The organism is Kitasatospora sp. NPDC059673 (assembly GCF_042734215.1).
Taxonomy (GTDB): domain Bacteria; phylum Actinomycetota; class Actinomycetes; order Streptomycetales; family Streptomycetaceae; genus Kitasatospora.
The window spans coordinates 1-56,226 of the sequence record NZ_JBHWEN010000006.1; the positions used below are offsets into that span (position 1 = coordinate 1).

Consider the following 56,226-nt stretch of genomic DNA (forward strand, 5'->3'; position numbering starts at 1 on the left):
ACGGGGCGCGGCGGGGCGGCCGCCGGCCGGCGGGGTGCGGCGCGGGCGCTCGCCGTCGCCCGGTGGGCGGCTCACCGCTGGGCCCCGGGCGGGGCGGTGGCGGGCGGCGCGGGGGCCAGCTCGATGCCGGGGTCGCCGGAGCTCGGCGAGGCCGAGGGCGAGGGCGAGGCCGAGCCGGACGCGCCGGGGCGCTGCCAGGGCTCGGCACTGCTGCGCGGCACCGGCGGGTTGTCCTCGGCGGCCTTGGGCTTGCCGGTGACGCTGCCGTCGGCGCCGAGGAAGACCGGGTCGCCGCCGGGGACCATGCCGAGGTCGCGGGCGCGCTGCTCCAGCGCGTCGGGCGCGGACTGGGCGGCGATCTCCTGCTGGAGGGACTGCTGCTGGTCGGTGGCCTCGGTGGTCTGCTTCTTCAGCCGGGACAGCGTGAACGAACCCTCGTTGAGCGCGGTGTTGAGCATCAGCAGGCCGAGCAGCCCGGCCGACAGCAGAGTCACCACCAGCACGGCGAACGGGGCGCGCCCCCGCATCGAGCGCGCCCCGGGCCGGACGGTGATCCGTGCCCTGCCCCCCTGCCCGGGGACGCGCCCCCGGGTCCGCTCGCCGGCCACCGGCACCGCTCCACTCCCCTTCGCTCCGCTGCTCCCGGCGGCTGGCTACCTCCGGGTCTCCCTGATCCTCTCCGCCACGCGCAGCCGTACGGGTGCGGCGCGCCGGTTCTCCTCGATCTCCTCTTCGGTCGCCAGTTCGGCTCCTCGGGTGAGCAACTTCAGCCAGGGCTGGAGTTCCTCGGGGATCACCGGCAGGCCCGGCGGGGCGGTCGAGGTGGCCCCGGCCTGGAAGTATTGCTTGACCAAGCGGTCCTCCAGGGACTGGTAGGACATCACGACGATCCGACCGCCCACCGCGAGGGCGTCCAGCGCGCCGGGGATGGCCCGGTCCAGCACCTCCAGTTCGCCGTTGACCTCGATCCGCAGCGCCTGGAAGGTCCGCTTGGCCGGGTTGCCGCCGGTCCGCCGGGTGGCGGCCGGAATGGCGTTCCGCACCAACTCCACCAGACGAGCGCTGGTGGTGAACGGTTCCTTCTCGCGTTCCCGCAGCACCGCGGAGGCGATCTTCCCGGCGAACCGCTCCTCGCCGTACACCTTGAGGATCCGGGCCAGGTCGCCGTGGCTGTAGGTGTTGAGGACCTCGGCGGCGGAGATGCCGCGGCTCTGGTCCATCCGCATGTCCAGCGGCGCGTCCTGGGCGTAGGCGAAGCCGCGGTCGGCCTCGTCCAGCTGCATCGAGGACACCCCGAGGTCGAACAGCACGCCCTGCACGGCGGGGATGCCCAGGTCGGCCAGCACCTGCGGGATCTCGTCGTAGACGGCGTGCACCAGGGTGGCGCGCTCGCCGAAGCGGGCCAGCCGCTCGCCGGAGAGCTTCAGTGCCTGCGGGTCGCGGTCCACGGCGACCAGCCGGACCTCGGGGAAGCGGGTCAGCAGCGCCTCGCTGTGTCCGCCCAGGCCCAGGGTGGCGTCCACCACCACCGCGCCGGGTGCGGAGATCGCCGGGGCGAGCGCGTCCAGGCAGCGCTCCAGCATCACCGGGATGTGCCGGGGGGTGGGGCTGTCGGTACTCATACGGGGGCGGGGCCCTTCCTCAGGTGCAGGTGTGGCCCCGCCATTCTCGCCTACCGGCCCGCCGGCTCCGCACGCCACCCGTGGCCCCCGCCCGCTCGCTCGGGGGAAGGAGCGACCGCCCGGCGCCGGGGAAGGTGCGCCAGGTGGGCACGGAGCGGGAGGAGGCCGCGGACTGCGTACGGGCCGGGGGCCCGGTGCGGAGACCGGCCGGGCGCCCGGTTGCCGGGTGCCTTCCGCCGTGCTCCACTGCGCCGCCAGACTATCGTCCACGCCGCGCCGGTCAACGCTCCGCGACGGCGCACCACCCGCCCGGCCGTATCGGTTTGCGCAGGTCGGACCAGTGCTGAGGGCCGCCGATCGGACGGGGCGCGGAGCGCTCCGGGCGCGCCGGTCGAACCGGGTCGAAGCCGTCCCTCCGGGCCCTCTCCCGGCGGGTAAAGGCTTTCGCAGGTGGGCCCCGCCGCCCGTGCGACCCCACTACCGTCGTCGCCATGGCACCTGCTCCCGGCACCGGCCGGCCGTCCGAGACCGACCGCTTTGTGGCAGCCAACCGCTCCTACGCCGAGACCTTCCGGGACGGCGGCATGGACGCCCGCCCGGTGCGCAAAGTCGCCGTGGTGGCGTGCATGGACGCCCGGCTCGACCTGTTCGCCGCACTCGGCCTGGAGCTCGGCGACGCCCACATCATCCGCAACGCGGGCGGCGTGGTCACCGACGACACCATCCGCTCCCTGACCGTCAGCCAGCGCGCCCTGGGCACCCGCACGGTGGTGCTGATCCACCACACCGGCTGCGGCCTGCTCGGCCTGACCGAGGATTTCCGGCCCGAACTGGAGCACGAGGTCGGCCGGCGCCCGCAGTGGGCGGTGGAGGCCTTCACCGACCTGGACGCCGACGTCCGCCAGTCCATGCGGCGGGTACGGACCTCGCCGTTCCTGCCGCACCGCGACGAGGTGCGCGGATTCGTGTTCGACGTGCACACCGGGCTGCTCCGCGAGATCCGCTGAAACCGATCGGCCCGCGCCCTCGTCCCAAACCGGGACAGCCTTCGCGTGTCGCCCGGCCGGGTGACTTCTGGCCGGGGGACAGGGAAGAATGCGCCAAGTATTCGGGGTATTCGGGGTGGGCGGGGGTCGAACCAGCCGCCCGGCGACTGTTGCACATGGGAGCGTACGGGTGACGACCATCAACGGACAGGGCTCGGAACAGCCGGCGGCGGACCGGCACGAGCGCCGGGAGCCGGTCGGGCTGGCGGAGTTGACGGCGGTGGTCGACCGCGTCCGGGCGTCCGTCGAGAGCGTGATCGAGGGCAAGCCGGAGGCGGTCCGGATCGCCCTGACGGTGCTGCTCGCCGAGGGCCACCTGCTGCTGGAGGACGTGCCCGGCGTCGGCAAGACCATGCTCGCCAAGGCGCTGGCCCGCTCGGTGGACTGCACGGTCCGCCGGATCCAGTTCACCCCGGACCTGCTGCCCTCCGACGTCACCGGAACCAACGTCTTCGACCAGCACCAGCGGGACTTCGAGTTCCGGCCCGGCGCGATCTTCGCGCAGATCGTGGTCGGCGACGAGATCAACCGGGCCTCGCCGAAGACCCAGTCGGCGCTGCTGGAATCGATGGAGGAGCGTCAGGTCACCATCGACGGCACCTCCTACGAGCTGCCCTCGCCGTTCATGGTGATCGCCACCCAGAACCCGGTCGAGATGGAGGGCACCTACGCCCTGCCGGAGGCCCAGCGCGACCGCTTCATGGCCCGCATCTCGATCGGCTACCCGAGCCCCGAGGCCGAATACGCGATGCTCGACCTGCACTCGGCCGCCAACCCGCTGGACGACCTGCAGCCGGTCGCGCACGCCGCCGACCTGCTCAAGCTGATCGACGTGGTCAAGGGCGTGTACGTCTCCGACCCGGTCCGCCGGTACGCCGTCGATCTGGTCGCCGCCACCCGCAACACCCCCGAGCTGCGGCTCGGCGCCTCCCCCCGGGCCACCCTGCACCTGGTCCGCGCGGCCCGCGCGCACGCCGCCCTGGACGGTCGCGACTATGTGCTGCCGGACGACATCCAGGCGCTGGCCGTACCGGTGCTGGCGCACCGTCTGCTGCCCACCTCGGAAACCCAGTTGAGCCGCCGCACCGTGGAGAACGTGGTGCTCGACCTGGTGTCCCGACTGCCGCTCCCGCGCCCGCAGGGCCGCTGAGGTGGCGGGCCCTGCCCGGCCCTCCGGGCTGCGCGCCGCCCTGAGCGGACTCACCACCCGGGGGCGTTCCTTCCTGGCGGCCGGCCTGACCGCCGCGCTCTGCGCCTACCTGTTCGGGCAGAGCGCGCTGTTCCAGGTCGGCGTGCTGCTCGCGGTGCTGCCGCTGGCCTCGGCCCTGCTGCTGGTGCGCACCCGCTACCGGGTCGCCTCCGGCCGCCGGCTCAGCCCGCAGCGCGCGGCGGCCGGTCAGGAGGCCCGGGTGCACCTGCGGCTGGACAACATCTCCCGGGTGCCCACCGGTCTGCTGCTGCTGGAGGACAAGGTCCCGTACGTGCTGGGGCCCCGCCCGCGCTTCGTGCTGGACCGGGTCGAGCCGCGCGGCTTCCGCGAGGTGTCCTACCGGGTCCGCTCCGACCTGCGCGGACGCTACCCGCTCGGCCCGCTGCAGCTGCGGCTGTCCGACCCGTTCGGGATGTGCGAGCTGACCCGCTCGTTCAGCGCCGCCGACGTGCTCACCGTGGTCCCGCAGGTCCAGGACCTGCCGCCGGTGCGGCTGCCCGGCGAGTCCGCCGGACAGGGCGAGTCCAACACGCACACGCTGGCGCTGGCCGGCGACGACGACGTGATCCCGCGCGAGTACCGGCACGGCGACGACCTGCGCCGGGTGCACTGGAAGTCCACCGCCCGCTACGGCGAGCTGATGGTCCGCCGGGAGGAGCAGCCGCTCAAGGCCCGCGCCACCGTACTGCTGGACACCCGGGAGATCGCGCACCGCGGCTCCGGCCCCGCCTCCTCGTTCGAGTGGGCGGTGTCCTGCGCCGCCTCCGTCACCGTCGACCTGGTGCAGCGCGGCTACCAGACCCGGCTGCTCACCGACACCGGCCGCGCCCACCCGCAGCACGGCGCCACCGCCACCACCGCCGCCGAGAGCGTCGGCGTGCTGCTGGACGCCCTCGCCGTGGTCGAGCACTCCGACGGCACCAGCCTGGCCCGCGCCGAGGAGGTGCTGCGGATGGGCGGCGAGGGCCTGCTGGTGGCGATCGTCGGCGACCTCGACGACGAGCAGGTCGAACGCCTGGCCCGGCTGCGCCGCCGCGCGGGCGGCGCCGTCGCCCTGCTACTGGACACCGGCACCTGGGCGGGCCTGCGGCACGTCTTCCCGAACGCCGCCGACGAGCAGAACGACTCGGTGGTCGGCCGGCTGCGCGAGGCCGGCTGGACCGTCCTGCCGGTGCGGGCCGGCGACTCGCTGCCCGCGCTGTGGCGGGCCGCCGACCGCACCCAGAACTCCGTTCCCTACCGAGACGAGGTCGGCGCGTGACCACCCGGGCCAAGTTGACGCTCTGCGCGGCCTTGGCGACCGCCCTGGCGGCGCTGTCCCTGTCCCCGCTGTTCAAGGACTCCTTCGCGCTGGCCCCGCACGGCCTGCTGATGATCGCCGCCACGGCCGCCGCCGGCGCCGGCCTGCGCGCCCTGCCGCTGCCCCGCGCCCTGGTGCTGCCGCTCCAGCTGGTCGCGGTGCTGTACGTGCTGATGCTGTCCACCGTGCAGTCCGCGATGGCCTTCGGCGTGCTGCCCGGCCCGGCCGCCCTGGACGCCGTCTCCACGCTGCTGGCCTCCGGCGGCAGCGACATCCAGGAGTACGCGATTCCCGCCCCGACCACCGACGGCCTGCGGCTGGTCGTGGTCGGCTCGGTCACCCTGGTCGCAGTCCTGGTCGACGCCCTGGCCGTCACCTACCGCCGGGCCGCCGCCGCGGGCCTGCCGCTGCTGGCCCTGTACTCGGTGGGCTGCGGCCTGGCCGACTCGCCCGGCGGCATGTGGCTGTGGTTCCTGTTCGCCGCGGCCGGCTACCTGCTCCTGCTGTACACCGAGGGCCAGGACCGGCTCACCCGCTGGGGCCGGGTCTTCCACGGCACCGGCCGCTCCGCCGTGGCCATGTCCAACGGCGGCCGCCGGGTCGGCCTGATCGCGCTGGCCGCCGCCGTCCTGCTGCCGGCCCTCGCACCCGCGACCGGCGCCGGCCTGTTCGGCGGCTTCGGCGGCCAGGGCAACGGCAGCGGGAGCGGCACCGGATCGGGCGACGAGCGCTCGCTCAACCTGGTGGTCGCGCTCACCGCCAACCTGCGCGCCAACGACGACACCGAACTGCTGCGCTTCTCAACCAACGCCACCGACATCGACCAGCTCTACCTGCGGGTCGCCGCGCTCAGCGAGTTCGACGGTTCGGAGTGGAAGGCCGGCGAGCAGTCCGCCGAACCGCTGCCCACCACGCTGCCCCAGCCCGAGGGCCTGGCCACCAGCACCCGCAACACGGTCAGCACCAGCGTCAAGATCTCCGACCGGCTCGGCACCACCTGGCTGCCGATGCCGTACCCGGTGTCCTGGGTCGAGCTGCCGTCCACCGCGAACTGGCGCTTCGACAAGGCCGGCCGCACCGTCGCCGCCGTCAACGGCCAGAAGACCAACGGCCTCTCGTACAAGGTCGGCTCGGCCACCGTCACCGCCGACCCCTCGCAGCTGCGCTCGGCCGCCCCGCCGCCCGAGGACATCACCCGGCGCTACCTGGGGCTGCCGAACAACCTGCCCGCCGTGGTCGGCGAGACCGCCAAGAAGGTCACCCAGGGCGCCACCAACGCGTACGACCAGGCCGTCGCCCTCCAGCAGTACTTCACCAAGGGCGACTTCACCTACAACACCAAGATCGAACCGCGCACCGGGCCGGACGCCATCGCCAAGTTCCTCCAGGACAAGGAGGGCTTCTGCGTGCACTTCGCCGCCACCATGGCCGCGATGTCCCGCTCGCTCGGCATCCCCTCCCGGGTCGCCATCGGCTTCACCCCCGGTACCGGCGACTCCTCCAATCGCATCGTGCGCAGCTCCAACTACCACGCGTGGCCGGAGCTGTACTTCTCCGGCCTCGGCTGGATGCGCTTCGAGCCCACCCCCAACCGGGGCACCGCACCGCTGTACTCCATCCCGCAGGCCGCCAACACGGCCCAGCCCAGCGCCCAGCCCAGCGCCTCCGCGTCCGCCGACCAGCCCTCCGCCGGGCCGTCGTCCTCCAGCTCCTGCGGCCAGCAGCACCGGATCGGCGAGTGCGACGACGAGGCCGTGTTCGCCGAGCACCGGACCACCACCACCCCGTGGTGGCAGACCTGGCCCGCGCTGCTCGCCGCGGCCGGCCTGGTCCTGCTGCTCGCCCTGGCGGCCACGCCCATGGTGCTGCGCCGACGGATCCGCAGGCGCCGCCTGGGCGTCGGCCGGCACGCGCCCGGTGCCGACCGGCCCCGGCTCACCGACGAGCAGGTGCTCGCCGCCTGGGCCGAACTCGTCGACTCCGCCTGGGACCTCGGCCTGCCCCCGGACGAGGCCCGCACCCCCCGGAACGCCGCTCTCCGGCTCGCCGAGGACGCGCACCTCGCCCCCGCCGCCGCCGAGGCCGCCGGCCGGGTCGCGCTCGCCACCGAACGCGTCATGTACGCCCGCGAGTCCGACCCGCCCCCGCAACTCGGCACCGACGTGCGCACCGTCCGTGACGGCCTGCTCACCCAGGCCACCCGCGGCCGGCGCCTGCGCGCCCTGCTGCTGCCCGCCTCCACCGTCCGCCTCTGGTGGCGCACCCAGGAACGCACGACCGCCCTCCGCGAACGCGCCGCCGACCGGTGGGCCAAGGCCCGCACCGCGATCACCCGGCCGTTCCGGCGACGCTCGAAGGACTAGGGCCTGCCCCTACGCAAAGATCCGCCCGAGGAGGGAAGCTCCCTCCTCGGGCGGATCTCTGCACTGGTTCCGTTGCGCTGCTACAGGCCGCTCTGCTCATCGCGGCGCCGCTGCCAGCGCTGTTCCATTCGGTCCACGACACCGGTCTTCCGGCGAGGCGCTGCCGCCTGCCGTGGACCGTGTCCGGCCGGGCCTCGACGCCACGCGGTGACCGCGAGGACCGCACAGCCCAGCATTACCAGGAACCCGACCACGCTGACCCAGATGACCTGCGCGACCAGGCCGCCCATGAGCAGCGCGACGCCTGCCACGAACCCCGCCGCGGCCAGGTAGACCCGCCGACGGGTGTAGGTGCGCAGACCGGTTCCCTCAAGCGCTGACGCGAACTTGGGATCTTCGGCGTACAGCGCTCGCTCCATCTGCTCGAGCAGTCGCTGCTCGTGCTCCGAGAGCGGCACGGAGTCCTCCTACTCGTCGGTCGCGGGGCGACCGGTCCGCCACCCCTGGCTCGGGCCTGTGTGGTCCATATGCCCCACCGGTCTGGCCGTCATGCTTACCGGCTTTACCCAGATCATACGGTCCACGGGCCCTGTTCGGCGTGGTCAATCAGGCGTGGGTCGGGCCACTGCGACGCAGGGCCCGCACCTCGGCAACGTGCGGAACCGCGACTTGGTGCCCCGGGTACGGCTCTCCGGGCGGTCAGACCGCTTCGGCGAGCAGGTGGAGCTGGGTGGCGACGGCGTGGAAGGCGGGCTGCTCGGCGGCGGCCAGCTCCAGCTTGAGCAGGGCGTCGAACGCGCCGGGCTCGGTGTCGACCAGGACGCCGGGGACCAGGTCGGCGAAGACCCGGACGCCGTGCACCGAGGTGACCCGCAGGCCGGCGGCGTCGGCGAGGGCGCCGAGCTGGTCGCCGGTGAAGCGGCGCGGCATCGGGTCGCCGGCGCCCCAGCGGCCGTCGGGGGCGTCCAGCACGGCGCGGGCGTCGGCGAACTGGCCGGCCACCGCGCGGGCCAGCACGGCGCCGTTGCGGTTGGCGGCGAGCAGACTGACCAGGCCGCCCTTGCCGAGCGTGCCGACCAGGTTGCCGAGCGCCTCGGCGGGGTCGTCGACGACCTCCAGCACGCCGTGGCAGAGCACCGCGTCGACCGAGCCGGCCGGGACCAGCTCGGGCAGCGTCTGGGTGTCGCCCTGGACAGCGCGCACCAGGTCGGTGACCCCGGCCTCGGCGGCCCGCCGCTCCAGGGCGAACAGCGCGTCGGGGCTGGGGTCGACCACGGTGACCCGGTGGCCGAGCCTGGCGACCGGCACGGCGAAGTTGCCGGTGCCGCCGCCGGTGTCGACGACCTCCAGGACCGGCCGTCCGAGCTCGGCGGAGCGCCGCTCCAGCGCCGACCGCAGCACCTCCCACACCACGGCGGTACGCAGCGCACTGCGCGGACGAGTCGGATACAAGGCGGCACCCCTCTAGGCAGGTCTTCCACGGCGGGAACGCCCTTACCCTATCCGTCCGCACGGGGCGGCTCCGGTGCGGCGCCGGTGCCGGACTCAGGGGTGCAGGGCCAGGATCCGCTCCACGATGCGCAGGTAGAGGGCGGTGTTGCGGATCAGGTCGTCCGCGTCGCGCTCCCCGGCGGCGCCGGTGATGCCGGCCTCGGCGGCGGCGCGACGGCGGGCGCCGGCGGCGAAGTAGGCGGCCCACTCGGCGAGTTCGGGAGCGACCTCGGACAGCAGCTCCCAGGCCGGACGGATCGCGTGGCGGCGGCGCGGGCTGCGCTCCGGGCGGCCGCGGACCGCGAGCACGGCGGCGGTGGCGCGCAGCGCGGCGAGGTGGGCGGTGGCGTAGCGCTCCAGCGGATCCTGTCGGCTGCGGGCGAACACCAGGGTGCGGTGGGCGTGCCGGAGCAGTTCGAGCGCGGCCGGCGAGGCGGGAACCCGGCGCAGCACCGGGTGGACGTCGGCTCCGCGCGCGGTGGGCAGGGTGGGTTGATCGACGACGGGTTGATCGACGGCAGGGCGGGCGACAGGCTCAGGACGGCTGATGGTCATGGGTCTCCCCCGTTCACTCCGGACCTTGCCCGGGCCGGTCGGCCCGCGCATGCCTCCATCGTGAACGGGGGGTCTGACAACTCCGGACCGTTCGTGACCGGCCGGCCGTCCCCACGGCCGCTCCACGGAGCCGGGCTCCGCCGCCCCGTGTCGGCGGTGCCCGGCCCCGTCGTGCGGCCATTGGTCGCGCCCAGGACCTGTGGTGCGGGCCACCTGTCCCCCGTCGGCCGTGGCCTGCCCCGGGCGCTTCGGGTGGCTCCACCTGCCGGCGGCCTTCCCGTTGCCCACTACTGTGCCGTCGCGGCGTCACAGCGGGAACCCGCCCGAGTACTCAACCGGCGATCTGAGTACGCGTACTCAGACACCCCCGGCGGTCGGCGGGGGCGGGTACGGTGGCCCGGATTCCCGCCCGAGGGCCGGGCGGACGGAGGGGGGCCGCGGTGGAAGCCGTTCCGCTCCCCCGGCGCGGTCGGCGGGGCGACGGCTCCGTGGCGGGCCTGGTGACCCTCGCGGTCTCCGAGAGGGCGCGCACCCAGGGACGCGTGGGGTACCTCCCGGCCCGCCAGGGCTGGGGGAGCACTGCGCGAAGCGGAAGGCACCCGCCCGCAAGATCGTGACCCCGCACGGTGACCTGCACGTGGACGCGCCATCGCGTGGCGGTCCTCCCGCCGCTCAGTGACCTGCACGTGGACGCGACACTCCCCGGCAGCTGCCACGTGAGGGCCGCATAGGATCTCCTGCCATGGCTCGCATTCTCGTCGTCGGCGCAGGTATGGGCGGTCTGGCCGCCGCGTCCAGGCTGGCCACTCTCGGGCACCGGGTGACGGTGCTGGAGGCGGCCGGGACGTACGGCGGGCAGGTGGGGGCGTACCGGCGTGAGGGGTTCGGGTTCGACACCGGGCCGGGCCTGCTCGCGTTGCCCGCGGTGTACCGCGACCTCGCGTTGAAGACCGGCCGGGAGCCGCTGGAGCAGCTGGTCGGGTTGCGGCCGGTGGACCCGGAGAGCCGGCACCTGTTCGCGGACGGCACCGAGCTGGTGCTGCCGAACGCCTCGCGCGGCGGGGTCGGCGAGGCCCTGGACGGGGCTTTCGGCGCGGGCGCCGGTCCGCGGTGGAACGACATGGTCAACCGGGGCCGCACGGTCTGGGAGGCCACCCGCCGCCCGCTGCTGGAGGAGCCCCGTCCGGCCGTCGCCCTCGCCGACCCGTACCCGGTGCCGCCGCGTCGCGGGCTGTCCCGGCTGCTGCCGCGCGGGCGCCACACGCTGGCCGAGGTCGCCGCCCAGGAGCTGGCCGGCGCGCCGGGCCCGGCGGCGCTGCTCGCCGAGTACGCCTTGCGGTACGGGCTGAACCCGCTGACCGCGCCCGCCTCGGCGACCGTCCTGCCGTACATGGAGCAGTCGTTCGGCGTCTGGTACGTGGAGGGCGGCCTGCGGGCGCTCGCCGACGCGGTGTTCGGGCGCTGCGAGAGCCGTGGCGTCGAGTTCCGTTTCGGCACGCCCGTACGGGAGTTGGAGCGTGCGGGCGGGCGGGTCACCGGCGTCCGCACCGACGACGGGGTGCTGACCGCCGACCTGGTGCTGTCGGCCGTCCCCGGCCTGGGTGTCACCGCGCCCGCCGAGCCCGCGCCCGGACGTTTCACCGTGCTGCTCGCACTGAACGGCGCCCGCCCCGCGGGCACCGCCCACCGCATGGTGCTGCACGGCGCGGATGTCGCCGCCGAGGCGCGCGCGGTCTTCACCGACCGCACCCTGCCTGAGCGCCCCACCGTCCAACTGCTGCGCCCGGACGACCCGTTGCTGGTGCCCGGGCCCGATGCCGAAGCGGCCGTGCTGACCGTCACCGTCCCCGCCGGGCTGGAGTTGACCGACGCTCAACAGGGCGCCTACGCCGACGAGTTGCTGGCCCGGCTGGCCGGCGCGGGTGTCGATCTGCGCGGGCGGCTGCGCTGGCGGGAGACCCGGCTGACCGCGTCCGTCCCGGCGCCCGCGCTGGCCGGGGGGCAGCTCGCCCAGGCCAACCGGCCGGGCGAGCCCGGCCTGTACCTGATCGGCGCGCACGCCCACCCCGGCGGCGGGCTGGCCCGGGTCGGGATGTCCGCCTCGATCACCGCCGGGCTGATCGGTCCGGCCTGACGGCGGCTCAGTACTGCTGCTGGTAGTACCAGTTGGTGTGCTGCTGCTCGCCCGGCTGCTGCGGGATGTACGGCTGCTGCTGGTACTGCTCCGGCTGGTACTGCTGCTGTTGCGGGTACTGGTGGACCGGCTGGCCGTACTCGTCGTAGCCGATCAGCTGCGGCTGCTGGGCGTACGGGTCCTGCTGCGGCTGCTGCTGGTGGCCGAACTGCGGCTCCGGTTGCGGCTGTTGGTAGTAGTACTGCTGCTGGTCGGGCTGGGGCTGGGGCTGGTAGGAGACCGGCTCGTCGGTGTAGATGCCCGCGTCGATCTCCTGGAACTCCTCGTACGCGTACGGCTGTTCGACCACCGGCTCGTCCTCGACCGGGCCGACCTCGCCGACCTTCGGGGCCGTCTCGGCCGCCACCGCCACGGCGGTCGCCCCGCCGGTGGCCGCGGCCAGCAGCGGGACCTTCGCCAGCGGGCCGGGCAGGGTGCCGTCCGCGCGGCGCAGCGACCAGCCCACCGGGCGGCCGCGCTTGACCGAGAGGGTGACCATCGCCTGTCCCGCCGCGAAGGCCGCGGCGCCCGCGACTATCACCGGAACGGAGGACTGCGTCATCCCCGCGACCACCCCGAGGAACCCCGCCAGCGCCAGCGCCCGCCAGTGCAGCGCGGCCCGGTTCTGCAGCAGCAGTTCGGCCACCAGCCAGACCGCGACCAGCGCCAACGCGCCGTAGAGGAACAGGTGTCCGATGCCCATCCCCGCAACCTCCAGATGCCACCATCACCGCGCGATTGCGGGCGACTGTACCGCCTCCGGGCGAACACCGCCGCATCCCGTCCGCCCGGAGGACGGCCGCAGGGGCGTCAGTGCTTGTGGAGGCCCAGGTTCTGGTAGATCTCCAGCGTCGAGGTGCTGTGGTTGAGCGTGATGAAATGCAGGCCGGGGGCGCCCTCCGCGAGGAGCCGCTCGGCCATGGCGGTGGCGTGTTCGAGGCCGACGGCGCGGACTTCGGCCGGGTTGTCGGCGGCGGCCTCCAGCCGGCGGCGGAAGTCCGGCGGGAAGTCGGAGCCGGACAGCTGGGGGAAGCGGATCAGCTGGCGAATGTTGGTGACCGGCATGATCTCCGGGATGATCGGCGTCTCGCAGCCGGCTGCGGCGACCCGGTCGCGCAGCCGGAGGTAGTCCTCGACCTCGAAGAACATCTGGGTGATCGCGTAGTCCGCGCCGGCCCGGCACTTGGCGACGAAGTGCTTGATGTCCTCGTCCCACTCGGTGGAGCGCGGGTGCATCTGCGGGAACGCGGCCACGCCGACGCAGAAGTCGCCGATGCCCTTGATGAGTTCGACCAGTTCGTAGGCGTAGCTGACGCCCTCGGGGTGGCGGACCCACTCGCCCATCGGGTCGCCGGGCGGGTCGCCGCGGACGGCGAGCACGTTGCGCACGCCCTCGTCGGCGTACTGGCCGATGATGTTGCGCAGTTCGGCCACCGAGTGGTCGACGGCGGTGAGGTGCGCGACGGGGGTCAGGGTGGTCTCGGTGGCGATCCGGCCGACCAGGTTGACAGTGCGGCCGCGGGAGGAGCCGCCGGCGCCGTAGGTCATGCAGACGAAGTTCGGGTCGAGCGCCTCGACGCGGCGGATCGCGTCCCAGAGTTTGCGCTCGCCCTCTTCGTTGCGGGGCGGCATGAACTCGAAGGAGAAGGAGCGGTCGCCTGCCGCCAGCAGGTCGCGCACGGTCTGCGCGCGGTCGCTTCTGGTGGAGGGAATCCCGAGTGCCATGCAGGAAGGTTAGCCTTCGGCGGCGCGGCCCGGACAAACCATGTCCAGGGGTTGAGACATTGGTTGAGATTCCCGGGCGTGTCCCGGCGGTCCGGCCCGCACCTCGGCGGACGAGCGCACCCGGGCGGGGGCGTTAGTCTGACTGTCAGACCAATCTATCCGGAGTTCCAGGTGCCCTCCTCCATCCGTCTTCCCCGCAACCCCGTCGATGCGGAGGACGTGCGCGACCGCGTCAACGCCGCGCTGAGCGCGTTCATGGCCGAACGGACCGCCCTGCTCTCCGGCATCTCCGACCAGCTCGGTCCGGTCGCCGGGGCGCTGCGCGAGTTCCTGCTCGACGGCGGCAAGCGGCTGCGCCCGGCGTTCTGCTACTGGGGCTGGCGCGCGGCCGGCGGCGGCGCCGAGGAGCCCGGCATCGAACGGGCCGCGGCCGCCCTGGAGCTGCTCCAGGCCAGCGCCCTGGTGCACGACGACCTGATGGACCGCAGCGACACCCGCCGCGGCCTGCCGTCCGTGCACCGCCGGTTCGAGAACCTGCACCGGGCCAGCGGCTGGCGCGGCGACCGCGAGCAGTACGGCGCGTCCGCGGCGGTGCTGCTCGGCGACCTGCTGCTGATCTGGTGCGACGAGCTGTTCCAGCGCTCGGGGCTGCCCGCCGCCGCGGTGTCCGCCGCCAAGCCGGCGTTCGACCTGATGCGCACCGAGGTCATGCTCGGCCAGTACCTGGACGTGCTGGAGCCGGTAGCGGGCGACTCCACCGACGCCGACGCCCTGGACCGCGCCCGGACGGTGCTGCACTACAAGTCCGCGAAGTACACCATCGAACGCCCGCTCCAGGTCGGCGCGCTGCTGGCCGGCGCCGGCCCCGACCTGGTCGAGGCCCTCGGCAACTTCGGCCTGCCGCTGGGCGAGGCGTTCCAGCTCCGCGACGACCTGCTCGGCGTGTTCGGCGACCCGGCGGTCACCGGCAAGCCGGCCGGCGACGACCTGCGCGAGGGCAAGCGCACCCTGCTCGTCGCACACGCGATGCGCGGCCTGTCGGACCTCGACGCCAAGCACCTGGACACCCGGCTCGGCGCGCCCGACCTCACCGCGGCCGAGGTCGCCGAGCTGCGCGAGCTGATCTCCGCCAGCGGCGCCCCCGCGATCGTCGAGGCCCGCATCGACCAGCTGCTCGCCGAGGCACTGACCGCCCTGCACAACGCGCCGATCGCCGACGGCCCGACCCGCGAGGTGCTCCAGGCGCTGGCGGACGCGGCGACGGTACGCAAGTACTGACAGGCCGTCAGCGACGCCACCGGCGCCGGGACGCGAGAGCGGCCAGCCCCGCGCCGGCGGCGTTCAGCAGGACGTCGTCCACCGAGGACACCCGGTCCAGCCACAGCACGTACTGGGCGGTCTCCACCAGCACCGAACAGGCCGCGCCCAGCGCCAGCACCCGTGGCACCGAGGCCAGCGCGCGGAAGCGGATCGGCGCGAAGCAGCCGAGCGACGCGAACACCAGCAGGTTGCCGACGATCTGCACCGTCGCGGTCACCGGCGGCCCCTCGGCGAGGATCGCGCACACGTCCCGCAGCGGCAGCAGGCTGACCCGGCGGGGCACGACCCCCGCCCCGGGGCCCGGCAGCATGATCATCCAGACCCACGGCACCGTCCCGTGCACCATCGCGACCTCGGCGAACGCCCGCCGCCAAGCCCCGCCGCCGCCCCGGCGCCGGGCCAGCACCCATATCAGCGCGGCCGACAGCGGCAGCGCGACCAGCGTCCAGAACACCACCCCGTTGACGGTGCCGAACCAGGGCTCCCACCCGGCGCGACGGTGCAGCGGCCGCTGCACGACGAAGGCAACGGCCACCACGAGAAGGCCGACCGGCACGAGCAACACGATCCGGCGGGCGCGGAGTACGGGGTTCACGACTCCACGGAGGACGCCGAGCCCCTTCGCGGTTCCCGCATGGCGCCGCCGCGCACGGCACGATCGCCGGACCGGACGGGCGTCAACCCCCCGGCGGCCGGCCGGTCGGACCGGCTTCACCGCACTCCGCCTCGGGAACCCGGACCAGCCCCTCGGCGCAGCCGGCCGGGGAATCGGCTCGGACAGCCGGCCGGGTGCCACTGCCGAGCCTCCCCGCCCGCCCGCCCGCACCACCGGACGGGCGGCACGCGAACGACCACCGTCCGATCAGCACCGGCCCACGCACCCACCGCCGCCCGGCGGAGCCTCGCCGCAGGCGGGCGGGCGAGGCGCTACCGCAGCCGGACGGTCGGCACGCGAACGACCACCGTCCAATCGGCACCGCCCACGCGCCCACCACCGCCCGGCAGGCGCCGCAGGCGGGCGGGCCAGGGGCTACCGCAGCCTGGCCGCGAGGTGTGCCGCCGCCGCGCCCGGGTCCTCGGCCGCCGTGAGGGCGCGGACGACCACGATGCGGGTGGCGCCGGCCTCAAGCACCTGGTCGAGGTTGGTCCGGTCGATGCCGCCGATCGCGAACCACGGCCGGGTCGGCTCGGCCGCAGCCGCGTAGCGGACCAGGTCGAGGCCGGGGGCGTGGCGGCCGGGCTTGGTGGGCGTGGGCCAGACCGGGCCGGTGCAGAAGTAGTCGACGCCGGGCTCGGTGATCGCCGCGTCCACCTCGGCCTCGGCGTGGCAGGAGCGGCCGATCAGCACGTCCTCGCCGAGGATGGCCCGGGCCACGGCCACCGGGAGGTCGTCCTGCCCGAGGTGCAGCACGTCGGGGCGGGCGCCGTACGCGACGTCGGCGCGGTCGTTGACGGCCAGCAGCTTGCCGTGGCGCTTGGCCGCGTCCGCGAAGACCTCCAGGTATTCGAGTTCCTGGCGGGCCTCCAGGTTCTTGTCCCGGAGCTGGACGATGTCGACGCCGCCGGCCAGCACGGCGTCCAGGAAGTCGGCCAGGTCGCCCTGCTCGCGCCGGGCGTCGGTGCACAGGTAGAGCCTGGCGTCGGCGAGCTGTTGACGGGGCGTCACAGCGCCAGGGCCTGGGCGCGGCGCTTGACCTCGGTGGCGCGGTTCTCGCGCAGGGCCTGGATCGGGCTGCCGGGCAGCGACGGGTCCTCGGTGAACATCCACTCCAGGATCTCCTGGTCGGAGAAGCCGCAGTCGCGGAGCACCGTGAGGGTGCCGACCAGGTGCTTGACCGGGCCGTCGTCCTCGATGAAGTCGGCGGGCACCTGGAGGGACTTGTTCGGGCCGCGGCGGACGGCCAGCAGGGTGCCGTTCTTCACCATGGCGCGGACCTCGGTGATCACCACGCCCCACCGCTCGGAGATGTCGGGCAGGTACAGCCACGCAGGGACCAGGGCGTCAGTCTTGGGATCGATCTCGCTCACGGCACCCAGCCTACCCACCCGCTACCCGACGGCCGCCTTCAGTTGGACGGCCGGGTCGGCGGCGAGCGCCGGATCGAGCACCGTGCCGCGTTCGATCAGGCGGCGGCCCTGCGCCAGGTCGCGCGGCCGGTCCACGGCAAGCAGCGCGACCAGCGCGCCCTCGCGCAGCCACAGCACCGTCCAGTCGCGCGCCGACGGGGAGCCGCGCCACAGCAGGTGGTCGGCCCCGGCGTGCCGGCCCGCGTACTGCACCATGCGGTCGAACTGCTCGGACCAGAAGTACGGGACGGGGTCGTAGGGCGCGTCCAGGGCGCCGAGCACGGAGGCGGCGACGGCGCTGCCGGAGTGCAGGGCGTGGTCCCAGTGCTGGACGGCCAGCCGGGTGCCGAACCGGGCGGACGGGTAGGAGACGCAGTCGCCGACCGCCCAGACGCCGGGCAGCGCGGTGCGCAGCCGGTCGTCCACCGGAATGGTGCCGTCGGGGTCGAGGGCGAGCGGGCTGTCGGCGAGCCAGCCGGTGGCGGGCCGGGCGCCGATGCCGACCACCACCTCGTCGGCGGGCAGGTGGGTGCCGTCGGCGAGCAGCACCCCGCCGTCGGCGGCGCCGGCGACGCCGACCCCGCAGCGCAGCTCGACGCCGGCGGCGGCGTACCACTCGGCCATCAGCGCGCCGATCTCGCCGGGCAGCGCCCCGGCCAGCGGGGTGGCGGCGGCCTCGACGACGGTGACCTGGCAGCCCAGGGCGCGGGCGACGGTGGCGGTCTCGGCACCGATCCAGCCGGCGCCGACCAGCACGATCCGCCGGCCGGGGGTGAGTGCGGCGCGCAGCGCGTGCGCGTCGTCGACGGTGCGCAGGGTGCGGGCGCCGGGCAGGCCGGGCAGCGTGCGCGGGTCGGCGCCGGTGGCGATCACCAGGGCGCCGTAAGGGAGTTCGCCGCGGTCGGTGTGCAGCACGCCGGCGTTCAGGCCGGTGGCGCGGTGGCCGGTGAGCAGTTCGACGCCGAGTTCGGTCCAGTCGATCTCGAAAGCGGTGGCGTCGGCCTTGCCGAGCAGCACGTCCTTGGACAGCGGCGGTCGGTCGTACGGGAGGTGGAGTTCCTCGCCGACCAGGGTGATCGCGCCCTGCCAGCCTCCCTGGCGCAGGTTCAGGGCGGCCTGTGCGCCCGCCATGCCCGCCCCGACCACGACGACCCGGTCCGTTGCCCTCAGCTCAGCCACGGCGTCCACCCTAACCGCCCGTACGCCCCTGCGGGCGGGGGTGGGCCCGGCGTTAAAGTGGAGGGACTGACTATCACGGGAGCCCGGCGCACCGGGCTGAGAGGCGGGCTGTGGCGGCCCGCGACCGTCCGAACCTGATCCGGGTCATGCCGGCGAAGGGAGAAGAAGCGCTGTGGCACATTCCGACGTGCTGGTGATCGGCGGCGGCATCATCGGCCTCGGCGTCGCCTGGCGTACCGCGCAGCGCGGGCTGAGCGTCGCGGTGGTGGACCCGTCGCCGGGCGGCGGGGCGGCCCAGGTCGCCGCGGGCATGCTCGCACCGGTCACCGAACTCCAGTACGGCGAGGAGCCGTTGCTGCGCCTGGGCATGGCGTCCAACGAGCGCTACGGCGCGTTCGCCGCCGAGCTGACCGAGCTGACCGGCCTGGACACCGGCTACCGCCGCACCGGCACGCTGGCCGTCGCACTGGACTCCGACGACCGCGAGGAGCTGCGCGAACTGCACGCCTTCCACGGCCGGTTGGGCCTGGAGTCGCAGTGGCTGACCGGCCGGGAGTGCCGCCGACTGGAGCCGATGCTCGCGCCGGGCATCCGCGGCGGCCTGCACGTCGCCGAGGATCACCAGGTGGACGGCCGCCGCCTCGCCGCCGCGCTGGTCGCGGCCTGCAAGCTGCTCGGCGTCGCCTTCCATCGCACCCAGGCCGCCGAGCTGGTGACGGATGGCGAACGAGCACTCGGCGTGCGCCTGTTGACCGGCGAGCAGCTGACGGCCGGTCGGACGGTGCTGGCGGCCGGCTCCCGCAGCCACCTGCTGCCGGGCCTGCCGGACGGAGTGCTGCCCGCGATCCGCCCGGTGAAGGGGCAGGTGCTGCGGCTGCGCGTCCCGAAGCTGTACGCGCCGTTCCTGTCCCGCAATGTGCGCGCCGTGGTACGCGGGCAGCACCTGTACCTGGTACCGCGCGCCGACGGCGAGTTGGTGATCGGCGCGACCACCGAGGAGATGGGCCACGACACCACCGTCACCGCGGGCGGCGTGTACGAGCTGCTCCGGGACGCGCACGAACTCGTACCCGGCATCACCGAGTTGCCGCTGGTGGAGACGGGCGCGGGCCTGCGGCCGGGCTCCCCCGACAACGCGCCGCTGCTCGGCCCGACCGCGCTGCCCGGCCTGGCCGCCGCCACCGGGCACTACCGCAACGGCGTGCTGCTCACCCCCGTCACCGCCGACCTGCTCGCCGACTACCTGGCCACCGGCGAACTCGACCCGCTGGCCGCCGACTTCACCCCCGACCGCTTCCGCACCGAGGTGCCCGCATGAACACCGTCGCCCTGACCGTCAACGGCGAACCCCGCACGCTGCCCGCCGCCACCACCCTGGACGTGCTGGTCGCCGAGGTGTCCGCCGCCAACACCGGCGTCGCCGCCGCCGTCAACGAGGCCGTGGTACCGCGCAGTTCGTGGCCCGCAACGGCGCTCGGCGAGGGCGACCGGGTGGAGATCCTCACCGCCGTACAGGGAGGCTGAGATGGCCGACGACCTGCTGACCATCGGCGACACCACCTTCACCTCCCGCCTGATCATGGGCACCGGCGGCGCACCCAGCCTGGAGGTGCTGGAGCAGGCGCTGCGGGTCTCCGGCACCGAACTGACCACGGTGGCGATGCGCCGGGTCAACACCGCCACCCAGGGCTCGGTGCTGGAGGTGCTGGCCCGCAACGGGATCCGGATCCTCCCGAACACGGCCGGCTGCTACACCGCCGGCGAGGCCGTGCTCACCGCCCGCCTGGCCCGCGAGGCGCTCGGCACCGACTGGGTGAAGCTGGAGGTGATCGCCGACGAGCGCACCCTGCTGCCCGACCCGATCGAACTCCTGGACGCCGCCGAGACCTTGGTGGACGACGGCTTCACCGTGCTGCCGTACACCAACGACGACCCGGTGCTGGCCCGCAAGCTGGAGGACGTCGGCTGCGCGGCGATCATGCCGCTCGGCTCGCCGATCGGCTCCGGCCTGGGCATCCGCAACCCGCACAACTTCCAGCTGATCGTGGAGTCCGCGAACGTCCCGGTGGTCCTCGACGCGGGCGCCGGCACCGCCAGCGACGTCGCCCTGGCGATGGAACTCGGCTGCTCCGCCGTGATGCTGGCCTCCGCCGTGACCCGCGCCCAGGATCCCGTGCTGATGGCCGACGCGATGCGCCGCGCCGTCGAGGCCGGCCGCCTCGCCCACCGGGCCGGCCGGATCCCGCGCCGCTACTACGCCGAGGCCTCCTCCCCCACCACGGGCCTGGCCGACACCCGCGAGCGCCCGGCGTTCTGACGACGGGTTCCCCGCCGTGTCCCGGTTCGGAAACGGTCCGCCCCACGACCGCTCCCGCACCCGGGCACGGACTGCAACTGGCGCTGCGGCTCGCGTTGCTGATGCTCTTCCCGCCGCGCATCCCCTGGTGACCGGCCCGACACCGGGCCCCTGCCCGTCGGTGGCCGGTGTGGCCCCTAGACTCCTCGGGTGGACATGACCATAGGCGACCCCCTGCTCGGCGTGCTGCTCGACGGGCGCTACCGGGTCGAGCAGCGGATCGCCGTCGGCGGCATGTCGACCGTCTACCGCGGCACCGACACCCGGCTCGACCGTGCCGTCGCGCTGAAGGTGATGCACCCTTCGCTGGCGGGCGACGCCGACTTCACGGCGCGTTTCATCCGCGAGGCGAAGGCGGTGGCCCGGCTCGCGCACCCCAACGTGGTCAACGTGCTGGACCAGGGCGCGGATCCGCGCGCGGTGTTCATGGCGATGGAGTATGTCCCCGGCCGCACCCTGCGCGACCTGCTGCGCGATCGCGGCGCGCTCTCGGCGCGGGCCGCGCTGGACATCCTGGAGCCGGTGCTGGCGGCGCTCGGCGCGGCGCACCGGGCGGGTCTGGTGCACCGGGACGTGAAGCCGGAGAACGTGCTGATCACCGACAACGGCATGGTGAAGGTCGCGGACTTCGGCCTGGTCCGGATCATGGGCGCCGCCGACTCCGGCGCCACCGCCGCCACCGAGGCGGGCCAACTGCTCGGCACCGTCTCGTACCTGGCCCCGGAGCAGATCCGCCAGGACGCGGCCACCGACCAGCGGGTGGACGTCTACGCGGCAGGCATCCTGCTGTACGAGATGCTGACCGGCAGCAAGCCGCACACCGGCGAGAACGCCGCCCAGGTGATGTACCGCCACCTGCACGAGGACGTCCCCGCGCCGTCCCGCACCGCCCCCGCCGTCGGCCCGGAGCTGGACGCGCTGGTCGCCGCCGCCACCGCCCGTGACCCGCAGGCCCGGCCGTGGGACGCGGTGGAGCTGCTGGCGGCCGTCCAGCGGGTGCGCCGGACGCTGCCGCCCGGGCAGTTGGACGCCGAGCCGCCCGCGTCGAGCCGGCCCACCCCGCAGTTCGGCCCGGGCGAGGCGACCGCGGTGATCAGCGCCCCGCCCGGCCTGGAGCGCACCAGCGTGCTGGACGTCCCGCCGGAGCTGCTGCCGCCGATCCGGCCGGTGGACGAGGAGGACCTCCCCCCGCGCCGCCGCCGCACCGCGCGCCCGCGCAGCCGCATGCCGCTGATCTGGTCGGCGGTGGCGCTCGCGGTGGTGCTGCTGGTCGGCGGCGTGACGTACACGCTGTCCAGCGCCGTGTACGCGACGGTGCCGAGTGTGCTGGGGCAGAGCCGGCAGCAGGCCGTCACCGTGCTGGACAAGCAGGGCCTGCACGGCACGTTCAGCGAGCAGTTCAGCGAGTCGGTGCAGGCCGGGCAGGTGATCTCCACCGATCCGGGGGTGGGCGCCAAGGTCCGCAAGAGCGACGCGGTGAAGGTGGTCGTCTCGCGCGGCCCGGAGCGGGTGCCGGTGCCGGACGTGGCGAACCGTCCGCTGGCCGAGGCGTCCAAGGCGCTGACCGCCGCCCGGCTGACGGCGGGCACCACCACCGAGCAGTTCAGCGACGCGGTGCCGAAGGGCGTGGTGATCTCCACCAGCCCGGCGCCCGGCACGGCGCTGGCCCCGAACTCGCCGGTGGCGCTGACGGTTTCCAAGGGCATGCGCCCGGTGCCGGATGTCACCGGGATGTCCAAGGACGACGCGGCGAAGGCGTTGCAGGACGCGGGATTCACCGCGCAGGTGGCCGGTCTGCTGCCGTTCGGCAAGGTGACGGAGCAGTCCCCGGCGGCGGGGACTCCGCGCCCGCAGGGCTCGACGGTGACCATCACCATCAGCCTGTTCTGAGCCCCGCAGCCTGTTCTGAGCCCCGCCCGCCGGGGTTCAGCGCAGCGGGCCGTCGCCGTCCTGCTCCTGGTAGGAGTAGCGCTGCTCCTGCCACGGGTCGGCCCGGTTGTGGTAGCCGCGTTCCTCCCAGAAGCCGCGGCGGTCGGCGCGCATGTACTCGACGGCGCGCACCCACTTGGGGCCCTTCCAGGCGTACAGGTGCGGCACCACCAGGCGGACGGGGAAGCCGTGTTCGAGGGTGAGCGGCTGCCCGTCGTGGTGGGTGGCGAAGAGCGTCGCGGGGTCGGCGAAGTCGGCGAGCCGCAGGTTGGCGCTGTAGCCGAACTCGGCCCACACCATCACGTGGGTGACGCGCGGGTCGGGCGGGACCAGGTCGAGCACCGTCCGGGCGGCGACACCGCACCACTCGTTGTCGAGCATGGAGAACTTGGTGACGCAGTGGAAGTCGCCGCGGACGGTCACCTTGGGCAGCGCGTGGAAGGCGGCGAAGTCCCACCTGGCCTTCTCCGCGTCCGCGGTCGCCCCGAACACCTGGAAGTCCCAGCTGTCCGGCTTGAACCGGGGCACCGGCCCGTAGTGCAGAACGGGCCAGCCGCGCTGCCGGCGCTGGCCCGGCGGGAGCCTCGGGTCAGACGGCGGCGGCTGTTCCGATTGGTGCTGACCCATGGCTCCATGGTGACAGACGGCGCTCGGCAAACCATGCGCGCCCCTGCCGCGCGCCCCTCCCGGAACGCATTCCGGCGGAGGGGGGCAACACGAAGCGAATCCGCGCAGACGTTCGGGCCAGATACCTCCGGACGGTCCAATCCGCTTGGCATCCACGCAGGTCAGCGAATTACCGAGCCGGAGGAAACGCCGATTCCCGGCCGCCCGGTAAGCGTGAACTTACTGGAAGTGAACCCGACCGGCTGCCACGATGCGGGCAAACCCGGCACCGGCCGGAATTGACGAGTCAGGAAGGCAGGCCATGCAGGGAGATCCCGAGGTCGTCGAGTTCCTCAACGAGCAGCTGACCGCCGAACTCACCGCGATCAACCAGTACTTCCTGCACGCGAAGATGCAGGAGAACAACGGCTGGACCAAGCTCGCCAAGTACACCCGGCACGAGTCCTTCGACGAGATGAAGCACGCCGAGACACTCACCGACCGGATCCTGTTCCTGGAGGGCCTGCCGAACTACCAGCGGCTGTTCCACGTCCGGGTCGGGCAGACCGTCAAGGAGATGTTCGAGGCCGACCGGCAGGTCGAACTGGAGGCGATCGACCGCCTCAAGCGCGGGATCGTGGTGATGCGCGCCAAGAACGACGTCACCTCGGCGAACATCTTCGAGGACATCCTGGCCGACGAGGAACACCACATCGACTACCTGGACACCCAGCTGGAACTGCTGGACAAGCTCGGCGAGGCGCTCTACCTCGCGCAGCTGATCGAACAGCCGGAGACCTGAGCCGACCGAGCCGGTCAGGCGGCCTGCGGGGCGGCCGGCCCGGCCAGGCCCAGCCGCTCGGCCAACCGGGCCGTCGGGCACGGGCGGGCGCCGTGCTCGCCGAGCAGCGCCTGGATGCGCCGCACGCAGGAACCGCAGTCGGTGCCGGCCTTGCAGCCCCGGGCTATCTGACGCGGGGTGGTGGCACCCTCGTCGATCTCCTGCTTGACCCGGGCCTCGGTGACCGCATGGCACATGCACACGTACATGTGCGGCCCCTTCCGTGCTCGGCGTTGTTTACTGAGCCTTACCTTACTCGATGCTTCGGACACGAAGAAGGCCCCTCCGCCTCGGATCACCCGAAAACGGAGGGGCCTTCGTCACACCGGCCGGCCGGGGCCTACTGGTTGCGGTACATCTCCGCGACCAGGAACGCCAGGTCCAGCGACTGGCTGCGGTTGAGCCGCGGGTCGCAGGCCGTCTCGTAGCGCTGGTGCAGGTCGTCGACCAGCACCTCGTCGCCGCCGCCGACGCACTCGGTGACGTCGTCGCCGGTCAGCTCCATGTGGATGCCGCCCGGGTGGGTGCCGAGCGCGCGGTGCACCTCGAAGAAGCCCTTGACCTCGTCCAGCACGTCGTCGAAGTTGCGGGTCTTGTGGCCGCTGGACGCCTCGAAGGTGTTGCCGTGCATCGGGTCGCTGATCCACACCACCTGGGCGCCGGACGCGGTGACCTTCTCCACCAGGGTGGGCAGGTGGTCGCGGATCTTGCCCGCGCCCATCCGGGTGATGAAGGTGAGGCGGCCGGGCTCGCGGTCCGGGTCCAGCCGGTCGATCAGGGTGAGCGCCTCGTCGACCGTGGTGGTCGGGCCGAGCTTCACCCCGATCGGGTTGCGGATCTTCGAGGCGAACTCGATGTGCGCGTGGTCCAGCTGGCGGGTGCGCTCACCGATCCACACCATGTGGCCGGAGACGTCGTACAGGTCGCCGGTGCGCGAGTCGGTGCGGGTCAGCGCCGTCTCGTAGTCCAGGATCAGCGCCTCGTGCGAGGAGAAGAACTCGACCGTCTTGAACTCCTCCGGGGCCACCCCGCAGGCGTTCATGAAGGCCAGCGCCTGGTCGATCTCCCGGGCCAGCTGCTCGTAGCGCTGACCGGCCGGGGAGTTGCGCACGAAGTCCTGGTTCCAGGCGTGCACCTGGCGCAGGTCGGCGTAACCACCGGTGGTGAAGGCGCGCACCAGGTTCAGCGTCGAGGCGGAGGCGTTGTACATCCGCTTCAGGCGCTCCGGGTCCGGGATCCGCGACTCGGGGGTGAACTCGAAGCCGTTCACCGAGTCGCCGCGGTACACCGGCAGCGTCACGCCGTCACGGGTCTCGGTGCTCTTCGAACGCGGCTTGGAGTACTGGCCGGCGATCCGGCCGACCTTCACCACCGGCACGGAGGCGGCGTAGGTGAGCACCGCGGCCATCTGGAGCAGGGTCTTCAGCTTGTTGCGGATCTGGTCGGCCGACACGGCGTCGAACGCCTCGGCGCAGTCACCGCCCTGCAGCAGGAAGGCCTCACCACGCGCGACGGCGCCGAGCCGGGCGCGCAGCTGGTCGCACTCGCCGGCGAAGACGAGCGGCGGATAGGAGGCAAGCTCCGCAAGGGTCTTGCGCAGAGCCTCTTGGTCCGGCCATTCAGGCTGCTGCGCCGCGGGCAGGGACTGCCAGGTGTGGTTAGTCACGGTCACAGGAGCAAGGCTACGGGTTTGTCCCAGCCGTCTGGGGACGCCGCCCGGTGGGTGAGACAGCTTGTGGACATCGCCCCGGGCGTCCGGCCGGTGGGCTATGGTCTGCTCCGTGACCGCGACGCACACCTTCTCCTGGTGGTGGGCCTGCCCGTTGGGCGGCCCACGGATCGCGCGTCCCTAGAGACGAACGACGGCCGCCCTTCGGGGCGGCCGTCGGCGTCTGTGTCCAGCGTCACGGCCCTCCCCGGAGGCGGCGGCAGAAACCCGCAGCCAACTCCCGGAAGGAACACCGCAGTCGTGACCACCACCGCAGCCGCCCTGCTCGCCCGGCTCACCGCGCCCGGCGCCCCCGCCTTCGCCCTGCTGCACCGCCGCGCGCCCCGGCTTACGCCCGACACCGTCGAGCTGCTGCTCGGCACCGTCTCCGAGCACGACACGCTGGCCGAACTGCCGGTCCCGCTCGGCGTGCCCGCCGACGGGCCCCGGCACGACCTGCTCGCCCTGGTCCCCTACGCCCAGCTGCGCGAACGCGGCTTCGCCGCCCGCCAGGACGGCACCCCGCTGCGCGCCCTGGCCGTCGAGGAGCAGCACGCGCTGCCGCTGGCCGAGCTGCTGGCGGCGCTGCCGGACGCGCCGGTCGAGCTGCGTGGCGGGGAGTTCGACATCGCGGACGAGGAGTACGCCGGGATCGTCCGGCGGGTGATCGAGGACGAGATCGGGCGCGGCGAGGGCGCCAACTTCGTGATCCGGCGCGACTTCCGGGCCGAGCTGGCGGGCTTCTCCACCGCCACCGCGCTGACCCTGTTCCGGCGGCTGCTGGAGCACGAACGCGGCGCCTACTGGACGTTCCTGGTGCACACCGGCGACCGGGTGCTGGTCGGCGCGTCCCCCGAGGTCCACGTCCGGCAGTCCGGCGGCACCGTGGTGATGAACCCGATCTCCGGCACCTACCGCTATCCGTCAACCGGGCCGACCGCCGAATCCCTCCTCGAATTCCTGCGCGACCCCAAGGAGTTGGAGGAGCTCACCATGGTGGTCGACGAGGAGCTGAAGATGATGTGCGCGGTCGGCGACCTCGGCGGGCAGGTGCTCGGGCCGCGGCTGAAGGAGATGGCGCACCTCGCGCACACCGAGTACGAACTGCGCGGCCGCACCTCGCTGGACGTCCGGGAGGTGCTGCGGGAGACCATGTTCGCCGCCACCGTCACCGGCAGCCCCGTGCAGAACGCCACCCGGGTCATCGACCGGTACGAGCGCGGCGGGCGCGGCTACTACTCGGGCGCACTGGCGCTGATCGGGCGCTCCGCCGGCGGCGGCCAGCAGCTGGACTCGCCGATCTGCATCCGGGCCGCCGACATCGACCCCGCCGACGGCTCGCTGGTGGTCCGGGTCGGCGCCACCCTGGTCCGGCACTCCGACCCGTACTCGGAGGTCGCCGAGACGCACGCCAAGGCCGCCGGCGTGCTCTCCGCGATCGGCGCCCGCCCGGCCGGGTCGGCGAAGGCCGCCGCCCGGCCCCGGCTCGCCGAGGACCACCGGGTGCAGGCCGCGCTGGGCTCCCGGCGGGCCGGGCTCGCCCCGTTCTGGCTGCGGATGCAGCAGCCCGCCGAGCCCCGCCCCGGCGCCCACGCGCTGGTGATCGACGGCGAGGACACCTTCACCGCGATGCTCGCCCACCTGCTGCGCTCGCTCGGCCACACCGTCACCGTGCTGCGCCACGACACGCCCGGGCTGCGCGAACGGGCCACCACCCACCCCGGCCCGCTGGTGCTCGGCCCCGGCCCCGGCGACCCCGCCGACCCGGCCGACCCGAAGATGGCGCTGCTGCGCCCGATCGTCGCCGACGCGCTGGCCGCCGCCCGGGACGGCTCCCGGACCGCCCCGCTGCTGGCGGTCTGCCTCAGCCACCAGCTGCTCTCCGCCCGGCTCGGCCTGCCGCTGGCCCGCAAGGCCGTGCCGTACCAGGGCGCGCAGGAGGCGATCGACCTGTTCGGCGTCCGCCGCACCGTGGGCTTCTACAACACCTTCACCGCCCGCTGCGACGACGCGGCGGCGCAGCGGCTGGCCGCCGAGGGCATCGAGGTGGCCCGCGATCCGCGCACCGGGGACGTGCACGCGCTGCGCGGGCCGGGCTTCGCGGGGCTGCAGTTCCACCCCGAGTCGGTGCTGACCAGGGACGGTGTGGAGATCGTCTCCGAACTGCTGGGCGCCGTCCCGGCAGTGCACGGCTGACTCACCCGCCCCAACCGCCACGAACCCTTAAAACGCATAGTACGAAGCGGAGTTGACTGATATTCATATCCTGCTTCGCGAGCGGGAATGGAGGGGGACATGGCGCATTCGGCAGAACACGACACAGTGGAGATCGTCCTCGACGACGGCACCGTCCTGCACGCGGCCGTCCGCGCGGGCTCCCAGCCGACGGCCGGGGACGCGGGGGCGGTCTCCAGGGCAGTGACGCACAGCCTGGGCGAGGTGCGGCGGACGGTCCGCGCGGTGGGCCGCTGGGCCCGGGACACCGCGCGGGAGGCCGGCGACCCGGACTCCTTCGAGGTGGAGTTCGGGCTCACCCTGGGCGTGAAATCCGGCCAGTTGATCAGCGTACTTGCGGAGGCGTCCGGCGAGGCCAGCCTGGTGGTACGGCTGGGCTGGTCGCGCCCGGACGATCGCCCCGCCGAGTGACGGCGCACGGCGCACCGGCCGCCGCGCTCTGGCTGGCCGGGCCGGACGGGGAGTTCCTCGGCAGCGGCTTCCACCTGGGCGCGGGCCGGGTGATCAGCTGCGCCCACGTGGTGGCCGGGTGTTCGACGCTCACGGCGCACCACGCCGGCGCCGCACACCCGGCCCGGGTGCTGCTGCTGGCCCCGCCCGAACGCCCGCCGGGCGCGGCCGTGCACCCGCCGCCGGACCTGGCGGTGCTGGACGTCCCGGGCCTGGTGGGCGCACCGGCGGTGCCGGTCGCCGACCGGGACATCGCGAACGGCGCCGCCGCGCTGGTGCACGGCTTCGCGGTGAACGAGCTGACCCGCGAGGTCGGCCCGGAGTCCGCCCAGCTGACCGTGGCGGGCCCCTCCGGGCTCGGCCTGCGCGTACAACTCGGCTCGATCCCGTTCGGGTTGAGCGGCAGCATGGTGATCGACGGGACCGGCCGGGTGGTCGGCATGGTGAAGGCCACCGCGCACAGCTCCGACACCAGGGGCGGCTGGATCACCCCGGTGTCCGTGCTGCTGCCGCTGCTCGGCGAGCGCCCGCCCGCACCGCCGCCCCGGAAGGTCACCGCCCAGGCCTGCGCCCGGCTGCTGGCCGACGTGCCGCTGCTCCAGGATCCGCCGGCCCGCCTGGGGCTGATCCAGTACGTCAACGCGGAACTCGGCCCGACGGCGGAGATCAGAGTCCCCTACCACGGGCATGCATTCCTGCACCTGAGCGGCATCGCCGCTGCCTGCCTGAACCACCGCGACCCGACCACCGCCCTGCGCGCCCTGCTGGACGCCGCGTTCACCATGTGCGGACCGCAACAGGCGCTCGACGACCTCGGAAGACTGCTGCACATCGACCCGGAGGGGTGAGGGATGGACCGCTGCACCAGGGAGACCCGCCACATGTTGCAGCGCATCCTGTCGGGCTGGCACGAACTCGCCCTGTCGCTGCCCCAGTTGGAACAGCACCTCGCCGAACAGACCGACTACGTCGTCCAGGTGCACCACGACGGCCTCCCGCACTCCGCCCGCCGGATCGCCAAGTACCTGGCCGAGGACCACGCCCAGCCCGCCGCCGCGATCAGCCACCTGTACGACTGGCTGACCGACGCCTTCGGCTCCCAACTGCGCGGCGACTGGGTACGGTTCCTCGGCCGGGTGCAGGACGCCCGGGGGCTGACGATGGACCAGCGGGCCGACTTCGTGGTGATCGCCCAGGTGCTGTGCTTCCCGACGCCACCGTCGGAGCGCGCCACCGGCCTGGAACTGCTCGGCCTGGCCGAACGGGCCCTGGCCGGCGGCAGTCCCACCGTGCTGCTTCTCGAAATCGACCGGGTCGAGGCGCAGTTGGCCCAGCAGGCCCGGACCGCGGTGGACCGCTCACGCCGCTACGTCCAGCGTGTGCCGCCCCCGCCGCCCCGCCCCTGGCTGGTGGTGGCGGTCGCCGTGGCGCTGCTGGCCCTGGCGGGCGGGCTGGCGGCCCTGCTGGTGGACGGGGGGCCGGCGCCGCTGCCCGACCGGGAGGTGAGCTGGGACCCGGCCGTCGTACAGCCGGGTAGCGCGTCCTCCGCGAAAGTGAACGTCCCGGCGGGGGCGCACCGCCTGGTGGCGAACATCCAGTTGACGGATCCGCACCCGAACACCGGCAGCTGCGGCGACCTGCACGTCGCCCTCTCCACCGATCGGGAGGGAACTCCCACCGGTTGGCAGGACCCGGGCGTCCCGCTGTCCGTCACGGTGCCGCCCGGCCACACCGATCTGACCATCTACCTGCATCTGGAGGCCCCCGGCGGCTGTGAGCGGCACATAGACACCCAGCGCGTCGAGTTCGAACGATAGGAGGTTCCCGTGCACGCACCACGCACCATCCGTCTGGCGGCCTGTCTGCTCCTGCTGGCCGCCGCCGCGTTCGGCTGCTCCGACGGCAGCAAGCCGGATCCGTTCGACAGCGATCCGATCAAGATCGGCTTCAAGGACGGCCGCCCGGGCATGTCCGTCCTCACCGGCAAGGGCAACTACGACGGCTTCGAGCCACACGTGGCGCAGAAGGTGGTGCAAGGCCTGCTGCACCGCGACTTCACCTCGCTGCCGGTGACCGCGGCCAACTGGAAGGAAGCCCTCCTCGACGGCAAGACCAACCACAACAAGGTCGACCTGGTGATCGCCGACATCTCCGAACGGGACGACCTGAAAAAGGACTTCGACCTGGCCGGCCCCTACCTGCAGACCCCGCTCGGCGTCCTGCTGAAGGCCTCCGACACCCGGGAGATCACCAAGGCCGAGGACCTCCGGCCGCTCGCCGTCTGCGCGCAGGAGAACACCACCGCCTACAACACCCTGGTGCAGAACGGCGGTCGGCCCCCCGTCACCGCCACCGACCTCACCGGATGCATGGACCGGCTCAACGACGGCACCGCCGAGGCCGTGCTCGCCGACTACGTGGTGCTTCAGGGCATCGCGATCAACTCCGGTTCCGGCACCGAGCACGCGTACCGGGTCGCCCGGCACGCCCGGATCGGCAGGCCGCAGTACCTGATGATGATGCTGCCCAAGGGGCATCAGAAGGCCTGCCAGCTGCTCCGCCAGGCGATCGCCGAGTACCTCAAGGACACCGACTGGACCACCACCTTGAAGGAGGACCTCGGGCTCGACGACTTCACCAACGAGGAGATCCGCGACACCTTCCAGCCGGTCACCACCTCGGTCGGCGACCGCTGCTCCGCTTAGCCCAGCTCCTCGTCCAGCCCCTGCTCGATCGCGTACCGCACCAGCTCGACCCGGTTGTGCAGCTGCAGCTTGCCGAGGGTGTTCTGCACGTGGTTCTGCACGGTGCGGTGCGAGAGCACCAGCCGGTCGGCGATCTGGCGGTACGACAGGCCCTTGGCGACCAGTCGCAGTACCTCCGTCTCCCGGGGGGTCAACTGCGGCGCGGCGGGCTGGGCGGGGGTGCCGGGCTCGGTGGCGAGGCGGCGGAACTCGCCGAGCACCAGCCCGGCCAGGCCGGGGGTGAAGACCGGGTCGCCGACGGCGGTGCGGCGCACCGCGTCGATCAGCTCCTCGCGGCCCGCCGACTTCACCAGGTAGCCGGTCGCCCCGGACTTCACCGCCTCCAGCACATCGGCGTGCTCGCCGCTCGCGGACAGCACCAGCACCCGCACCGCCGGGTCGGCGGCCACCACCTGGCGGCACACCTCGACGCCGGGCAGCGCGGGCAGGTTGAGGTCCAGCACCACCACCTGCGGGGCGCTCGCCCGGGCCCGGCGCACCGCCTCCTCGCCGTCCCCGGCGGTGGCGACCACCGCGAACCCGGCCTCCGCCAGGTCCCGGGCCACCCCGTCGCGCCACATCGGGTGGTCGTCCACCACCATCACCCGCACCGGCTGATCAGTCATCGCCACCCCTCCGCGGCCATCGCAGTTCCACCTCGACGCCCTCCCCGGGCACCGAGTACAGCTCGGCGCTGCCGCCGAGGTCCAGCATCCGGCCGCGGATCGACTGCGACACGCCCAGTCGGCCGTCGCGCTGTGCCTGCGCCAGCCGCCCGGACGGGAAGCCGGGGCCGTCGTCGCGGACCGAGACCGTCACGGCCTGCGGCTCGTCCTCCAGCAGGATCCACGCCCGGGCGCCCGCGCCCGCGTGCATCCGCACATTGTCCAGCGCGGCCGCGACGGCGGCGGCCAGTTCGGCGGCCACCGGCGCGGGCATCAGCACCGGCGTGGCGGGCGCGGCGACGGTGATCCGCTCGTCCGCGTGCCGGGCGAGCAGTGGGCCCAGGTCCGCCTCGCCGTCGTCGAGTTCCGGCTGCTGAGCGCCTGTCATCAGGGCCCGCAGCGCCCGTTCCTGCTCCCCCGCCAGCCGTCCCAGTTCGGCGGCGTCGCCCTGCTGACGGTGCACCAGGGCGAGCACCTGCAGGACGCCGTCGTGGATGTCCCGGGAGAGCCGCTCGCGTTCCCGGGTGGCGGCCTCCACCTGCAGCGCCCGGGTGAGCACCGCCTCGCTGGCCCGGGCGAGTTCGATGACGTAGCCGATCGCGCAGCCGGCCACCAGCAGCAGCACGATGTTGTGCAGGTTGTCGGGGCTGATCCCGCCGTGGCCGAGGATGTTGGCGGCGCCGATCACCGCCCCGGCGAACGCGGCGGGCCGCCAGCCACCCTTGCCCGCGAAGCCCAGCACCGTGCCGGCCGCCCAGATGGTGGGCAGCGTCGGCGCGCCGGCGTGGATCCGGGCGGGCGTGTCGATGAAGCCGCTCTGCACGATGCCGAACACCGCGAACGTCAGGTCGGTGCCGAGCACCGCCCAGGTGCACCGCCTGGGCCCGGCGAACGCCCGGGTGCTGGCCAGCGTCCACAGGGTCAGCGCGCCCAGGTAGATCCAGCCGGACACCGGGTGCAGGAACTCCCGGTACGCGCTGAAGAACCGCAGCACCGCATAGGCGAGCGCCAGCACCCGGAAGTACCCCATGGCGCGCCACAGCGGCAGTTCCACCGACATCCCGCCGGCCACCACGGCCGCCGCCGGCCCGGACGGCCCGGGCCGCGACACGGCGGGTCTGTGCTCCCCCACGGCAAGCCCCCTGACGGCCGGTCAGGCCCCGGCGTCCTTCTCCTGGTCGGCCTTCTCCTGCTCGGCCTTTTCCTGCTCGGCCGCGGCGGCCTTCTCCGCCTTCTGCTGCGCCTTGCGGTCCGCGTCGGCGGCCTTCTTCTCCTCGGCGAGCTGCCGCTTGGCGGCGGTGGCGTAGATGTCTACGTACTCCTGGCCGGACAGCCGCATGATCTCGTACATCACCTCGTCGGTGACCGAGCGCAGGATGAACCGGTCGTTCTCCATGCCCTGGTAGCGGGAGAAGTCCAGCGGACGGCCGATCCGGATGCCGGGGCGGACACCGAAGTTGGGGATCACCTGGCCGGGCGGCTGCACCTTCTCGGTGTCGATCATCGCGACCGGGATCACCGGCGCACCGGTGGCCAGCGCGACCCGGGCCAGGCCGCCGACCTTGCCGCGGTACAGCTTGCCGTCGGGCGAGCGGGTGCCCTCCGGGTAGACGCCGAACAGCTCGCCGCGCTCGATCACCGCGATGCCGCTGCGGATCGCCGCCTCACCGGCGCCGCGGGCGCCCGAACGGTCCACCGGCAGCTGGCCGACGCCCTTGAAGAACGCCGCGGTCAGCCGACCCTTGATGCCGGGCGTGGTGAAGTACTCGGCCTTCGCGATGAACGTCACCCTCCGCTTGAGCAGCGCGGGCAGGAAGAACGAGTCCGAGAAGGACAGGTGGTTGCTGGCGAGGATGGCCGGGCCTTCGTCCGGAATGTTCTCCTCGCCCTCCATCCACGGCCGGAAGAAGATCCGCAGCAGCGGCGCGACGATCATCTTCATCAGTCGGTAGAACAACCGGGGCCTCCTGTTGTGCGGACCGGACGATCCTAATGCTTGTGCCCGCCCGCCCGTGCACCGGCGACCCGATCCGGGGCCGCAGCGGGCCTCTGTACGGGGCAACCCGCCCGTGGGACGATCGAGGAAAAACCCCCGCACTTCCAGGAGTTCCGCCGATGCCGCTGATGCCGGGAGCCGAGCCGTACCGCCACGACGGGGGGCCGGTCGGTGTACTGCTCGTCCACGGTTTCACCGGGTCCCCGCAGTCCATGCGACCCTGGGCCGAACACCTGGCCGACGCCGGACTCACCGTCAGCGTCCCGCTGCTGCCCGGCCACGGCACCCGCTGGCAGGACCTCCAGCCGACCCGCTGGGAAGACTGGTACGCCACCGCGGAGGCCGCCCTCACCGAGCTCGCCGACCGCTGCGAACAGACCTTCGTCTTCGCGCTGTCGATGGGCTCGGCGCTCGCCCTCAAGCTCGCCGAGAAGCACGGCGACCGGATCTCCGGACTGGTGCTCGTCAACCCGTCGGTGCGCGCCGACAACCCCGCGACGGTACTTCTTCCGGTACTGCGCCACCTGCTGCCCTCGCTGCCCGGCATCGCCTCGGACATCGCCAGGCCCGACACCGCCGAGGTCGCCTACGACCGGATCCCGCTGCACGCCGCCTGGTCACTCGCCAGGCTGTGGAAGAGCGTCCAGGCGGGAATGCCCGCGGTGACCCAGCCCGTTCTGCTGTTGCACAGTCCGCAGGACCACGTGGTCTCGCCGAGCAACTCGGCGATGGTGCTCGCCCGGATATCCTCGACCGATGTGACGGAGCTGCTGCTCGACCGCAGCTTCCACGTGGCCACGCTGGACCACGACGCCGGTCTGATCTTCGGGGCGAGCCTCGACTTCGTCCGGCGGCTGGCCCCGGCAGCGGCGGTCGATGCCGGGAACCACTCGGGCTGAAAGGCCGATAGTGAACGAGACCAGCAAAGCGAACGACGACGACCTGCCCCGCGACGACCCGAAGGCGGCCGAACCCGCCGAAGAAGCCGCGCCCGAGCCCGCCCCGCGGCGCCCCGCCGCCGGCAGCCAGGCCGAGCAGGACGCGATCTTCGCCGCGCTGGTCGCCCAGTTCGACGAACCGGTGGACGCCACCGAGCAGGCCTGGCCCGACGCGGAGAACGTCCGCGAGCGCCCCCGCCGGCCCAGCGCGCCCACCGGCCCCACCGGCCTCGGCGACTTCACCCCCCGCCCGGTCCCCCGCCCCGTCGAGGGCGGCCCGCGCGACTACTCGGTCGCCGAGGACGAGGACGAAGGCCACTTCGTCCCGCCCGAGCCCCCGCCGCTGCCCCCGGCCGAAACCACCGCCAAGTTCGCCTGGCTGGCCGTCCTCGGCGGGCCCGCGCTGATCATGTTCGACGCCCTGGTCTGGCGCGAGGTCTCCGGCTGGCCCGCCTGGGTCGGCGGCATCGCCTTCCTCGGCGGCTTCGCCACCCTGGTCTCCCGCATGAAGGACCGCGACGACGACGAACCCGAGGACCCGAACGGCGGCGCCGTCGTCTGACCGGCGCGCCGGGGCCGCCGACCGCTCAGCCCCGGCCCGACCGCTCCGTCACGGCGCGGGCACCCGCAGGGCCGCCAGCACCGGCAGATGATCCGTCGCCGCCCGCAGATCCTCCGCCGAGACGCCCGGCAGCGGATACGGCACCCCACAACCCAGCACATCGATGTCGGGCGTCGCGAACACCCCGTCGATCCGCTGATACGGCTGCGCCGGCACCGAAGTGAACGTCCCGCCCCACGGCGCCTTCGCGTGAGCGTCCGTCAGCTCCTCCGCGAACGCCCGCCAACCCGGGCCCTCCGGCGGCTCGTTGAAATCCCCGGCGACCACGCCCGGCTCCCCGGGCCGAAGTTGACGCCGCAACAGCTCGAACTGCCGCAGCCGCTCGTCCGGTTGAAGACTCAAATGGCAGCTCGTCACCGAGAACGGACGCGACCCGCCGATCCGCAGCAACGCACTCGCGAAGCCCCGCGCATGCAGGCCCCGCGTCTTCGGCAGCAGCACGTCCCGCAGCTCCAGCACCTCCACCCGCAACCTGCCGAGCAACAACGGCCCCGCCGCGACGCGGCCGCCGCCGGCCAGAATCACCATCCCGGTCCTGTGCGCCAGCCACGCCGCGGCCTTCTCGCTCTTCCAGTACCGCGGCGACTCCTGCACACACACCACGTCCGGATCGCACGCCCGGATCACCCGAGCCACCGCCATGCGGTCGTCGCGCAACGACCGCACGTTGTAACTCATCACCCGCACCCGCCGCGCCCCGTCCGGCTCCACCCCGGAGGACGCCAACGCAACATCAGTGTCCGTCACCTGACCGACAGTAACAGTTGGGACGGGAGCAGGTGGGTGCGAAAACAGGGAGAGCACCATCAGGGGCGCGTGGGGGCACCTCCCGGTTTCGCGCCCGCCAACTCTCTCAGCTGCGCGCCAGGTCCGCCGCCCCGGCGATCCCCGCCGCCGACCCCATCGACGCCAGCACCACGTTCGCGCGGGGCCGGGCCGGGCCGCCCGTCAGGTACTTCTCGAACGCCGCCGTGACGGGATCGAGCAGCAGGCGGCCGGAGTCGGAGACGCCGCCGCCGAGGACGAAGACGGCCGGGTCGAAGAGCGCGGCGAGGTCGGCCATGCCGCGGCCGAGCCAGTCGGCGACCTCCGCGTAGCAGGCGAGGGCCAGCGGGTCGCCCTCCTCCGCGGCCTGGGTGATGTGGATGCCGCGGATGGTCTCGGCGAGGCCCTCGTTGAGTTCGAGCATCCGCTTGCCGGCGATCCTGTCGGCGGCGGCCTTCTCGCGGCCGTAGCGGCGAAGCGCACGCCCGGAGCCGTACTGTTCCCAGCAGCCGTGGCCGCCGCAGCCGCAGGGCAGGCCGTCGGGAACCATGTTGAGGTGGCCGATCTCGCCGGCCACGCCGAAGCGTCCGCGGTGCAGGCGGCCGTCGAGGACGATGCCGCCGCCGATGCCGGTGCCGACGGTGATCAGGACCATGTCCTCGTACTCGGCGGCGGCGCCGAACCGGAACTCCGCCCAGGCGGCGCAGTTGGCGTCGTTCTCGACCACGGTGGGCAGGCCGGTGAGTTCCTCGACGCGCTGCTTGAGGGGCTCGTTCTCCCAGGCGATGTTGGGCGCCATCAGGACGGTGGAGCGGTCCCGGCTGACGAAGCCGGGGGCGCCGACGCCGACCGCGGCGACCTCGGGGTACTTCTCCTTCAACTCCCGCACGCCCTGGGCGATGGCGTCGACCGCCCACTGGGGGTCGGCCGGGGTGGGCACCCGGGTCTTGGCCAGAATCTCGCCGGACCCGTCGACCACGCCTGCTGCGATCTTGGTACCGCCGACGTCCACGCCGATGGTCAGAGCCATGTGTCCCTCAGCTATTCACTCGTTCCCGCTCAGGCGGAACGGTACCGGCTGAGGGGTGCCCACGTACACAGTCCGGCATACATTTTCCGAAGGCAACACTTGCCTCAGCGGCAAACTGCCTTCAGAAGTCATATCGACTGTCCCGCTCGGTGATGGCTTGAAACCAAAACGTGACGCTGGCCGACCTTCGGCTTAACTACTTGTCGGAGGCCTCTTGGGGCCCGTCCAGGTCCACCCGCTCGGTCTCGGCGTGTTGGGGCGCCGACCAGCGCTGCTCGTGACCGGCCACCGCGGCCCGGTACGCGGCCAGCAGCTCGCCGCCGGCGGCGGCCAGGTGGCCGTACACCTCGGGGTTGGACTCGCGCAGCCGGCCGCCGATCTCCACGGCCTTGCCGCCGAGCGCGGTCGCGAACTTCCGGACCTCTTCCACCAGTGGCGCGAACTCGCCCGTCCCGCCCGGCTGTTCCGTACCCATCACACGCTCCGTCCGTCAGATCCCGCTACCCGCGCGGCCACAGCGCGGGATCGGGGGTGAACCGCACCGACAGCGTCCCGTCGACCAGGCCGGCCCCGCTGACGGTGCAACGGCGCAGCGCGGACGGGAGTGCCACGACCCGCCGGTAGCTTCCGGCGCCCAGGACCAGTTCGTCGCCGCGGCGCAGCAGTTCGAGGTCCTCGCGGTCGGCGCCGGGCAGCGGCAGGTGCCAGATCAGCAGGTTCTCGGCGTCCAGCCGGTCCTCGGTCCAGGGCTCGGCGGGCGCGGGGATGCGGGGCGCGCCGGCCGGGTACAGCTGCTCGGCGAGCGCTTCCAGGGAGCCCTCGGGCTGCCGGGCGGTCAGCAGCGGGACGTCCAGCGTCCCTGCCAGCCGGTCGAGTTGCTCGCGCTGCCGGGCGGCGGTGCGGGCCAGCCACGGGTCCGGGGAGTCGACGGCGTCGCCGGGGTGCGCGCCGTGCGCGACCACCGCGTCCAGCGGCAGGCCGTGCAGGGCGAGTCCGGCCCGGATCCGGGCGAGGGCGCGCGGCGCGGGGCGGGCGGCGTCCAGCACCAGGCGGACGGTGGTGCCGGGCGCGGTGATGACGGCGGCGGCCTCGGCGAGCGCGGTGGAAGCGGCGGCCCGGGCCTCGAACAGCTTGTCGGTGGGCATCGGGACGCCCGCCAGCCCGGCCAGCAGCGGGCGCAGCGCGCGGGCGGCCTGGCGCTGTTCGGGCAGCAGCCTGGTCAGGTAGCGCTCCAGCTGGGCGGGCAGCGCGAGGGTGGCGATCAGTTCGGCGGGCGGCGGGGCGGCGACCACCAGGACCTCGGCCTTGGCCCCGGGCAGCGCGCGCAGCAGGGCGAGGGCGCGGGTGCCGGGCAGTGGGGCGAGTTCCTCGGGGTCGAGCGGCTGGGCGCCGATCAGGTCGAGTGCGGGGGCGAGCCGGTCGCGGTAGCCGTCCAGGGCGGAGCGGAACGCGGCCTGTTCGTCGATCCGGGCGGCGCTCAGGTGGCGCTCCAGTTCGACGGCGTCGGGGCCGAGCCGGACGCCGAGCAGGTCGTCGACGGCCCGGTGCGGGTCGTCGGCGGCCAGCAGCAGGGTCTCGCTGCCCCGCCGGGCGTGGTGCAGGGCGGTGGCGGCGGCGATCCTGGCGGATTCCGGGCCGCTGATCAGTACGGTGCGGGTGGCCACGAACCCGGTCAGCCCTCGACGCGCTTCTTCAGGCCGGCCAGCGCCCGGTCGATGATGACCTTCTCCGCCTTGCGCTTGATCATGCCGAGCATCGGGATCTTGACGTCCACGGCCAGCTGGTAGGTGACCTCGGTGCGGCCCTGACCTGCCGGGGTGAGCCGGTAGGAGCCGTCCAGGGAGCGCAGCATCTGGCTCTTGACCAGGGTCCAGCTCACCTCGCGGTCGCCTTCCCAGGTGTAGGCGAGGACGTGCTCGTCGCGGATCGCGCCGGCGTCCAGCAGCAGCCGCACCTCGGCGGCGCGGCCGTCGGGGCCGGTCTGCAGGACCTCGATCTCCTTCAGCTCGTCGGTCCACTCCGGGTAGGCGGCGAAATCGGCGATCACCGCCATGACCTCGGCCGGGGTGGCGTCGATGACAATGCTCGACCTGGTGTGCTCCGCCATTGCGGCCTCCGCGATCTCCCTGTGCTGCTGTGCGCCCAGCAGAGGCTATCGCGGGCGGGGGCCCCTCCTTTCCGCCCGGGCACCTTACCGGCGGGTCACCTCACGTCTGACGTAGGGTTCGCTTCGGTCCATCGCACGTCCGACCTGCGATGTGACGATCGGAACACCGAGGCCGACCCCTCTGGTCGAACCTACCTACCCAGCAGTAACGTCCAGTCGTCCCGCAGCGTCGCAGACGAGGAGCAGTCTTGCTCGAGGAGTTCAGCCTTCCGGCCCGCTACCAGGTACCGAGCGACGGCAACCTCGCCGACCTGGTCCACCAGAACGCGGAGCGGCACCCGGGCGTCGCTGTGCTCAGCCGCAAGCTGGACGGACAGTGGCAGGACCTCACCGCCGTCCAGTTCCTCGCCGAGGTGCACGCCGTCGCCAAGGGCCTGATCGCCGCCGGCGTCGGCCCGGGCGACCGGGTCGCCGTGATGTCCCGCACCCGCTACGAATGGACGCTGCTGGACTTCGCGATCTGGACCGCCGGCGCGATCACCGTCCCGGTCTACGAGACCTCCTCCGCCGAGCAGGTGCAGTGGATCCTCGGCGACTCCGGCGCCCGCGTCGTGGTCACCGAGACCGACAAGCACGCCACCGTGATCGCCGAGGTCCGCGAGGCGCTGCCCGAGCTCGAGCACACCTGGCAGATCGAACGCGACGGCATCGCCGAACTCACCCGCGCCGGCCAGGACGTCACCGACCAGGTGATCGCCGAACGCCGGGTGATCGCGAACGCCGACTCGATCGCCACCATCGTCTACACCTCCGGCACCACCGGCCGCCCCAAGGGCTGTCAGCTCACCCACGGCAACTTCCTCGCCGAACTGGGCAACGTCACCGCCCGGATGCCCGAGCTGTTCGTCACCGGCGAGTCCTCGGTCCTGCTGTTCCTGCCGCTGGCCCACGTGCTCGGCCGGATCGCCGAGATCGCCGCCGCCATCGCCCCGGTCAAGCTCGGCCACGTCTCCGACATCCGGAACGTCACCGAGGAGCTCGGCTCCTTCAAGCCGACGCTGATCCTCGGCGTCCCCAGGGTCTTCGAGAAGGTCTACAACACCGCCCGCGCCAAGGCCCAGGCCGACGGCAAGGGCAAGATCTTCGACCGCGCCGCCGACACCGCCATCGCCTACAGCCGCGCCCTGGACGCCGGCGGCCCCTCGCTCGTGCTGCGGATCAAGCACGCGATCTTCGACAAGCTGGTCTACGTCAAGCTCCGCAACGCGCTCGGCGGCCGCTGCAGGACCGCCATCTCCGGCGGTGCCCCGCTCGGCGAACGGCTCGGCCACTTCTACCGTGGCATCGGCTTCTCCGTCCTGGAGGGGTACGGCCTCACCGAGTCCTGCGCCGCGACCACCTTCAACCCCAACGGCAAGACCAAGATCGGCACCGTCGGCCAGCCGCTGCCCGGCTCCGCGGTCCGGATCGCCGAGGACGGCGAGGTGCTGCTCAAGGGCCCGAACATCTTCACCGGCTACTGGAACAACCCCGCCGCCACCGCCGACGCCCTCCAGGACGGCTGGTTCGCCACCGGCGACCTCGGCACCCTCGACGACGAGGGCTACCTGACCATCACCGGCCGCAAGAAGGAAATCATCGTCACCGCCGGCGGCAAGAACGTCGCCCCCGCCGTGATCGAGGACCGCATCCGCGCCCACGCGATCGTCGGCGAGGTCATGGTGGTCGGCGACCGCAAGCCCTTCATCGCCTGCCTGGTCACCGTCGACGACGAGTTCTTCCCCCGCTGGAAGGCCCTCAACAACAAGCCCGCCGACGCGACCGTCGCCGACCTCCGCGAGGACCCCGACCTCCTCGCCGCGATCCAGGCCGCCATCGACGACGGCAACCAGGCCGTCTCCCACGCCGAGGCCGTCAAGAAGTTCCGCCTCCTCACCACCACCTTCACCGAGGCCAGCGGCCACCTCACCCCGTCCCTCAAGCTCAAGCGCAACGTCGTCCTGAAGGACTTCGCGGCCGACGTCGAGGCCCTCTACGCGAAGTAGGGGGAAACCGGGGGCGCGTGGGGGTACCTCCCGGCCCGCCAGGGCTGGGGGAGAACTGCGCGAAGCGGAAGGCACCCACCCGCAAGATCGCGACGCAGGACAATGACCTGCACTTGATCGCGACCTTGCGGACGGACCTGCGCTAGTCGCGCAGTTCCCCGCGCCCCCGGTTGTTCGACCCCTCAAGAAGTCCCGTCAGCCGCTCCGCGAGCATGTCCCAACGCCACGCGTCGTGGACCCACTTGCGCCCGGCCTCGCCCATCTCCCGTCGCAGCTCCGCATCCCCGAGCAGCCGCACGAGCCGCTCCGCGAGCACCGTCTCGCCGTTCTTGCCGGGCACCACGAACCCGGTCTCCCCCTCCCGGACGGCGTCCGGCGCACCGCCGGAGTCCCCGGCGACGACCGGCAGCCCGGTGGCCGACGCCTCCAGGTACACGATGCCCAGCCCCTCCACGTCCAGCCCGCCGCGACGAGTGCGGCACGGCATCGCGAAGACGTCCCCGGCCCCGTAGTGCGCCGGGAGCTCCTCCCACGGCACAGCACCCGTGAACACCACCGACGACCGCACCCCGACCCGGTCCACGAGCTTCTCCAGGTCCGCCCGGTACGGCCCGCCCCCGACGATCAGCAGCACCGCGTCGGGCTGCGCGGCCAGAACGCGGGGGAACGCCCGGATCAGCGTGTCCTGCCCCTTGCGGGGAACCAGTCGCGACACGCAGACGACCACCGGCCGATCGGTCAGCCCGAGCCGCGCCCGGACCTCGTCGCCCCCGGAGTCCGGCCGGAAGGTCGACTCGTCGACACCGGGCGGCAGTTGGACCATCCGCGCAGCGACTCGGGGGCCGACGGCGCGGGCGATCCGGGAACGGGTGTACTCGCCGAGGTAGGTCAGGACGTCCGTGTTGCCGCCGATCCTGCGCAACAGCTGTGCGGAGCCGGGCAGTTGGGCCCACGCGGCCTCGTGGCCGTGGGTCATGCCGAGCAGCCGCTCGGCGCCGGCCCGGCGCAGGTGGGGGGCCATCAGGCCGAGCGGCGCGGCGGCGCCGAACCAGACGGAGGTGCAGTTCTCGGCGCGCAGGATCTCCACGGCCCGCCGGGTGATCCGGGTGGTGGGGATCATCATTTTGGTGCGGTCGCGGATCACCGGAAAGGGCTGTTCCGCGTCGAACTTGGCGACTTCCCGACCGTCCCGCCAGGTGGAGGCGTACACGACGATCGACCCGGCCGGTTGGCGGACGGCCATGTTGTGGACGAACGCCTGGATGCCGCCTGGCCTGGGCGGAAAGTCGTTGGTGACGATGAGGGTTCTGTTCATGTGCCGCGGCTCGCTCGGTCAGGGGGTGCTCGGAGTACCCGTGAGTGGTCCGTACGATAGGTCACCGCACCAGTCCGCCGGGAATGCGGCCCGTGCCGCCCGCTGTGGCGACACCCGCAGGACCGGACGGTTCGGACACGGTTCGGAGAAGTTGGAGGACACCGCCGCAACCGATGCGGTGTGCTGGTGGTCCTTACCGGTACCCCGGCGCGACGCCCGGTACCGGTGCGTACGCGACGACCCGAAGGAGCGTAGTGGAGTCAGCCCAGGCCGAACGGCCCGGCAGCTCGGAGGCCCCGGCGCTGCCTGCCCCGTCCGGTTCCACGCCGAGCCGTCGTCCGCTGTGGGCCCTGGCGGCAGGCTGGACGGTCTCCCGGACGCTGCTCGTCCTGACGGTCGCGGGGGTGCTGCGGATCGCCAACACGGACGTGACGGCGGACGTCTCGGTGATCTACCACAGCTGGTACGAGGTGCTGTGCACCGGCACGTTCCCGTTGGACGACGTGACCTGGCAGTACCCGCCGGGCGCGGCGCTGGTGATCCTGCTGCCGGGGCTGCTGCCGTGGTCGTACCTGGTGTCGTTCTTCGTGATCTGCGTGGTGGTGGACGCGGCGGCGATGGCGCTGCTGATGCGCGCGGGCGTGCGCAAGGGCCGCAGCTACCTGGGGGCCTGGTACTGGGTGGTGGGCGTTCCGCTGCTCGGGCCGACGGTGTACTGCCGCTACGACATCATGGTGACGGCGCTGGCGGTGGCGGGTCTGCTGGTGGTGCTGCGCCGCCCGGCGCTGGGCGGGGTGCTGCTGGGTCTGGGCGGGCTGTTGAAGATCTGGCCGCTGATCGCGCTGATCGGCACGCCGCGCGGCCGGCGCACCCGGCGGGCGTGGACCTCGGCGGCGACCTTCGCGGGGGCGCTGGGCTTCCTGCTGACGGCGGGCATGAACGGGGCGTTCGAGTTCCTGAAGTTCCAGTCCGAGCGGGGCATCGAGATCGAGTCGCTGGGCGCGCTGCCGCTGCACTTCGCGAAGCTGGCGGGGACGTGGCACGGCACGGTGACGATGAACTACGGCTCGGTGGAGTTCCTCGGCCCGTGGGTGCCGGTGATCTCCAAGGTGATGGTCGGCATGACGGTGGCCGGTTTCGGCTGGCTGCTGATCTGGCGCCTGCGGGCGGCCCGTTGGACCTCGGCGACCACGTTCGACGCGGCGCTGTGCGCGCTGCTGATCTTCACGGCGACCAGCCGGGTGATCAGCCCGCAGTACATGATCTGGGTGGTCGGCCTGGCGGCGGTGTGCCTGACGGTACGGGGCAGCAGCCAGCGTCCGGTGGCGGTGGTGGTGCTGGTGGCCACGGTGCTGACCACGCTCGAATTCCCGGTGATGTTCGGGATGGTGAACCGCAGCGAGCTGTCCGGCGTGCTGGTGCTGACCGCCCGCAACCTGGTGCTGCTGGCGGCCACCCTGCTGTCGGCGTACCGGCTCTGGCGCTCCACCCGGCGGCGGGAGGTGCTGACCACGGTGGTCCTGCCGGCCGGCCAGCTGGGCCCGCAGTACCCGGTGCGGCCGGGCATCGCCTACGAGCAGGATCTGCTGGACGACCTCACCCCGGCGGACCGCGCCTGACCACCCGGCACCCTCCTGCAAGTTTCTGAAAGCGCTTGCAGGGCCGCGCAGTTCGCTGCCACCATCGCCGGATGATCGACTACGACATCCTGATCGTCGGCGGCGTCGGCGTGGACACCATCGTCCGGGTGGACCGCATGGAGATCCCGCCGGGCGTCGACTCGGTGCACGTCCCCCCGGTGCTCGACTACCCGGCACACACCGGGAACGGGGTCGCGCTGGCCTGCCACACGCTGGGCCTGCGCACCAAGCTCGCCGACTTCCTCGGCGAGGACCCGCAGGGCGCCCTGGTGCTGGCCGAATACGCCCGCCGCGGCCTGGACTTCAGCCACCTGCCCGCCCCCGCCGGCACCCCGCGCAGCGTCAACCTGGTGGACGCGGACGGCCTGCGGTTCTCCTTCTACGACGGCCGCCACCCCGCGGACGCCCGGCTGCCGCGCGAGTTCTGGCTGCCGCTGCTGGAGCGCTCGCAGCACGTCCACCTGTCGATCACCGGCGTCAACCGGGACATGTACCCGGACATCGAGCGCCTGGGCCGCCCCAGTTCCACCGACCTGCACGCGTGGAACGGCGAGAACGAGCACCACCGGTTCTACGCGCTCCGCTCGGACGTGGTGTTCCTGTCCGCGGCCGGTCTCGGCAACCGCCCGGAGGCGGCGATGCGCTCGATCCTGGCCCAGGGCCGGGCCGAGCTGGTGGTGGCCACGGCGGGCGCGCACGGCGCGTTCCTGCTCACCCGCGAGGACGCGGCCCCCCGGCACTTCCCGGCGGTGGACCCGGGCGCGCCGATCGTGGACAGCAACGGCGCGGGCGACGCGTTCGTCTCCGGTTTCCTGCACCGGCGGCTGGCCGGGCGCCCGGTCGAGGAGTGCATGCGGGCGGGCGCGGCGGCCGGTGCGTTCGCCTGCACCACGGCGGGCACCCACACCGCCTTCCTGGACGCGGCGGGCCTGGAGCGGGCGCTGGCCGGCTGAGCCGGATCAGTCCTTCAGGGCGGCCACCGCGGCCGTCCAGTCCTTGGTGAACTCGGCGACACCGAGGCCGAGTTCGGACCGGAAGGCGCGCTCCAGGCCGCCGGCGCCGTTCTGCCCGACGGCCCGGTAGAGCGCCACCAGCCGGTCCGGCCCGTACCGGCGGGCGATCAAGTCGCAGGCCAGCCAGGACAGTTCGTAGGCCTGGGAGATGCCGGCCGAGCCGGCGGTGAACGCGTCGTCGGTGGGCAGCCCGGCCGGCATCCGCCCGGCCCGGACGTCCTTGGCGAGTTCGGGGGCGATCTGCCGGGTGGTCCGTCCGGTGCCCTGGTAGCCGGTGTAGTCGGCGACACCTTCCGAGAGCCACAGCGGGGTGCACGCCTTGGTGTCGGCCCGGGTGGCGACATGGGTGGCCTCGTGGGTCACCACCACCCGGCGGCCGAGCTCGCTGAGCTGCCGGTACGCGTCGGGGTTGACCACGACCCGGTCGGCGGGGGTGTGCGTCGGCGCGCCGCCGACCGCCAGGGTGACTGCGGCTATGCCCTGGTACGCGTCCGCCGAGACGTCCATCCGGCGGGCGAACTGCTGGACGGTGAGCGGCAGTTCGAGCAGCAGCCGACCAGGCTTCCAGGGGCCCCAGACGCCTTCGACGGTGGGCATCGCACGGTCGGCGAGCGCGGCCAGGTCGGCCAGTTCGCCGTCCTCGCCGAGGCCCAGCACCAGGCTGTGCCGCCCGGTCGCGGTCCGGACGGTGCCCAGGTCCCAGGGCGCCACCGCGCCGGTGGGCACCTCCCGCAGCACCCGCCAGCCGGCCGGCTCCCGCTGCAGGTCGATCTGCCGTTCCAGCAGCGCCGGGTAGTCGTCCACGCCGGTGATCCGGTAGCCGAGTTCCGCGCCGACGGTCAGCCGTTCGGCGCCGGGCGCGGGCTCGGTGAACGTGGTCAGCCGCAGCGTGTACTCGGTGAAGCGGATCGCGGCGGTACGGACGAGCAGGTCCCGGTCGGCCTCCTCGGCGCCCGCCGCCGTCGGCAGCCCGCCGGGGTCGCGCAGCAGGATCGCGGCGGCCCGCCGTGCCAGCACCTGCGCCACGGCGTCCCGGACGCCGGACTGCACCGGCGGTCCGGGCGGGGCGGCGGCCGGACCGGTGGGCCCGGCGGGAATCACCCGGGGCAGCGAGAGCTGGGCCGCGCACCCGGCGGCGACCAGCAGGGCGGCGCGCCGGGACGGCGAAGCACCGGCCTGCCGCGGCGCCGGGGCCTGCGGCAGGTCGGTGACCAGGGGCTCGTGCTGGTTCAGACCCGCACCACCGAGTTGACCGGCATCGCGCTGACGCTCTCGTAGCGGACCCGGGCGCCGGGGTGCGGCGCGTGCACGACGACACCGCCGCCGGCGTACATGCCGACGTGGTGCCTGTCCTTGAAGAAGATCACCAGGTCTCCGGGCCGGGCTTCGGCGAGGCTCACCCGCCGGCCGGCCGAGGCCTGTCCCTGCGAGGTCCGCGGCAGGGTCACTCCGGCCTGCCGCCACGCCCAGTACATCAGACCGGAGCAGTCGAACGTGCTGGGGCCGGTGGATCCGTACACGTACGAGGATCCGATCTTCGAGACGGCTGCGTTCAGCGCGGCGGCGGCGCGGTCGGAGGCGGGGGGCTCGTTGCCGAGGTCGAACCGGCCGGCGCCACGGGCGGCGCGGGCGTCGTCGTCGTAGGCCAGCCGGTCGCGGTCGGCGGCGGTGAGGCCGCCCAGCAGCTGCCGGGCCCGGGCCAGGCGGGCGCGGACTTCGTCCTTGGCGGCGGCCAGCCGGTGCCGGGCCTGTTCCAGTTCGTCGAGCTTGACCGTGGTCTCCTGACGGCGCTGCTCCAGCCGGCGTTGTCGTTCGTGCAGGTCGCGCAGCGTCTCGTTCTGCCGGGCGGTGGCCTGGCCGAGGGAGCGGGCGCCGGCCAGGTAGGACGCCGGGTCGTTGTCGAGCATCAGCCGCAGGGTGGGATCGAGGCCCTGGGCGCGGTACTGGGCGGCGGCCACCGCGCCGAGGTCGGCGCGCAGCCGGTTGAGCTCGTCCTGCCCGGCGGCGACCTGGGTCTGCAGGGCGCCGGCCTCGCGCTGCAACCGTTTCTGCTGCTCCTGGGCGGCGTTGTACCTCTCGGATGCCTGCTCGGCCTCCTCGTACAGCTGGTCGACCTGCGCCTTGACGTCGGTGCGGTCGGGCGGATCGGCCGGGGCGGCGGCGGCCGGGGCGACGCCGAGGTGGATCGCGCCGGTCGCGGCGGCGGTGAGTGCCAGGGCTCGGGCGAGGCGTTGGACACCGGGCAGTGGGGGGCGACGGTGCACGGGCACGTGCGACGACTCCGTTCCTGCGCTCCGGCCTCCGCCGCCGCCCGCGGGTCGGGCGGCCGTCCGCACGGGGGGCCGGGGCAGAGGTTAGCGAGTCGGACGGATTCAGTCCAAACCCTGACAACTTCGAATATTCGACCGCGAATCGGACACCGGAACGAGAGCGGCCCGACACCCCTTGCGCGGGGTGCCGGGCCGAAGGCTCCGAGCGGCCGTCAGATCCGGACGATCTTGTTGATCGGCATCACGGTGGCGGACTCGTAGCGGACCTGCGCACCGGTGTGCGGGGCGTGCACGATCTGCCCGTTGCCGACGTACATGCCGACGTGGTGCTGGTCGCCGTAGTAGATGATCAGGTCACCCGGCTTGGCGTTGGCGATGTTGGTGCCGAGGCTGGTGCCGGCGCCCGCCTGGGCCTGCGAGGTGCGCGGGATCGAGACACCCGCCTGGGCGTACGCCCACTGCATCAGGCCGGAGCAGTCGAAGGTGGTCGGGCCGGCCGCGCCGTAGGAGTACCAGCTGCCCAGCTTGGACAGCGCGGCGTTCATCGCGGCACCCGCGTAGCCGGCCGGGGCCGGGGCGCTGAGGTCCGTGCGGGTGCTGTCGCCGCGGGAGGCGCGCTCGGCCTGGCTGCGGGAGGAGTCGGCGGCCTTGGCCTCGGCTGCGGCGAGCTCGTCGCGCTCCTTCTGGGTGAGCGTGTTGAGCAGCTCCCGCGCCTGGGCCAGCTTGGACTGGATGTCCTCCTTGTCGGCCTTGAGGGCCTTCGTGGTGGTGTCCAGTTCGGCGAGCTTCTGCTCGGCCTCCTTGCGCTGCCCGTCGAGCTTGGCCTGCTCGGCCTTGAAGCTCTTGAGCAGGTCGGACTGGGTGGCGCCGACCGTGTTGAGCGCACCGGCCTGCCCGAGGAAGTTGTCCGGGTTGCTGGAGAGCATCAGCTGCATGGTCTGCGGGATGCCGCCGTTGCGGTACTGCTCGGCCGCGATGGTCGCCAGGCGCTCCTGAACGGTGGTCACCTGGTCCTGCTGCCGGGCCAGCTGGTCCTGCAACTGGGAGACCTGCTTCTGCAGGTTCTGCTGCTTCTCGACGGAGGCGTTGAACGCCTCCGTCTTCACCTCGGCCTGCTCGTTGAGCTGGTCGACCTGCTGCTTGACCTGGTCCTTGGTGGGCGCCGGGTCGGCGTGCGCACCACTCTGGGCGGACAGCGCGACGGCGGTGGCGGCAGCGGCAGTGAGAATCGAGACCCGGGCACGGCCGACGGGCTTGGGACGGCGATGGGACGCCACGAAGGCGGACTCCTTCTTCCTCACACCGCCTACCGGGTGAGCTGACGGGTTCGGGCCGGAAGAGATGCCCTACAGCGCCTCACCGGCCACTGTCGCGGCCGACCTGGCGCCGATTCACCCCGGGGGAACGTGGTTCCCCGGCTCCGTTCGACAGCACCCCCGCAGGGGTATCCCCGTCGGCGGATCTCGTTCTGACGATCCGCCCGCTGCGTCACGGACTCGGCGGCGACCCCCACCGTCGCCCCCCTTGGGCGATCGACTCTGCGGCGGTCGAACTATGACCCTAGTAACCGATCCGTGATCCGTTCAAATCCTTGTCGGAAAAAAATCTGAATCTGAGTCAATTTCGATTACGAATCTGACCGAACGTAAGGGATCCGTTGCACAGTGCGTAGCATTTCCCACCGCCCACCCGAAAAACGCGACGCCCGGACGTGTTCGAGATCACAGCAGGATCTCGACCCGCCCGGGCGTGTCACAGCGCGTCAATTGTCGCCCTGAAGGGCGTATGTCCGGTTTGTCGGGCCGTCAGACCCGACGGATGGTCGAGATCGGCATGGCGTCGACCTTCATGGTCTTCACCACGTCACCGGTGTGCGGCGCGTGCACCACCATGCCGTTGCCGATGTACATGCCGACGTGGTGCCGGTCGCCGTAGTAGACCACCAGGTCGCCGGGCTGGGCGTTGTGCCAGTCGGTGCCCACGCTGGTGCCGTAGCTGCCCTGCGCCTGCGAGGTGCGCGGCAGCGAGACGCCGGCCTGCGCGTACGCCCACACCATCAGGCCGGAGCAGTCGAAGTTGCTCGGGCCGGTCGCACCCCACACGTACGGCGCACCGCGCTTGTCGAGCGCCTTCTGCACCGCGATCCCGGCGTAGCCGCCGGCCTTCGGAAGGTTGGCCAGGTCGACCCGCTCGGCACCGCGCGAGGCCGCGCCGTCGCCACGCGTGATCGACAGCCGGTCGGCGGAGGAGAGCTGGTTGAGCAGGCTCTGCGCCTCCTCCAGCTTCTTCTTGACCTCGTTCTTGGAGTCGTTCAGCGCCTGGGTCTGACCGTCCAGCTCGGCCAGGACGGTCGCCGCCTCCTGCTTCTGCTGGTTCAGCCGGCGCTGCTGGTCGTTCAGCGACTTCAGGGTGTCGGCCTGGGTGCCGGCGGCCTGGTCGAAGGAGGACGCCTGGTCCAGGTACTTGTCCGGGTCGGCGGAGAGCATCAGCTGCATCGACGGGTCGACGCCCGCGTGCCGGTACTGGTCGCCCGCCACCGCCGCCAGCCCGGAGGCCAGCTCGTTCAGCTGCTCCTGGCCGCGGGCCAGCTGGTCCTGCAGCTGGTCGGCCTGCTTGCGGAGCTGGTCGGCCTTCTCCTTGGCACCGTTGTACCTCTCGGCCGCCTGCTCCTGCTCGTCCATGAGCTTGTCGACCTGCGCCTTGATCTCGTCCTTGTTCGGCTGGGCCGGCGCGGCGTGCGCGCTCACCTGGGCCGACAGGGCGACCGCGGTCGCGGCGGCAGCGGTGAGCACGGTCACCCGGGCGCGACTCGGCTGCTTGGGACGGCGGTGGGAGGCCAAGGCGGTGCTCCTTCTTCCTCTGGACTCACCCGTTAGAGCGATAGTCCGGAATATAGGTTTGACGCCAGACCCTAGTGAAGTCCCTACCTCCGCGTCCACTCCCGGGGGGCTCCCGGATTCGCTTCTCCGCCCCTCTTCACCACACCGACACACTCCGGACGCCCCAATGACGCTGAGCGCCCGTCAGCACGTTCAGCTGCGCGACAGCCGGTTCAGCAGCAGAACCGAGGCCACCGGGCGGGCGCCGGCCTTGCGCACCCCGTCCGCGACCTCCTTGTCGGCGGAGACCACCACCACCGGCCGGCCCTGCGGCTCGGCCCGCACCAGGCGGCGGATCAGCTCGTCCGCGGTCTCCCCGGTCCGGCTGAACCGGACCCGCACGCCGCGCGGCGGGGCCATGATCACCGGAACGTCCAGGTCCTGACCGTCGAACACGCAGGTCACCTCGGCCTGGGTTCGCTGGGCCAGCATCGCCAGACCGCCCAGCAGCCTCAACCGCTGCTGCTCCAGCGGCAGTTGCGGGTACCCCGTCTTGGTCACGTTGTAGCCGTCCACCACCAGGTGGACCTGCGGAATGGCCAGCAGCTGGTCCAGCAGCGCCGGGTCGTCCTCGGCCAGGCCGCGCCGGGCCACGTCGTGCGGCGAGGCCGATCCGGGCTCCACCGCCTCCACCAGGTCGGCCGGGCGCAGCGCCGTCACCGGCAGCGCCAGCTCCCGCTGCAGGCCCTGCGCGGACTGCAGCACGGTGTCCAGCAGCAGCCGCAGCCGCATGTCCTCGACGCTGCGGCCCTCCCGGGCGGTGCGCCGCCCGGTCTCCACGGCGGCCTCCAGCTCGGCGACCCGGTGCCGCAGCCGACGGGCCTCGATCTCGGCGGCGCCGCGCTCGGCCGCGGCGGCGGCCCGGGCGGCCTCCAGCTCGGCGGCCAGCCGGCGGCTCTCGGCCTGCGCCCGACGGGTGTCGGCTTCCAGCGAGCGGACCTTCTTGCGCAGCGAGTCGGCCTCCCGGCGCACCCCTTCGGACTCGGCGCGGTGGCGCTCCAGTTCGGCGCGGGCGGCGGTACGGGCCTCGGCCAGCTCCTCCTGGAGCTTCTCGGCCAGCCGGGCGGCCTCGGCGGCGGCGCCTTCGGCGTCGACCCGTTCGGCCTGCTCGCCGGCCTCCTCGACCAGCCGGGCCCAGCCGGTGGGCCGTACCAGGTAGGCGGCGGCGGCCACGTCCATCGGGTCGGCGGCGGCCGGTACGGTGCCCGCCTCCAGGGCGCGTACCAGGTCGGGCTGGCCGAGCCGCAGCCGCTCGGCTATCCGCACCCGGAACGCCGGGTCGGACTCCAGCGCGGCGGCCAGCGCGGTGGCCGCGTGCTTGGCCCGCCGGGCGGCGGTGAACTTGGCGTACGGGCGCAGCGCGGCGGGCAGTTCGCCGGGGGCGATGCCGCCGAGCGCGTCGGAGGCGATGCCGACCACCCGGCGGCGCACGCCCTCGGGCAGCACCCGGCCGGCCGTGTCACCGCCGGCCTCCTCGGTGGCCGCCTCGGCGCTCTCGACGGGGCCGGTTTCCGGATCGACCGGAGCGTGCGCGGTCCCGTCCGTGCCCGCGGGCGCGTTCGCTGCCTCCGCCACTGTTCTCGGCTCCGATCCTGGTCCGGGCGGGCCCCGGCGGGTGCCGGGGGCGTTGGTGTCCGCCGCTGCTTGCAATTGTCCCGTCTACCGTGCCGCACCGACAGCACCCCACCGACGAGTCCGCCCCGCGCCCCGGTCCGGGGCGCGGACGGGGACGCGGGGCGGTGGAAGTGCGTCAGCCCTGCGCGGGGTCGCCGTCCGTGGGCTCCTCGGCGCCCGGGCGGGCCACCAGCTCGACCTGGTCCACGGCGTTGCACCAGCGGCAGCGCACCGACTCGATGGTCTCGGCGAGCACCTGGGTCTCCTCCACCTTCGACTCGCCGGACAGGTCGAAGTGCAGGAAGTCGATCACCCGGGCGGACCGGGTGACGTCGAAGCGGGTGAGGTTGCCGCACAGGGTGCAGCGCCAGCGGGTCTCGGCGGTCGGCGCGGCAATGGTCATCAGTGGTCCCTCTCGACTGGTCCCCGTTTACGGGCCTCCACCCTATTGCCTGTGCCTGGGCGGCCGGGTCACCGGTCCACTGCCCGGACGCTCACCCGATCGGAGCAGCGCCCGGTGTCGTGGGTGCGCCCCCGAGGAATGCTCACCGGCATGGTGCTCTCCGCCCCCGCCCGGGCCGGTTCGCCGACGGCCGGGGGGACCGCCCGCACCCCGGTCGTCGCCCATCTGCTGATCGCGCTGTCCGCGCTGGTCCTGGTGGCCGGCCCGGCCGGCCTGAACCCGGTGTACGGCAGTGGTGACGCCCGGATCTGCGCCGAGCAGCGCTACGAGCACCGCTGGGGCGCGGTGCCCGCCGAGCTGCTGAGCGGCCGGCCCCTGACGGCCGAGCAGCTGTCCTCGCTCGCCCCGGCGACCCCGGGCTGCGCGCTGCCGCCGACCCCTTCCAAGATCCCCGAACTCTCCGTCCTCACTTCGCTGTTCGTCCACGCGGGATGGCTGCACCTGCTGGGCAACCTGCTGTTCCTGTTCGTCTTCGGCCCGGCCGTGGAGGCCCGGCTGGGCCGGATCCGCTTCCTGACCGGCTACCTGGCGATCGGCTACCTGGCCACCTACGGCTACGCGGTGGCCGAGGAGCACACCGCGGACGGGATGCGCGCCCTGGTCGGCGCGTCCGGCGCGATCGCCGGGGTGCTGGGCGCGTACCTGCGGCTGTGGCCGAGGGCACGCGTGACGGTGCTGGTGCCGGTCCTGCTGTTCCTGCCGCTGCGTTTCCCGGCCTGGCTGGTGCTCGGTCTGTGGTTCGCGCTGCAGTGGTGGTCCGTCAGTTCCGGCGGCAGCGGGGTGGCCTATCTGGTGCATGTGATCGGCTTCGTGACGGGCTGGCTGTTCGCCTGGGCCGCCCGTCCGGCGGGCGATACCCTGGGCGCACCTTCTCGAACAGGAGTTGCTCAGTGATCACCGCGATCGTCCTCATCAACACCAGCGTCGACCGGATCCCCGAGATCGCCGAGGCGATCGCGGCCATCGAGGGTGTCAGCGAGGTCTACTCCGTCACGGGCACCTACGACCTGGTCGCGATGGTGCGGGTCCGCAACCACGAGGATCTGGCCGACGTGATCCCCGGCCGCCTCAACAAGGTCCCGGGCGTCTCCAACACCGAGACCCACATCGCCTTCCGCACCTACTCGCAGCACGACCTGGAGGCCGCGTTCTCACTCGGCCTGGGCGAGTAACCGGCGCTCAGCGCCCCAGGCCCCGGTCGATCCGCTCGGTGGCGACGCAGCGCCCGCCCTCGTTGCGGTAGCTCCACCGCGCGCCGTCGGTCACCAGGTCCCGAACGGCCGCCAGGAACCGGTCCAGGTGCTCGACGGGGGTACCGGCGCCGAAGCTGACCCGGATCGCGTTCAGGCTGCGCTCCCCCGGCAGCGACGGCTCGGGCGCCCCGCACTGGCCCGGTGCGGCGTCCTCCCCGCCCAGCAGGGTCCGCACCAGCGGGTGCGCGCAGAACAGCCCGTCCCGCACGCCGATGCCGTACTCGGCGGACAGCGCGGCCGAGAAGTGCGAGCTGTTCCAGCCCCGCACCACGAACGACACCACGCCGACGCGGTCGGAGCCCTCGCCGAACAGGCTCAGCACCCGCACCTCGGGGATCGCCGCCAGCCCCTCCGTCAGCTTCGCCACCAGCGCCCGCTCCCGGGCCTCCAACTCCTCGAAGCCCGCCTCGGTGAGCGCCCGGCAGGCCGAGGCGATCGCGTAGGCGCCGATCACGTTCGGCGAACCGGCCTCGTGCCGGGCCGGGCCGGTGTGCCACTCCACCGCCACCGAGCCGTCCAGCTCCCGGGCCACCGTCCGGCTCGCCCCGCCGCCGGCCAGGTACGGCTCCGCCGCGTCCAGCCAGTCCGACCGCCCGGCCAGCACGCCGGCGCCGAACGGCGCGTACAGCTTGTGCCCGGAGAACGCGATCCAGTCGACGTCCAACTCCCGTACCGAGACCCGGTGGTGCGGCGCCAGCTGGGCCGCGTCCAGCACCACCCGGGCGCCGTACCGGTGCGCGACCCCGGTCAGTTCGCCGACCGGCCACAGCTCGCCGGTGACGTTCGACGCCCCGGTCACGCAGAACAGCTTCGGCCCCTCGGCGGCCCCCAACAGCGCCTCCTCCAGCGCGGCCACCGCCTCGGCGTGCGAACGCGGCGCCCGCAGGTAGCGCACCGTCAGGCCCTCGCGCCGCCACGGCAGCAGCGAGGCGTGGTGCTCGGTCTCGAACGCGAACACCTCGGTCCCGGCGGGCACCACCCGGGCCAACAGGTTCAGCGAATCGGTGGTCGCCCGGGTGAACACCACCTGGTCGCCGTCCCGCAGCTCCAGGAACTCCGCGACGGTCCGCCGGCTCTGCTCGAACAGGTCCGTCGACAGCTGCGACAGGTACCCGGCCCCCCGGTGCACGGACCCGTAGTACGGCGCGTACGCCGCCACGTCCTCCCACACCCGGGCCAGCGCCGGCGCACTCGCCGCGTAGTCCAGCGCCGCGTACCCGACCTTCTCCCCCGACGCCAACGGCACCTCGACGTCCTGGCCCAGCACGGCCAGCGGCGCACAGATCTCGGCGGTCACGGACATGGATGCACTCCTCCACAGGGTAAGGACCCCGGGGTGCATCAACCGGAAGTCCGCGCTTGCCGCGCGGACGAATCGCCACGCAGCCCGGTCCTCACCCAGGGCACCCCGCCACGGACGGAGGGTTGCCGGACAGCAAGCTGGGGCTTTGCGCTGCCACTCATGACCTGCGCAAGACCATACACGAGCCCCCAGTTGACTCAAGTCCCGCGCCACATACTGAAACCACCCCACAGTTCGCGCCCTGCCGTCCGCGCCCCGCCAGGGGCGCGTGGGGGCACTTCCCGGCCCGCCAGGGCCGGGGGAGAACTGCGCGGGCAACCACCCACCAACGGCAAGGTCCGCCCGAGGAGGTCAACTCCCCACCCCGGGCGGACCGTTGACGCTCACTGTGTCGCGTCGGCCCAGCGCTTCAGCAGCTCCCCCGCCGCCCCGGAATCGATCGCCGCCGCCGTCCGCACCATTCCCGCCGCCAGCTGCTCGCTCAGCGGCGCATCCGTCAGCTCCAGCGCCACCAGCGCGGCGGCACTGTTGAGCAGGACCGCGTCCCGCACCGGCCCCCGCTCCCCATGGAGCACCCGCCGAGCAACCCCCGCGTTGAACTCCGCGTCCGCACCTCGCAGCGCCTCGATCCCGGCCAGCTCGATGCCGACCTCGCGCGGATCGAACCGGGTCTCGGTCACCCGGCCGTCCCGGACCACCCAGACGTGGGACGTGGTGGTGATCGTCAGCTCGTCGAGTCCGTCGTCACCCCGGAACACCAGTCCCTGTCCGCCGCGCCGGGCCAGCACTCCGGCGATCAGCCCGGCCAGCCGGGTGTCGAAGCAGCCGACCGCGTGGGCGCCGACCTTCGCGGGGTTGGTGAGCGGGCCGAGGATGTTGAACACGGTGGGGACGGCGAGTTCGGCGCGGGCCTGCGCGGTGTGCCGCATCGAGGGGTGGAACCTGGCGGCGAAGCAGAAGGTCAGCCCGACCTCCTCGGCCACCGCCGCGACCCGCCGGGCCGACAGGTCCAGGTTGATGCCGAGCCGCCCGAGCACGTCCGAGGAGCCGGACGCCGAGGAGGAGGCCCGGTTGCCGTGCTTGACCACCTTCGCGCCGGCCGCCGCGGCGACCACCGCCGACATGGTGGAGATGTTGACGGTCTTGGCGCGGTCGCCACCGGTGCCGACGATGTCGACGGCCGGCCCGGGGATGTCCAGCGGTACGGCGTGCGCGTACATCGCCTCGACCAGGCCGGAGATCTCCTCGACCGTCTCGCCCTTGCCGCGCAGCGCGATCAGGAAGCCGGCCACCTGCACCGGGCTGGCCTCGCCGCTCATGATCCGGTCCATCGCCCAGGCGGTGTCGGACTGGGCGAGGTCCTCGCCGCGGAGCAGGGCGCTCAACAG

54 protein-coding genes and 3 riboswitches (1 of these 57 only partly in view) are annotated in these 56,226 nt (G+C 73.2%); of the genes, 23 read left to right on the plus strand and 31 right to left on the minus strand.

The features are described 5' to 3' along the window. Positions 1–71: 71 nt before the first annotated feature. Positions 72–527 (minus strand): septum formation initiator family protein, encoded by a 456-nt coding sequence (locus tag ACFV18_RS09360; protein ID WP_380480974.1) that lies wholly within the window; start codon positions 525–527, stop codon positions 72–74. Positions 528–653: 126 nt separating this feature from the next. After that, on the minus strand, positions 654–1,622 hold the full coding sequence (gene rsmH / locus ACFV18_RS09365; protein WP_380480976.1) for a 16S rRNA (cytosine(1402)-N(4))-methyltransferase RsmH: 969 nt from the start codon (positions 1,620–1,622) through the stop codon (positions 654–656). Between the two features lie 491 nt (positions 1,623–2,113). Here rsmH and ACFV18_RS09370 point away from each other — a divergent pair, with 491 nt between their 5' ends. From ACFV18_RS09370 to ACFV18_RS09385, 4 genes are all read left to right on the plus strand, one after another. After that, positions 2,114–2,629 (plus strand): beta-class carbonic anhydrase, encoded by a 516-nt coding sequence (locus ACFV18_RS09370; protein WP_380480979.1) that lies wholly within the window; start codon positions 2,114–2,116, stop codon positions 2,627–2,629. A gap of 169 nt (positions 2,630–2,798) precedes the next feature. Beyond that, positions 2,799–3,818, plus strand: a complete 1,020-nt coding sequence (locus tag ACFV18_RS09375) for an AAA family ATPase (RefSeq protein ID WP_380480981.1) — start codon at positions 2,799–2,801, stop codon at positions 3,816–3,818. 1 nt (position 3,819) lies between these two features. Then, positions 3,820–5,139, plus strand: coding sequence for a DUF58 domain-containing protein (locus tag ACFV18_RS09380; protein WP_380480983.1), 1,320 nt, complete (start codon positions 3,820–3,822; stop codon positions 5,137–5,139). Next, a complete protein-coding gene (locus ACFV18_RS09385; protein ID WP_380480985.1) occupies positions 5,136–7,541 on the plus strand; it encodes a transglutaminaseTgpA domain-containing protein in 2,406 nt (801 codons plus the stop codon). The genes ACFV18_RS09380 and ACFV18_RS09385 overlap by 4 nt, the downstream gene beginning before the upstream one ends. An 80-nt stretch (positions 7,542–7,621) precedes the next feature. Here ACFV18_RS09385 and ACFV18_RS09390 read toward each other — a convergent pair whose 3' ends face one another. The 3 genes from ACFV18_RS09390 to ACFV18_RS09400 all read right to left on the minus strand — a co-directional run bounded on the left by ACFV18_RS09390 (position 7,622) and on the right by ACFV18_RS09400 (position 9,587). After that, the gene (locus ACFV18_RS09390) at positions 7,622–7,999 is read right to left on the minus strand and encodes a DUF3040 domain-containing protein (protein WP_380480988.1); all 378 of its coding nucleotides are present in this window, start codon (positions 7,997–7,999) and stop codon (positions 7,622–7,624) included. 241 nt (positions 8,000–8,240) lie between these two features. Then, positions 8,241–8,993 carry a methyltransferase domain-containing protein gene (locus ACFV18_RS09395; protein WP_380480990.1) on the minus strand — a complete coding sequence of 251 codons (753 nt, stop codon included), beginning with the start codon at positions 8,991–8,993 and terminating at the stop codon, positions 8,241–8,243. A gap of 93 nt (positions 8,994–9,086) precedes the next feature. Continuing rightward, the gene (locus ACFV18_RS09400; protein WP_380480993.1) at positions 9,087–9,587 is read right to left on the minus strand and encodes an SAV_6107 family HEPN domain-containing protein; all 501 of its coding nucleotides are present in this window, start codon (positions 9,585–9,587) and stop codon (positions 9,087–9,089) included. A 742-nt stretch (positions 9,588–10,329) separates the two neighbouring features. Here ACFV18_RS09400 and ACFV18_RS09405 point away from each other — a divergent pair. Then, positions 10,330–11,721, plus strand: a complete 1,392-nt coding sequence (locus tag ACFV18_RS09405; RefSeq protein WP_380480996.1) for a phytoene desaturase family protein — start codon at positions 10,330–10,332, stop codon at positions 11,719–11,721. 7 nt (positions 11,722–11,728) lie between these two features. On the opposite strand, the gene ACFV18_RS09410 is transcribed toward ACFV18_RS09405, so the two are convergent. Together ACFV18_RS09410 and metF are read right to left on the minus strand one after the other, a co-directional pair. Then, complete coding sequence (locus tag ACFV18_RS09410; protein ID WP_380480999.1) at positions 11,729–12,463, minus strand: hypothetical protein; 735 nt, start codon at positions 12,461–12,463, stop codon at positions 11,729–11,731. A 107-nt stretch (positions 12,464–12,570) separates the two neighbouring features. Next, positions 12,571–13,485, minus strand: coding sequence for a methylenetetrahydrofolate reductase [NAD(P)H] (metF, locus tag ACFV18_RS09415; RefSeq protein ID WP_380481002.1), 915 nt, complete (start codon positions 13,483–13,485; stop codon positions 12,571–12,573). Between the two features lie 171 nt (positions 13,486–13,656). On the opposite strand from metF, the gene ACFV18_RS09420 reads away from it, so the two are divergent. Further along, positions 13,657–14,763, plus strand: coding sequence for a polyprenyl synthetase family protein (locus ACFV18_RS09420; protein WP_380481005.1), 1,107 nt, complete (start codon positions 13,657–13,659; stop codon positions 14,761–14,763). A 7-nt stretch (positions 14,764–14,770) separates the two neighbouring features. Here the strand turns inward: ACFV18_RS09420 and ACFV18_RS09425 are convergent, their stop codons facing one another. The 4 genes from ACFV18_RS09425 to ACFV18_RS09440 all read right to left on the minus strand — a co-directional run bounded on the left by ACFV18_RS09425 (position 14,771) and on the right by ACFV18_RS09440 (position 18,060). Further along, positions 14,771–15,400, minus strand: a complete 630-nt coding sequence (locus tag ACFV18_RS09425) for a VanZ family protein (protein WP_380481007.1) — start codon at positions 15,398–15,400, stop codon at positions 14,771–14,773. A 435-nt stretch (positions 15,401–15,835) separates the two neighbouring features. Next, complete coding sequence (gene thiE, locus ACFV18_RS09430; RefSeq protein WP_380481010.1) at positions 15,836–16,471, minus strand: thiamine phosphate synthase; 636 nt, start codon at positions 16,469–16,471, stop codon at positions 15,836–15,838. After that, positions 16,468–16,833: an Rv2175c family DNA-binding protein gene (locus tag ACFV18_RS09435; RefSeq protein WP_380481012.1), complete on the minus strand. Its 366-nt coding sequence runs from the start codon at positions 16,831–16,833 to the stop codon at positions 16,468–16,470. The genes thiE and ACFV18_RS09435 overlap by 4 nt, the downstream gene beginning before the upstream one ends. A 21-nt stretch (positions 16,834–16,854) precedes the next feature. After that, positions 16,855–18,060 carry an NAD(P)/FAD-dependent oxidoreductase gene (locus ACFV18_RS09440; protein ID WP_380481015.1) on the minus strand — a complete coding sequence of 402 codons (1,206 nt, stop codon included), beginning with the start codon at positions 18,058–18,060 and terminating at the stop codon, positions 16,855–16,857. 56 nt (positions 18,061–18,116) lie between these two features. Next, positions 18,117–18,229, plus strand: a riboswitch (TPP riboswitch). Here ACFV18_RS09440 and thiO point away from each other — a divergent pair. From thiO to pknB, 4 genes are all read left to right on the plus strand, one after another. Beyond that, positions 18,224–19,369: a glycine oxidase ThiO gene (thiO, locus tag ACFV18_RS09445; protein ID WP_380481017.1), complete on the plus strand. Its 1,146-nt coding sequence runs from the start codon at positions 18,224–18,226 to the stop codon at positions 19,367–19,369. Its footprint overlaps the riboswitch before it by 6 nt. Next, complete coding sequence (gene thiS / locus ACFV18_RS09450) at positions 19,366–19,575, plus strand: sulfur carrier protein ThiS (RefSeq protein WP_380481019.1); 210 nt, start codon at positions 19,366–19,368, stop codon at positions 19,573–19,575. The genes thiO and thiS overlap by 4 nt, the downstream gene beginning before the upstream one ends. A gap of 1 nt (position 19,576) precedes the next feature. Beyond that, positions 19,577–20,368: a thiazole synthase gene (locus ACFV18_RS09455; RefSeq protein ID WP_380481022.1), complete on the plus strand. Its 792-nt coding sequence runs from the start codon at positions 19,577–19,579 to the stop codon at positions 20,366–20,368. Between the two features lie 195 nt (positions 20,369–20,563). Further along, entirely contained in the window at positions 20,564–22,297 is a 1,734-nt protein-coding gene (gene pknB, locus ACFV18_RS09460) for a Stk1 family PASTA domain-containing Ser/Thr kinase (protein ID WP_380481530.1), read from the plus strand. Positions 22,298–22,333: 36 nt separating this feature from the next. On the opposite strand, the gene ACFV18_RS09465 is transcribed toward pknB, so the two are convergent. After that, entirely contained in the window at positions 22,334–22,963 is a 630-nt protein-coding gene (locus ACFV18_RS09465; protein ID WP_380481024.1) for a sulfite oxidase-like oxidoreductase, read from the minus strand. Positions 22,964–23,264: 301 nt separating this feature from the next. Between ACFV18_RS09465 and bfr the strand changes: the two genes are divergently transcribed. Next, complete coding sequence (gene bfr / locus ACFV18_RS09470; protein WP_380481026.1) at positions 23,265–23,744, plus strand: bacterioferritin; 480 nt, start codon at positions 23,265–23,267, stop codon at positions 23,742–23,744. 14 nt (positions 23,745–23,758) lie between these two features. On the opposite strand, the gene ACFV18_RS09475 is transcribed toward bfr, so the two are convergent. Both ACFV18_RS09475 and ACFV18_RS09480 read right to left on the minus strand, forming a co-directional pair. Next, positions 23,759–23,992: a bacterioferritin-associated ferredoxin gene (locus ACFV18_RS09475; RefSeq protein ID WP_380481029.1), complete on the minus strand. Its 234-nt coding sequence runs from the start codon at positions 23,990–23,992 to the stop codon at positions 23,759–23,761. Between the two features lie 131 nt (positions 23,993–24,123). Then, the gene (locus tag ACFV18_RS09480) at positions 24,124–25,455 is read right to left on the minus strand and encodes a class II 3-deoxy-7-phosphoheptulonate synthase (protein WP_380481032.1); all 1,332 of its coding nucleotides are present in this window, start codon (positions 25,453–25,455) and stop codon (positions 24,124–24,126) included. 297 nt (positions 25,456–25,752) lie between these two features. Between ACFV18_RS09480 and ACFV18_RS09485 the strand changes: the two genes are divergently transcribed. The 5 genes from ACFV18_RS09485 to ACFV18_RS09505 all read left to right on the plus strand — a co-directional run bounded on the left by ACFV18_RS09485 (position 25,753) and on the right by ACFV18_RS09505 (position 30,881). Then, positions 25,753–27,687, plus strand: coding sequence for an anthranilate synthase family protein (locus ACFV18_RS09485; protein WP_380481034.1), 1,935 nt, complete (start codon positions 25,753–25,755; stop codon positions 27,685–27,687). A gap of 99 nt (positions 27,688–27,786) precedes the next feature. Beyond that, positions 27,787–28,137, plus strand: coding sequence for a CU044_2847 family protein (locus ACFV18_RS09490; RefSeq protein WP_380481036.1), 351 nt, complete (start codon positions 27,787–27,789; stop codon positions 28,135–28,137). After that, entirely contained in the window at positions 28,134–29,024 is an 891-nt protein-coding gene (locus ACFV18_RS09495) for a trypsin-like peptidase domain-containing protein (RefSeq protein ID WP_380481039.1), read from the plus strand. The genes ACFV18_RS09490 and ACFV18_RS09495 overlap by 4 nt, the downstream gene beginning before the upstream one ends. Positions 29,025–29,057: 33 nt before the next feature. Further along, on the plus strand, positions 29,058–29,993 hold the full coding sequence (locus tag ACFV18_RS09500) for a hypothetical protein (protein WP_380481042.1): 936 nt from the start codon (positions 29,058–29,060) through the stop codon (positions 29,991–29,993). A gap of 9 nt (positions 29,994–30,002) precedes the next feature. After that, entirely contained in the window at positions 30,003–30,881 is an 879-nt protein-coding gene (locus ACFV18_RS09505; protein WP_380481044.1) for a transporter substrate-binding domain-containing protein, read from the plus strand. Here the strand turns inward: ACFV18_RS09505 and ACFV18_RS09510 are convergent. The 3 genes from ACFV18_RS09510 to ACFV18_RS09520 all read right to left on the minus strand — a co-directional run bounded on the left by ACFV18_RS09510 (position 30,878) and on the right by ACFV18_RS09520 (position 33,527). Continuing rightward, positions 30,878–31,546 (minus strand): response regulator, encoded by a 669-nt coding sequence (locus tag ACFV18_RS09510; protein ID WP_380481047.1) that lies wholly within the window; start codon positions 31,544–31,546, stop codon positions 30,878–30,880. The genes ACFV18_RS09505 and ACFV18_RS09510 overlap by 4 nt on opposite strands. Further along, on the minus strand, positions 31,539–32,645 hold the full coding sequence (macS, locus tag ACFV18_RS09515) for a MacS family sensor histidine kinase (RefSeq protein ID WP_380481532.1): 1,107 nt from the start codon (positions 32,643–32,645) through the stop codon (positions 31,539–31,541). Before macS ends, ACFV18_RS09510 begins: the two co-directional genes overlap by 8 nt. Positions 32,646–32,738: 93 nt before the next feature. Continuing rightward, a complete protein-coding gene (locus ACFV18_RS09520; RefSeq protein ID WP_380481534.1) occupies positions 32,739–33,527 on the minus strand; it encodes a lysophospholipid acyltransferase family protein in 789 nt (262 codons plus the stop codon). A gap of 173 nt (positions 33,528–33,700) precedes the next feature. Here ACFV18_RS09520 and ACFV18_RS09525 point away from each other — a divergent pair, with 173 nt between their 5' ends. Both ACFV18_RS09525 and ACFV18_RS09530 read left to right on the plus strand, forming a co-directional pair. Then, a complete protein-coding gene (locus tag ACFV18_RS09525) occupies positions 33,701–34,480 on the plus strand; it encodes an alpha/beta hydrolase (protein ID WP_380481050.1) in 780 nt (259 codons plus the stop codon). A gap of 10 nt (positions 34,481–34,490) precedes the next feature. Further along, entirely contained in the window at positions 34,491–35,081 is a 591-nt protein-coding gene (locus tag ACFV18_RS09530; RefSeq protein WP_380481053.1) for a hypothetical protein, read from the plus strand. Between the two features lie 48 nt (positions 35,082–35,129). On the opposite strand, the gene ACFV18_RS09535 is transcribed toward ACFV18_RS09530, so the two are convergent. The 5 genes from ACFV18_RS09535 to ACFV18_RS09555 form a co-directional block, all read right to left on the minus strand. Continuing rightward, a complete protein-coding gene (locus ACFV18_RS09535) occupies positions 35,130–35,819 on the minus strand; it encodes an endonuclease/exonuclease/phosphatase family protein (protein ID WP_380481056.1) in 690 nt (229 codons plus the stop codon). A 175-nt stretch (positions 35,820–35,994) separates the two neighbouring features. Beyond that, positions 35,995–36,936: an ROK family glucokinase gene (locus tag ACFV18_RS09540; RefSeq protein ID WP_380481059.1), complete on the minus strand. Its 942-nt coding sequence runs from the start codon at positions 36,934–36,936 to the stop codon at positions 35,995–35,997. Between the two features lie 196 nt (positions 36,937–37,132). Beyond that, the gene (locus ACFV18_RS09545; RefSeq protein WP_380481062.1) at positions 37,133–37,411 is read right to left on the minus strand and encodes a DUF5304 family protein; all 279 of its coding nucleotides are present in this window, start codon (positions 37,409–37,411) and stop codon (positions 37,133–37,135) included. A gap of 25 nt (positions 37,412–37,436) precedes the next feature. Beyond that, positions 37,437–38,600, minus strand: a complete 1,164-nt coding sequence (locus tag ACFV18_RS09550; protein ID WP_380481064.1) for an ArsA family ATPase — start codon at positions 38,598–38,600, stop codon at positions 37,437–37,439. Positions 38,601–38,608: 8 nt separating this feature from the next. Further along, positions 38,609–39,043: an SRPBCC family protein gene (locus ACFV18_RS09555; RefSeq protein ID WP_380481067.1), complete on the minus strand. Its 435-nt coding sequence runs from the start codon at positions 39,041–39,043 to the stop codon at positions 38,609–38,611. Between the two features lie 248 nt (positions 39,044–39,291). Between ACFV18_RS09555 and ACFV18_RS09560 the strand changes: the two genes are divergently transcribed. Further along, positions 39,292–41,088 carry an AMP-dependent synthetase/ligase gene (locus ACFV18_RS09560; RefSeq protein ID WP_380481070.1) on the plus strand — a complete coding sequence of 599 codons (1,797 nt, stop codon included), beginning with the start codon at positions 39,292–39,294 and terminating at the stop codon, positions 41,086–41,088. Between the two features lie 142 nt (positions 41,089–41,230). Here the strand turns inward: ACFV18_RS09560 and ACFV18_RS09565 are convergent, their stop codons facing one another. Beyond that, complete coding sequence (locus tag ACFV18_RS09565; protein ID WP_380481073.1) at positions 41,231–42,403, minus strand: glycosyltransferase family 4 protein; 1,173 nt, start codon at positions 42,401–42,403, stop codon at positions 41,231–41,233. A gap of 254 nt (positions 42,404–42,657) precedes the next feature. On the opposite strand from ACFV18_RS09565, the gene ACFV18_RS09570 reads away from it, so the two are divergent. After that, a complete protein-coding gene (locus tag ACFV18_RS09570) occupies positions 42,658–44,022 on the plus strand; it encodes a glycosyltransferase 87 family protein (RefSeq protein ID WP_380481076.1) in 1,365 nt (454 codons plus the stop codon). 71 nt (positions 44,023–44,093) lie between these two features. Then, complete coding sequence (locus ACFV18_RS09575; protein WP_380481079.1) at positions 44,094–44,996, plus strand: carbohydrate kinase family protein; 903 nt, start codon at positions 44,094–44,096, stop codon at positions 44,994–44,996. A gap of 6 nt (positions 44,997–45,002) precedes the next feature. Here ACFV18_RS09575 and ACFV18_RS09580 read toward each other — a convergent pair whose 3' ends face one another. The 6 genes from ACFV18_RS09580 to ACFV18_RS09605 form a co-directional block, all read right to left on the minus strand. After that, positions 45,003–46,157, minus strand: a complete 1,155-nt coding sequence (locus ACFV18_RS09580; RefSeq protein ID WP_380481081.1) for a hypothetical protein — start codon at positions 46,155–46,157, stop codon at positions 45,003–45,005. 128 nt (positions 46,158–46,285) lie between these two features. Further along, positions 46,286–47,326 (minus strand): NlpC/P60 family protein, encoded by a 1,041-nt coding sequence (locus tag ACFV18_RS09585; RefSeq protein ID WP_380481084.1) that lies wholly within the window; start codon positions 47,324–47,326, stop codon positions 46,286–46,288. Between the two features lie 212 nt (positions 47,327–47,538). Then, a complete protein-coding gene (locus tag ACFV18_RS09590) occupies positions 47,539–48,603 on the minus strand; it encodes an NlpC/P60 family protein (protein ID WP_380481087.1) in 1,065 nt (354 codons plus the stop codon). Positions 48,604–48,613: 10 nt separating this feature from the next. Further along, positions 48,614–48,795, minus strand: a riboswitch (cyclic di-AMP (ydaO/yuaA leader). Positions 48,796–49,131: 336 nt separating this feature from the next. After that, on the minus strand, positions 49,132–50,166 hold the full coding sequence (locus tag ACFV18_RS09595; protein ID WP_380481089.1) for an NlpC/P60 family protein: 1,035 nt from the start codon (positions 50,164–50,166) through the stop codon (positions 49,132–49,134). Positions 50,167–50,358: 192 nt separating this feature from the next. Continuing rightward, positions 50,359–51,651, minus strand: coding sequence for an NYN domain-containing protein (locus ACFV18_RS09600; RefSeq protein ID WP_380481536.1), 1,293 nt, complete (start codon positions 51,649–51,651; stop codon positions 50,359–50,361). A gap of 304 nt (positions 51,652–51,955) precedes the next feature. Next, positions 51,956–52,222 (minus strand): hypothetical protein, encoded by a 267-nt coding sequence (locus ACFV18_RS09605; RefSeq protein ID WP_380481092.1) that lies wholly within the window; start codon positions 52,220–52,222, stop codon positions 51,956–51,958. Between the two features lie 123 nt (positions 52,223–52,345). On the opposite strand from ACFV18_RS09605, the gene ACFV18_RS09610 reads away from it, so the two are divergent. Then, on the plus strand, positions 52,346–53,176 hold the full coding sequence (locus ACFV18_RS09610; protein ID WP_380481094.1) for a rhomboid family intramembrane serine protease: 831 nt from the start codon (positions 52,346–52,348) through the stop codon (positions 53,174–53,176). Further along, the gene (locus tag ACFV18_RS09615) at positions 53,173–53,454 is read left to right on the plus strand and encodes an Lrp/AsnC ligand binding domain-containing protein (protein WP_380481097.1); all 282 of its coding nucleotides are present in this window, start codon (positions 53,173–53,175) and stop codon (positions 53,452–53,454) included. The genes ACFV18_RS09610 and ACFV18_RS09615 overlap by 4 nt, the downstream gene beginning before the upstream one ends. 7 nt (positions 53,455–53,461) lie before the next feature. Here ACFV18_RS09615 and ACFV18_RS09620 read toward each other — a convergent pair whose 3' ends face one another. Both ACFV18_RS09620 and trpD read right to left on the minus strand, forming a co-directional pair. Continuing rightward, complete coding sequence (locus ACFV18_RS09620) at positions 53,462–54,838, minus strand: aminotransferase class V-fold PLP-dependent enzyme (protein ID WP_380481100.1); 1,377 nt, start codon at positions 54,836–54,838, stop codon at positions 53,462–53,464. A 47-nt stretch (positions 54,839–54,885) separates the two neighbouring features. Next, a riboswitch (SAM riboswitch) is annotated at positions 54,886–55,003 on the minus strand. Positions 55,004–55,221: 218 nt separating this feature from the next. Next, a protein-coding gene (gene trpD / locus ACFV18_RS09625; RefSeq protein WP_380481102.1) for an anthranilate phosphoribosyltransferase crosses the window boundary here: on the minus strand, positions 55,222–56,226 show its 3' portion. 66 nt of this gene lie beyond the right edge of the window; only the last 1,005 of its 1,071 coding nucleotides appear in the window; its start codon lies off the right edge, out of view — the gene reads right to left on this strand; the stop codon is at positions 55,222–55,224.

Bases quoted from the DNA above. Each gene is read 5' to 3' on its own strand.
- ACFV18_RS09360 (WP_380480974.1), bottom strand. From the start codon at position 527: ATGCGGGGGCGCGCCCCGTTCGCCGTGCTGGTGGTGACTCTGCTGTCG.
- rsmH (WP_380480976.1), bottom strand. From the start codon at position 1,622: ATGAGTACCGACAGCCCCACCCCCCGGCACATCCCGGTGATGCTGGAG.
- ACFV18_RS09370 (WP_380480979.1), top strand. From the start codon at position 2,114: ATGGCACCTGCTCCCGGCACCGGCCGGCCGTCCGAGACCGACCGCTTT.
- ACFV18_RS09400 (WP_380480993.1), bottom strand. From the start codon at position 9,587: ATGACCATCAGCCGTCCTGAGCCTGTCGCCCGCCCTGCCGTCGATCAA.
- ACFV18_RS09405 (WP_380480996.1), top strand. From the start codon at position 10,330: ATGGCTCGCATTCTCGTCGTCGGCGCAGGTATGGGCGGTCTGGCCGCC.
- ACFV18_RS09410 (WP_380480999.1), bottom strand. From the start codon at position 12,463: ATGGGCATCGGACACCTGTTCCTCTACGGCGCGTTGGCGCTGGTCGCG.
- metF (WP_380481002.1), bottom strand. From the start codon at position 13,485: ATGGCACTCGGGATTCCCTCCACCAGAAGCGACCGCGCGCAGACCGTG.
- thiS (WP_380481019.1), top strand. From the start codon at position 19,366: ATGAACACCGTCGCCCTGACCGTCAACGGCGAACCCCGCACGCTGCCC.
- ACFV18_RS09455 (WP_380481022.1), top strand. From the start codon at position 19,577: ATGGCCGACGACCTGCTGACCATCGGCGACACCACCTTCACCTCCCGC.
- pknB (WP_380481530.1), top strand. From the start codon at position 20,564: ATGACCATAGGCGACCCCCTGCTCGGCGTGCTGCTCGACGGGCGCTAC.
- ACFV18_RS09465 (WP_380481024.1), bottom strand. From the start codon at position 22,963: ATGGGTCAGCACCAATCGGAACAGCCGCCGCCGTCTGACCCGAGGCTC.
- bfr (WP_380481026.1), top strand. From the start codon at position 23,265: ATGCAGGGAGATCCCGAGGTCGTCGAGTTCCTCAACGAGCAGCTGACC.
- ACFV18_RS09475 (WP_380481029.1), bottom strand. From the start codon at position 23,992: ATGTACGTGTGCATGTGCCATGCGGTCACCGAGGCCCGGGTCAAGCAG.
- ACFV18_RS09490 (WP_380481036.1), top strand. From the start codon at position 27,787: ATGGCGCATTCGGCAGAACACGACACAGTGGAGATCGTCCTCGACGAC.
- ACFV18_RS09500 (WP_380481042.1), top strand. From the start codon at position 29,058: ATGTTGCAGCGCATCCTGTCGGGCTGGCACGAACTCGCCCTGTCGCTG.
- ACFV18_RS09510 (WP_380481047.1), bottom strand. From the start codon at position 31,546: ATGACTGATCAGCCGGTGCGGGTGATGGTGGTGGACGACCACCCGATG.
- macS (WP_380481532.1), bottom strand. From the start codon at position 32,645: ATGTCGGTGGAACTGCCGCTGTGGCGCGCCATGGGGTACTTCCGGGTG.
- ACFV18_RS09520 (WP_380481534.1), bottom strand. From the start codon at position 33,527: ATGAAGATGATCGTCGCGCCGCTGCTGCGGATCTTCTTCCGGCCGTGG.
- ACFV18_RS09525 (WP_380481050.1), top strand. From the start codon at position 33,701: ATGCCGCTGATGCCGGGAGCCGAGCCGTACCGCCACGACGGGGGGCCG.
- ACFV18_RS09535 (WP_380481056.1), bottom strand. From the start codon at position 35,819: ATGAGTTACAACGTGCGGTCGTTGCGCGACGACCGCATGGCGGTGGCT.
- ACFV18_RS09540 (WP_380481059.1), bottom strand. From the start codon at position 36,936: ATGGCTCTGACCATCGGCGTGGACGTCGGCGGTACCAAGATCGCAGCA.
- ACFV18_RS09545 (WP_380481062.1), bottom strand. From the start codon at position 37,411: ATGGGTACGGAACAGCCGGGCGGGACGGGCGAGTTCGCGCCACTGGTG.
- ACFV18_RS09555 (WP_380481067.1), bottom strand. From the start codon at position 39,043: ATGGCGGAGCACACCAGGTCGAGCATTGTCATCGACGCCACCCCGGCC.
- ACFV18_RS09565 (WP_380481073.1), bottom strand. From the start codon at position 42,403: ATGAACAGAACCCTCATCGTCACCAACGACTTTCCGCCCAGGCCAGGC.
- ACFV18_RS09575 (WP_380481079.1), top strand. From the start codon at position 44,094: ATGATCGACTACGACATCCTGATCGTCGGCGGCGTCGGCGTGGACACC.
- ACFV18_RS09605 (WP_380481092.1), bottom strand. From the start codon at position 52,222: ATGACCATTGCCGCGCCGACCGCCGAGACCCGCTGGCGCTGCACCCTG.
- ACFV18_RS09620 (WP_380481100.1), bottom strand. From the start codon at position 54,838: ATGTCCGTGACCGCCGAGATCTGTGCGCCGCTGGCCGTGCTGGGCCAG.